The organism is Actinacidiphila glaucinigra, assembly GCF_035918135.1.
In the GTDB taxonomy this organism is placed as follows: domain Bacteria; phylum Actinomycetota; class Actinomycetes; order Streptomycetales; family Streptomycetaceae; genus Actinacidiphila; species Actinacidiphila glaucinigra.
In genome coordinates this window covers 5387292-5435000 of sequence record NZ_CP109144.1, presented here as the reverse complement: position 1 = coordinate 5435000, position 47709 = coordinate 5387292, and the positions used below count along the sequence as shown (strand labels likewise).

At 72.3% G+C, this 47709-nt stretch carries 38 protein-coding genes (1 of these 38 cut by a window edge); 18 read left to right on the top strand and 20 right to left on the bottom strand.

From position 1 onward, the window contains the following. Positions 1-491: 491 nt before the first annotated feature. Positions 492-1499, bottom strand: coding sequence for a stage II sporulation protein M (locus tag OIE69_RS24450; RefSeq protein WP_326575620.1), 1008 nt, complete (start codon positions 1497-1499; stop codon positions 492-494). 95 nt (positions 1500-1594) lie between these two features. Here OIE69_RS24450 and OIE69_RS24445 point away from each other — a divergent pair, with 95 nt between their 5' ends. Beyond that, positions 1595-2593, top strand: a complete 999-nt coding sequence (locus OIE69_RS24445; protein ID WP_326575618.1) for an RDD family protein — start codon at positions 1595-1597, stop codon at positions 2591-2593. Positions 2594-2618: 25 nt separating this feature from the next. On the opposite strand, the gene OIE69_RS24440 is transcribed toward OIE69_RS24445, so the two are convergent. The 8 genes from OIE69_RS24440 to OIE69_RS24405 all read right to left on the bottom strand — a co-directional run bounded on the left by OIE69_RS24440 (position 2619) and on the right by OIE69_RS24405 (position 10906). Then, positions 2619-3242 carry a hypothetical protein gene (locus tag OIE69_RS24440; RefSeq protein WP_326575616.1) on the bottom strand — a complete coding sequence of 208 codons (624 nt, stop codon included), beginning with the start codon at positions 3240-3242 and terminating at the stop codon, positions 2619-2621. A 129-nt stretch (positions 3243-3371) separates the two neighbouring features. After that, positions 3372-4823 (bottom strand): adenosylhomocysteinase, encoded by a 1452-nt coding sequence (gene ahcY / locus OIE69_RS24435; RefSeq protein WP_392567563.1) that lies wholly within the window; start codon positions 4821-4823, stop codon positions 3372-3374. 238 nt (positions 4824-5061) lie between these two features. Beyond that, on the bottom strand, positions 5062-6006 hold the full coding sequence (locus OIE69_RS24430) for a cation diffusion facilitator family transporter (RefSeq protein WP_326575612.1): 945 nt from the start codon (positions 6004-6006) through the stop codon (positions 5062-5064). 95 nt (positions 6007-6101) lie between these two features. Continuing rightward, positions 6102-7310, bottom strand: coding sequence for a mannose-6-phosphate isomerase, class I (gene manA / locus OIE69_RS24425; protein WP_326575610.1), 1209 nt, complete (start codon positions 7308-7310; stop codon positions 6102-6104). Positions 7311-7314: 4 nt separating this feature from the next. Then, a complete protein-coding gene (locus tag OIE69_RS24420) occupies positions 7315-8466 on the bottom strand; it encodes an SIS domain-containing protein (protein WP_326575608.1) in 1152 nt (383 codons plus the stop codon). A 145-nt stretch (positions 8467-8611) separates the two neighbouring features. Next, the gene (locus OIE69_RS24415; RefSeq protein ID WP_089222220.1) at positions 8612-8791 is read right to left on the bottom strand and encodes a Trm112 family protein; all 180 of its coding nucleotides are present in this window, start codon (positions 8789-8791) and stop codon (positions 8612-8614) included. 180 nt (positions 8792-8971) lie between these two features. After that, positions 8972-10330 (bottom strand): phosphomannomutase/phosphoglucomutase, encoded by a 1359-nt coding sequence (locus OIE69_RS24410; protein ID WP_326575605.1) that lies wholly within the window; start codon positions 10328-10330, stop codon positions 8972-8974. 156 nt (positions 10331-10486) lie between these two features. Then, on the bottom strand, positions 10487-10906 hold the full coding sequence (locus OIE69_RS24405; RefSeq protein ID WP_326581400.1) for a DUF3499 domain-containing protein: 420 nt from the start codon (positions 10904-10906) through the stop codon (positions 10487-10489). A gap of 302 nt (positions 10907-11208) precedes the next feature. On the opposite strand from OIE69_RS24405, the gene OIE69_RS24400 reads away from it, so the two are divergent. Next, on the top strand, positions 11209-11661 hold the full coding sequence (locus tag OIE69_RS24400) for a metallopeptidase family protein (RefSeq protein WP_018559702.1): 453 nt from the start codon (positions 11209-11211) through the stop codon (positions 11659-11661). 49 nt (positions 11662-11710) lie between these two features. On the opposite strand, the gene OIE69_RS24395 is transcribed toward OIE69_RS24400, so the two are convergent. The 3 genes from OIE69_RS24395 to OIE69_RS24385 form a co-directional block, all read right to left on the bottom strand. Then, positions 11711-13192, bottom strand: coding sequence for a DUF5719 family protein (locus OIE69_RS24395; RefSeq protein WP_326575602.1), 1482 nt, complete (start codon positions 13190-13192; stop codon positions 11711-11713). Further along, positions 13189-16959 carry a glycosyltransferase gene (locus OIE69_RS24390; protein WP_326575600.1) on the bottom strand — a complete coding sequence of 1257 codons (3771 nt, stop codon included), beginning with the start codon at positions 16957-16959 and terminating at the stop codon, positions 13189-13191. The genes OIE69_RS24395 and OIE69_RS24390 overlap by 4 nt, the downstream gene beginning before the upstream one ends. 210 nt (positions 16960-17169) lie before the next feature. Beyond that, entirely contained in the window at positions 17170-17433 is a 264-nt protein-coding gene (locus OIE69_RS24385) for a WhiB family transcriptional regulator (RefSeq protein ID WP_018559705.1), read from the bottom strand. A gap of 601 nt (positions 17434-18034) precedes the next feature. Between OIE69_RS24385 and OIE69_RS24380 the strand changes: the two genes are divergently transcribed. From OIE69_RS24380 to OIE69_RS24370, 3 genes are read left to right on the top strand one after another with little or no spacing between them, the layout of a single operon-like run. Beyond that, the gene (locus tag OIE69_RS24380; protein ID WP_018559706.1) at positions 18035-18544 is read left to right on the top strand and encodes a cysteine dioxygenase; all 510 of its coding nucleotides are present in this window, start codon (positions 18035-18037) and stop codon (positions 18542-18544) included. Positions 18545-18569: 25 nt separating this feature from the next. After that, entirely contained in the window at positions 18570-19541 is a 972-nt protein-coding gene (cofD, locus tag OIE69_RS24375; protein WP_326575596.1) for a 2-phospho-L-lactate transferase, read from the top strand. 32 nt (positions 19542-19573) lie between these two features. After that, positions 19574-20842, top strand: a complete 1269-nt coding sequence (locus OIE69_RS24370) for a coenzyme F420-0:L-glutamate ligase (RefSeq protein ID WP_392567675.1) — start codon at positions 19574-19576, stop codon at positions 20840-20842. A 392-nt stretch (positions 20843-21234) separates the two neighbouring features. Here OIE69_RS24370 and OIE69_RS24365 read toward each other — a convergent pair whose 3' ends face one another. The 3 genes from OIE69_RS24365 to OIE69_RS24355 all read right to left on the bottom strand — a co-directional run bounded on the left by OIE69_RS24365 (position 21235) and on the right by OIE69_RS24355 (position 25033). Next, positions 21235-22212, bottom strand: coding sequence for a DNA-3-methyladenine glycosylase family protein (locus OIE69_RS24365; protein ID WP_392567562.1), 978 nt, complete (start codon positions 22210-22212; stop codon positions 21235-21237). 93 nt (positions 22213-22305) lie between these two features. Continuing rightward, positions 22306-23388: a mannose-1-phosphate guanylyltransferase gene (gene manB / locus OIE69_RS24360; protein WP_026251107.1), complete on the bottom strand. Its 1083-nt coding sequence runs from the start codon at positions 23386-23388 to the stop codon at positions 22306-22308. A 64-nt stretch (positions 23389-23452) separates the two neighbouring features. Further along, positions 23453-25033, bottom strand: coding sequence for a peptidoglycan recognition protein family protein (locus OIE69_RS24355; protein WP_326575591.1), 1581 nt, complete (start codon positions 25031-25033; stop codon positions 23453-23455). A gap of 116 nt (positions 25034-25149) precedes the next feature. Between OIE69_RS24355 and OIE69_RS24350 the strand changes: the two genes are divergently transcribed. The 5 genes from OIE69_RS24350 (at position 25150) to OIE69_RS24330 (ending at position 33032) form a co-directional block, all read left to right on the top strand. Continuing rightward, complete coding sequence (locus OIE69_RS24350) at positions 25150-25902, top strand: TIGR03089 family protein (RefSeq protein ID WP_326575589.1); 753 nt, start codon at positions 25150-25152, stop codon at positions 25900-25902. Between the two features lie 130 nt (positions 25903-26032). Further along, positions 26033-27271, top strand: a complete 1239-nt coding sequence (locus OIE69_RS24345) for an LCP family protein (protein WP_326575587.1) — start codon at positions 26033-26035, stop codon at positions 27269-27271. Between the two features lie 120 nt (positions 27272-27391). Continuing rightward, positions 27392-29197, top strand: a complete 1806-nt coding sequence (locus tag OIE69_RS24340; protein WP_326575585.1) for an LCP family protein — start codon at positions 27392-27394, stop codon at positions 29195-29197. 54 nt (positions 29198-29251) lie between these two features. Beyond that, entirely contained in the window at positions 29252-30910 is a 1659-nt protein-coding gene (locus OIE69_RS24335) for an LCP family protein (protein WP_326575584.1), read from the top strand. Between the two features lie 205 nt (positions 30911-31115). Continuing rightward, the gene (locus tag OIE69_RS24330) at positions 31116-33032 is read left to right on the top strand and encodes an LCP family protein (protein WP_326575583.1); all 1917 of its coding nucleotides are present in this window, start codon (positions 31116-31118) and stop codon (positions 33030-33032) included. Between the two features lie 16 nt (positions 33033-33048). On the opposite strand, the gene OIE69_RS24325 is transcribed toward OIE69_RS24330, so the two are convergent. After that, positions 33049-34083, bottom strand: a complete 1035-nt coding sequence (locus tag OIE69_RS24325) for a glycosyltransferase family 2 protein (RefSeq protein WP_326575582.1) — start codon at positions 34081-34083, stop codon at positions 33049-33051. A 92-nt stretch (positions 34084-34175) separates the two neighbouring features. Between OIE69_RS24325 and OIE69_RS24320 the strand changes: the two genes are divergently transcribed. Next, the gene (locus tag OIE69_RS24320) at positions 34176-35621 is read left to right on the top strand and encodes an LCP family protein (RefSeq protein WP_326575580.1); all 1446 of its coding nucleotides are present in this window, start codon (positions 34176-34178) and stop codon (positions 35619-35621) included. Between the two features lie 21 nt (positions 35622-35642). On the opposite strand, the gene OIE69_RS24315 is transcribed toward OIE69_RS24320, so the two are convergent. After that, a complete protein-coding gene (locus OIE69_RS24315) occupies positions 35643-36188 on the bottom strand; it encodes an acyl-CoA thioesterase (RefSeq protein WP_326575578.1) in 546 nt (181 codons plus the stop codon). A 118-nt stretch (positions 36189-36306) separates the two neighbouring features. Here OIE69_RS24315 and OIE69_RS24310 point away from each other — a divergent pair, with 118 nt between their 5' ends. Together OIE69_RS24310 and OIE69_RS24305 are read left to right on the top strand one after the other, a co-directional pair. Beyond that, complete coding sequence (locus OIE69_RS24310; protein WP_326575576.1) at positions 36307-36570, top strand: DUF1876 domain-containing protein; 264 nt, start codon at positions 36307-36309, stop codon at positions 36568-36570. Between the two features lie 118 nt (positions 36571-36688). Continuing rightward, positions 36689-37921 carry an LCP family protein gene (locus OIE69_RS24305; RefSeq protein WP_089222237.1) on the top strand — a complete coding sequence of 411 codons (1233 nt, stop codon included), beginning with the start codon at positions 36689-36691 and terminating at the stop codon, positions 37919-37921. Between the two features lie 84 nt (positions 37922-38005). Here the strand turns inward: OIE69_RS24305 and OIE69_RS24300 are convergent, their stop codons facing one another. Beyond that, entirely contained in the window at positions 38006-39073 is a 1068-nt protein-coding gene (locus OIE69_RS24300; protein ID WP_326575574.1) for an LCP family protein, read from the bottom strand. Positions 39074-39252: 179 nt separating this feature from the next. Between OIE69_RS24300 and OIE69_RS24295 the strand changes: the two genes are divergently transcribed. After that, positions 39253-40596 carry a UDP-glucose dehydrogenase family protein gene (locus OIE69_RS24295; protein WP_326575572.1) on the top strand — a complete coding sequence of 448 codons (1344 nt, stop codon included), beginning with the start codon at positions 39253-39255 and terminating at the stop codon, positions 40594-40596. Between the two features lie 1198 nt (positions 40597-41794). Here OIE69_RS24295 and OIE69_RS24290 read toward each other — a convergent pair. Next, on the bottom strand, positions 41795-43300 hold the full coding sequence (locus OIE69_RS24290; RefSeq protein WP_326575570.1) for a peptide MFS transporter: 1506 nt from the start codon (positions 43298-43300) through the stop codon (positions 41795-41797). A 341-nt stretch (positions 43301-43641) separates the two neighbouring features. Between OIE69_RS24290 and OIE69_RS24285 the strand changes: the two genes are divergently transcribed. Both OIE69_RS24285 and OIE69_RS24280 read left to right on the top strand, forming a co-directional pair. Beyond that, the gene (locus tag OIE69_RS24285; RefSeq protein WP_018559726.1) at positions 43642-44316 is read left to right on the top strand and encodes a response regulator transcription factor; all 675 of its coding nucleotides are present in this window, start codon (positions 43642-43644) and stop codon (positions 44314-44316) included. A 46-nt stretch (positions 44317-44362) separates the two neighbouring features. Continuing rightward, the gene (locus tag OIE69_RS24280) at positions 44363-45631 is read left to right on the top strand and encodes an ATP-binding protein (protein ID WP_326575567.1); all 1269 of its coding nucleotides are present in this window, start codon (positions 44363-44365) and stop codon (positions 45629-45631) included. Here OIE69_RS24280 and OIE69_RS24275 read toward each other — a convergent pair. After that, positions 45628-46149: a GtrA family protein gene (locus tag OIE69_RS24275; protein WP_326581398.1), complete on the bottom strand. Its 522-nt coding sequence runs from the start codon at positions 46147-46149 to the stop codon at positions 45628-45630. The genes OIE69_RS24280 and OIE69_RS24275 overlap by 4 nt on opposite strands. A gap of 106 nt (positions 46150-46255) precedes the next feature. Between OIE69_RS24275 and OIE69_RS24270 the strand changes: the two genes are divergently transcribed. Next, the gene (locus tag OIE69_RS24270; RefSeq protein WP_326575565.1) at positions 46256-47395 is read left to right on the top strand and encodes a 5-(carboxyamino)imidazole ribonucleotide synthase; all 1140 of its coding nucleotides are present in this window, start codon (positions 46256-46258) and stop codon (positions 47393-47395) included. Positions 47396-47427: 32 nt separating this feature from the next. Beyond that, positions 47428-47709: the 5' portion of a 5-(carboxyamino)imidazole ribonucleotide mutase gene (purE, locus tag OIE69_RS24265; RefSeq protein WP_051102095.1), read on the top strand. Its footprint extends 222 nt past the window's final position; 282 of the gene's 504 nt are visible here — the first part of the coding sequence; its start codon is at positions 47428-47430; the stop codon falls past the right edge of the window.

Below are 47709 nucleotides of genomic sequence, written 5' to 3'. Positions count from 1 at the left end.
GGGTATCAACATATCTGGCGTTGACTTTTGGCACGCTGTTGAGTTCTCAAGGAACGGAAGCTTCCTTCGAGACCGTTTCACCGGCCCCTCCGGGCTTTCCCTTCGTTGTCTCCAACCTTACCAGATCCGTTTCGCGTTTCCGCTCTTCGTTTCCGGCCCCCTGCTGGAGCGGGGTTTTTGTCTTCCGGCTTTCGCCTTTCGACGTTCCAGACTTTATCAGACTCTTTCGGGTCCGATTACCGTCCGGGTTTCGCCTCAATGAATAGCGACGCAAAAGACCACTCAGAAAGTTCTTTCCGAGAGGTGCGATGCGATCGACAGTCTTTCGAAGCGGGCTAGATCCTAGCCGCAGACCCTCGAACATGTCCAGTTCGGGGCAACTGCTCAAATCTACCTCCCCTCGCCACCCGTGTCAACGGGTGTCTTGGGGCGAAGAGGAGGCTAGCAGGTCAGCCGCCTCCGACGCACATCGCCGGCATCGGCCGTACGGGTCACGCCGCGGTGGGGAGGACGTCGCTGCGGTCGCCCCTCTCCAGGTCGCCCGTCTCGCCGGCGAGGGCGGCGCGGCGCCCGACGACGAAGACGTAGACGAGGAACAGCAGCTCGGCGGTGACGCCGATACCGATGCGGGCCCAGGTGGGGAGGCCGGAGGGGGTCACGAAGGCTTCGAGCGCGCCGGAGAGGAAGAGGACGGCGGCGAGGCCGATGGCCATCCCGATGGCGGCCCGACCTTCCTCGGCGAGGGCCGTGCGGCGCGGACGAGGGCCGGGGTCGATGACGGTCCAGCCGAGGCGGAGCCCTGTGCCGGCGGCGACGAAGACGGCGGTCAGTTCGAGAAGACCGTGCGGGAGGATCAGCCCGAGGAAAGTGTCGAGGCGGCCCGCGGAGCCCATGAGACCCAGTCCGAGACCGAGGTTGAGCATGTTCTCGAACAGGACGTAGAGGACCGGGAGCCCGAGGAAGACGCCGAGGACGAGGCAGTAGCCGGCGGCCATGGCGTTGTTCGTCCAGACCTGGGCCGCGAAGGAGGCGGCGGGATGGCTGGAGTAGTAGGTCTCGTACTCGCCGCCGGGGCGGGTCAGGGCGCGCAGTTCTTCGGGGGCGGCGATGGCGGACTGGACCTCGGGGTGGGTGGCGACCCACCAGCCGATGAGCGCTGCGACCGCAGTGGAGAGGAGTGCGGTGGGTACCCACCAGTGGCGTGAGCGGTACACCGCGGCGGGGAAGACGCGGGTGAAGAAGAGGGCCGCGTCGCGCCAGCCGGGGGTGCGGGCGCCGGTGACGGCGCTGCGCGCGCGGGCGACGAGGGTGGTGAGGCGGCCGACGAGTGCGGGGTCGGGGGCGCTGGACTGGACGAGGGAGAGATGGGTGGCGGCGCGCTGATAGAGGGTGACGAGTTCGTCGGCTTCCTCCCCCGTGAGGCGCCGACGCCGGCGCAGCAGGGTGTCGAGCCGGTCCCATTCGTGGCGGTGGGCGGCTGCGAAGACGTCGAGGTCCATGGGCGCTGCTCCTGGCTGGCCGGGGAGGTCCCAGCTTGGCAGAAGGGGCACACTGGGCGCTCCGGGTCCGGGGTGGGCAGGAGGAGGGTTCCCGCATGAGTGAGGCGAGCGCGGCGGACGGTGCCGGGCGTCTGGTGACGGGTGAGGCCGTCGAGTTGGGGTTGCATACGGCGAAGCTGCCGAGCCGGGCGCTGGCTGCGGCGCTGGACGGGGTCGTGTACATCGGCGGTTATCTGGTCGTCTCGATCGTGCTGACGGTGGCGACGGCGTCGATGGACGACGCGGCGGTCGCTGCGGTGTACGTGGCCTCATTGCTGCTGGTGCTGATCGGGGTGCCGATCGCGGTGGAGACGCTGACGCGGGGGCGGTCGCTGGGGAAGCTGGCCTGCGGGTTGCGGGTGGTGCGGGACGACGGCGGGCCGATCCGCTTCCGGCACGCGCTGGTGCGCGGTGCCGTCGGGGTCGTGGAGATCCAGATGTTCCTCGGGGTGATCGCGTGCATCGCCTCGCTGGTGTCGGCGCGGGGGCGGCGGGTCGGGGACGTGTTCGCGGGGACGCTGGTGGTGCGGGAGCGGATTCCGGTGCCGCGGGCGGCACGGCCACTGCCGCCCGCGCCGCCGTGGCTGGCGGGGCAGTTGGCGGGGGTGGATCTGTCGGCGGTGCCGGAGGGGCTGTGGCTGGCGGTGCGGCAGTACCTGTCGCGGGTGCATCAGCTGGATCCGCAGGTGGGCTGGTCGATGGCGGAGCGGCTCGCGGGGGACGTGGTGGCGTGCACGGGTGCGCCGGTGCCGGAGGGAACACCGCCCGCGGCGTTCCTGGCGGCGGTGGTCGCGGAGCGGCAGGGCCGGGACGCGCGCCGGGTCTTCGGCGCTCCGGTCGGTGCCACGGTGGATGCCCCGGTCGACGGGAGCACGGAGCGGGGTAAGGGCCTGGGGGCCGTGCCGCCGGTGGGCTGGGGGACGCCCGGTGCGGAAGGCGAGGTGCGGGGGGAGGCGGTGCCGCCCGTGGGGGGAGGACAGGCTCCGCAGGCGCCGGTCCCTCAGTCCCCCTCCTCGCCGTCGTCCTCGTCCACGGGCTTCGCGCCTCCGGCTTGAGGGGTCGCCGGCGCCCGCGGCTGGGTCAGTCCGCCGTGGCGAACCGGGACGGGGGTGACTCGAGGTCCTCGAGTTCGATGCCCGGGGCGGAGAGGACGACGTCGCCGGCGATGTGGACGGTGTGCTGTTCACCGGTCTCCAGGTCGTTGACCTGGTATTCGTCCACGAGCAGGGGGGCGTTGTCAGTGGGGTGTGCTTCGCTCTTGATCAGTGCCCACGACTGGTCGAGGGTGCGGGGTGCGAGCACGGGGGGCTGGAATGCGACAAGGCGTACGCGGGTGGCCGGGGAGCCGGGACGCAGGCGGAGCAGCCGCGCGGTGGCGATGTAGAACGCGGGTGACCCGCCGGTGAAGGCGTGGGCGGGGACGTTGCCCTCCTGAGCGTCTTCGCCGGAGGGGTCGGTGCGGACCCAGGTGAGGCCGTCGAGGGCGGCGCCGCGGACCTGCCAGCCCGCCGCGTGCAGTTCGAGGCGGATGGGGCGGCCGAGTTCGTCGATGGTGAGGTCGACGGAGCCGGCGTGGGCGCCGTCGGGGTGGGTGTTCTGGGCGGTGTAGCGCCAGCCGGTGGGACCGGTGGCGCAGTGGAAGTGTTCTTCGCCGAGGGGGGTGTGGTCGTGGGTGTCGTGGAACGAGTAGCGGCCGCGGGGCATGGTTCGACCTTACAAAGCGGGCCGGGGCCCGACGGGGCAGGCCCCCGCCGGGGGCGGGGGCCTGCGGGGTGGCTCTTGTGCTGCCTGTGGGGCCGGTGGCGCGCGGTCGTGCGGGCGGCCCGGGCGGCGTCAGTAGCGGTAGTGGTCCGGCTTGTAGGGGCCCTCGACCGGGACACCGATGTAGGAGGCCTGCTCCGGGCGCAGGGTGGTGAGCTTGACGCCCAGGGCGTCGAGGTGGAGTCGGGCGACCTTCTCGTCGAGCTGCTTGGGAAGGACGTAGACGCCGATCGGGTACTCCTCGGGCTTGGTGAACAGCTCGATCTGGGCCAGGGTCTGGTCCGAGAAGGAGTTGGACATCACGAACGAGGGGTGGCCGGTGGCGTTGCCCAGGTTGAGCAGGCGGCCCTCGGACAGCACGATCAGGACCCTGCCGTCGGGGAAGGTCCAGGTGTGGACCTGGGGCTTGACCTCGTCCTTGACGATGCCGGGGATCTTGGCGAGGCCGGCCATGTCGATCTCGTTGTCGAAGTGGCCGATGTTGCCGACGATCGCCTGGTGCTTCATGCGCTGCATGTGCTCGGCGAGGATGATGTCGCGGTTGCCGGTGGTGGTGACGAAGATGTCGGCGGTCTCGACGACGTCCTCGAGCACGGTGACCTGGTAGCCGTCCATCGCGGCCTGGAGGGCGTTGATGGGGTCGATCTCGGTGACGATGACGCGGGCGCCCTGGCCGCGCAGCGACTCGGCGCAGCCCTTGCCGACGTCGCCGTAGCCGCAGACGACGGCGACCTTGCCGCCGATGAGGACGTCGGTGGCGCGGTTGATGCCGTCGATGAGGGAGTGGCGGCAGCCGTACTTGTTGTCGAACTTCGACTTGGTGACGGCGTCGTTGACGTTGATCGCCGGGAAGAGCAGGGTGCCGTCGCGCTGCATCTCGTACAGGCGGTGGACGCCGGTGGTGGTTTCCTCGGTGACGCCGCGGATCTCGGAGGAGAGCTGGGTCCACTTCTGGGGGTTCTCGCCGAGGGTGCGGTTGAGGAGCAGCAGGATCTGCTCGTACTCCTCGCTGTCGGCGGTGGAGGGGTCGGGCGCCTGGCCGGCCTTCTCGAACTCGACGCCCTTGTGGACCAGGAGGGTGGCGTCGCCGCCGTCGTCGAGGATCATGTTCGGGCCGCCGGTGGGCGCGTCGGGCCAGGTGAGGGCCTGCTCCGTGCACCACCAGTACTCGGCGAGGGTCTCGCCCTTCCAGGCGAAGACGGGGATGCCCTGCGGGTTCTCGGGGGTGCCGTCGGGGCCGACGGCGATGGCCGCGGCGGCGTGGTCCTGCGTGGAGAAGATGTTGCAGGAGGCCCAGCGGACCTGGGCGCCGAGGGCGGCGAGGGTCTCGATGAGGACGGCGGTCTGCACGGTCATGTGCAGGGAGCCGGTGATGCGGGCGCCGGCCAGCGGCTGGGTGGCCGCGTACTCCTCGCGGATGGCCATGAGGCCGGGCATCTCGTGCTCGGCGAGGGTGATCTCCTTGCGACCGAAGGTCGCCAGGGAGAGGTCGGCGACCTTGAAGTCGTTGGTGACGGGGGACATGCAGTCTCCTCGTGGGGTGCTTCCAGAACGGACATCGGCTTTCCGCTGCGGGGCAGGGGGAGGCATGCGGACATACGTCTCCCTCGACCGCAGCTCAGCCCGTCGGAGGCCCTCTCTCCCTCGGCCGGTCCGTTTCCGGACCGCCCGACCGCCATCAGCAGCGACGTCTGGCTAGGGACGAATCTACACCGAGTGGCCGGGCCCGTCCGGAAGGTGCGTGGAGGTGGTGTGAAGGGGGTCAGTCCGTCGCGGGGGCGGTGGGGGCGGCCGACTGCTCGCGGTAGATGTCCGGTTCGAGGTAGATGACGCGGGCGATGGGCTCGGCCTCGCGGATGCGGGCCTCGGCGGCGTCGATGGCGCGGGCGACCTCGGCGGCCGTGTCGTCGAGGTCGACGGCGATCTTGGCGGCGACGAGGAGTTCGTCGGGGCCGAGGTGGAGGGTCCGCATGTGGATCACGCGGGTGACGGTGTCGCCGTCGACGATGGCCTCGCGGATGCGGGCGACGACCTCGGGGCCGGCCGCCTCGCCGAGGAGCAGCGACTTGGTCTCGGAGGCGAGGACGAGCGCGATGACGACGAGGAGGACGCCGATGCAGAGGGTGCCGATGCCGTCCCAGACGCCGTCGCCGGTGATCAGGGACAGGCCGACGCCGATGAGGGCGAGCACGAGGCCGACGAGGGCGCCGAGGTCCTCGAGGAGGACGACGGGGAGCTCGGGGGCCTTGGCGGTGCGGATGAACTGGCTCCAGCTCTGCTCGCCGCGGACCGCGTTGGACTCCTTGATGGCGGTGCGGAAGGAGAAGCCCTCGGCGATGATCGCGAAGACCAGGACGCCGATGGGCCAGTACCAGTGCTCGATCTCGTGGGGGTGCTGGACCTTCTCGTAGCCCTCGTAGAGCGCGAAGACGCCACCGATGGTGAACAGCACGATGGAGACGAGGAAGCCGTAGATGTACCGCTCACGGCCGAAGCCGAAGGGGTGTTCCTCGGTGGCCTTCTTCTTGGCCTTCTTGCCACCGAGCAGGAGCAGCGCCTGGTTGCCCGAGTCGGCCACCGAGTGCACGCCCTCGGCGAGCATGGACGAGGAGCCGCTGAAGGCGAACGCCACGAACTTGCTCACCGCGATGGCGAGGTTGGCGCCCAATGCGGCGACGATCGCCTTGGTTCCGCCTGACGCGCTCATAGGTGGTGGTGGTCCCTTCCCTCGGCTCTGCTCTTTGCCCGGTCTTTACGGCATTACGGCGGGACATTCTTGCAGGCCGTGGTTCGCGTGGTGCGTCAGGCCACCACGGTGGCCCGGAAGACGGTTCCCTCGCCGGTGAGTTCGACCTTCTCGCCTGCGCGAACGTAGGCGGACTGGCCGCGCTCCAGGGTGAGTTGCGGTGCCTCGGGGTCGCCGGGGGTGCGCACGGTGGCGGTGCCTTCGGTGCAGAGCAGGATCTGGGCGGTGCGGTCGTGCGGGGTGCGGGGTGCGGCGCCGGCGGCGAGCGAGTAGCGGGAGAGCCGGAACTCGTCGATGGGGGTGCCGTAGAGCTCCTCGCCGTCGGGGGACGCCTCGGGGCGCAGGATCCCCGCGTCTCCCGCGTGGAAGCGGACGATGCGCAGCAGTTCGGGGATGTCGACGTGCTTGGGGGTGAGGCCGCAGCGCAGCACGTTGTCGGAGTTGGCCATGATCTCGACGCCGAGGCCGCTGAGGTAGGCGTGGGGTATTCCGGCGCCGAGGAACAGCGCTTCGCCGGGCTGGAGCCGGACGTGGTTGAGGAGCATGGCGGCGATGACGCCGGGGTCGCCCGGGTAGGCGTGGGCGATGGCGGCGTAGGCGGCGTAGGCGTCGGCGTGCGGTCCGCCCTCGGCGGCGAGGCGGCCGGCGGCCTCGGTGGCTTCGTCCACGGTGCCTGCCATGGCGTCGCGTTCGGCTCCGAGCACGGCGGTGAGGACCTCGCGGAGCGCGGCCTCCTCGGGGTGGGCGCGCAGGAGGTCGGCGTACGGCTTGAGGGAGTCGACGCCGAGGCCGGTGAGGAGGGCCGCGGTCTCCTCGGGGTGGCGGAAGCCGCACAGTCCCTCGAAGGGGGTGAGCGCGACGATCATCTCCGGCTTGTGGTTGGCGTCCTTGTAGTTGCGGTGCGGGGCGTCGACGGGGATGCCGCGGGCCTCCTCGTCGGCGAAGCCGGCGGCCGCCTGGGCGAGGTCGGGGTGCACCTGCAGGGAGAGGGGGGAGCCGGCGGCGAGGAGCTTGAGCAGGAAGGGCAGCCGGGGGCCGAAGCGTTCGACGGCGGGGGTGCCGAGTTCGCGGCCGGGGTCGGCGGCGATGACCTGGTCGAGCGGGACCGGACCGTTGCCGCGGTCGATGCGGGACGGGGCGCCGGGGTGGGCGCCCATCCAGAGTTCGGCCTGCGGCTCGCCCGTGGGGGTGGTGCCGAGCAGTTCGGGGATGGCCGTGGCGGATCCCCAGGCGTACGGGCGGATGGTGTTGGTCAGGCGGTCCATGCGGTCATGATCTCCCGGTGGAGGTGATGGCGAGGTAAACGGAGGCGAAATCCGTGACGGCGAGGAGTTCGACGGCGGATTCCAGGTCGCCCCCCTCGGCGGGGGCGAGTTCGCTCATCGGGGTGTCGTGGGTCGTGGCGAGTTCGCGGGCGAGCGGGGCGGAGCCGGCGGCGCCGTTGCCGGTGCGGTGCAGGAGCACGACGCGCAGGCGCAGGTCCTCGGGCTCGTCGACGCGGTCGCGGAAGAAGTCCTCGGGGTCGAGGGCGCCGGCCAGGGAGCCGGCGAGCAGCGCGCCGTGGGTGTCGAGTGCCTCGGGGAGTTCGCCGTGCAGGGCGGGGCGGCCGGCGCGGGCGGCGATGGCCGCGGCGAAGCGCCGCGCGGCGACGGAGGCGACAGGTCCGTCGCTCCACATCACCGGCAGGGATTCGGCGAGTTCGGAGGCGAGTGCCTTGGCGGGGTTGCTGTAGGTGGCCGTTGCGGGGCCGCAGCGGGCGGCGACGTCGTCGAGGCGGTCGGCGACGCGCTCGACGGCGTCCGGCGGGGCGGCGAGCAGGCCGATGCGGTCGCCGAGGGCGAGCAGCGGGGTGAGCAGGGCCCAGAAGGCGCCGAGGTCCTCGGCGGGGTCGGCGGCCTCGCCCAGGACGCCCGCGACGGATGCGGGGTCGGGGGCGGGGGCGTACGGCAGGACCATGCCGCGCACCTGCTGGATCGCCTCGGCGATCGGTGAGCCGGCGGGGACGACGGCGGCGGCGGTGCAGCCGCGGCGGTAGGCCTGTTCGATGAGGTCGGCCAGGCCCGCCTCGGAGCCGGCGGGGCTGGCGATGAGCAGCAGGTCGAGGGGGCCGGCCCAGCCGGGGAGGGTCCACCGCAGGTCGTACGGGGCGGGGCCGGTGGGGTGCAGGGACAGCACGGGCCCGCCGCTGTTGCCGAGGGCGCCGAGCAGTTCGGCGACGGCGGTGACGGCGACCGCGCCGGGGCCGGCGACGAGGACGCTTCGGGGACGGCCGTCGGGCTTGAGTTCGCCGACGCCCGCTTCCTGGGCGAGGCGGGCGGCGGTGCGGACGCGGGCGCCGGCGGCGGCGACACCGAGGAGGAGGCCGCGGGTGTCGGCGCGGGCGAGGGCGTCGGGGTCGTCGAGCAGCGTCTCGTCCAGCATCGGGGATATCCTCCGGTCCGGTCCGGTCGTGTCGGGTGTCGCGGCGCGCCGTGCGGTGCGGGTGCCCGTGCCGCGCCGGTGGTGCGTGCGGGGGGCTGCCGGGGCGAGGCCGGTCGAGCGCGGCGTGCCGGGCGGCCCGGTCGCGTTACGCGGGGCGGCGGGCCTCGTCGACGAGGAGGACGGGGATGTCGTCGCGCACGGGGTAGGCCAGGCCGCAGTCGGCGGAGGTGCAGGCGAGCTCGGTGGCCTCGACGTCCTCGCGCAGCGGCGCGTGGCAGGCGGGGCAGGCGAGGATCTCCAGGAGGCTGGCTTCGACGAGCGGCATGGGTGGCGTCTCCCCTGTGGTCGTGGTGTCGTCGTGGTTTCCGGGCGGCCGCCGTATGGGGGCGGGCGCGTGCGGACCGGCGGATTCAGCCTATCGCCGGGGGCCCCGGCCCGCGTGACCGCGTCGGGTGCCCCCGGCACCGCCGGAGGGGGTGCGGCGCCTCCTCCGGCGGGGCGGCGCTCAGGCGCGGACGATGGCGAGGACCTCGTCGCGGACACCGGCCATGAGTTCGGCGTCGCGGGCCTCCACGTTGAGGCGCAGCAGCGGCTCGGTGTTGGAGGGGCGGAGGTTGAACCACCAGCCGTCGCCGGTGACCGTGAGGCCGTCGAGCTCGTCGGTGGCCGTGCCCGGGCGGTCGGCGTAGGCCGCGCGGACGGCGGCGGTGCGGCCGGCCTGGTCGTCGACGGCGGTGTTGATCTCGCCGGAGGCGGCGTAGCGGTCGTACTCGGCGACGAGCGCGGACAGCGTGCCGTCCTGGCCGCCGAGGGCGGCGAGGACGTGGAGCGCGGCGAGCATGCCGGTGTCGGCGTTCCAGAAGTCGCGGAAGTAGTAGTGCGCGGAGTGCTCGCCGCCGAAGACGGCGCCGGTGCGGGCCATCTCCTGCTTGATGAAGGAGTGGCCGACGCGGGTGCGGACGGGCGTCCCGCCGTGCTCCTTGACGACCTCGGGCACGGTCCACGAGGTGATCAGGTTGTGGATGACGGTGGAGCCGGGGTGCTTGGCCAGTTCGCGGGCGGCGACCAGGGCGGTGATCGCGGACGGGGAGACGGGCTCGCCGCGCTCGTCGACGACGAAGCAGCGGTCGGCGTCACCGTCGAAGGCGATGCCGATGTCGGCGCCGGTCTCGCGCACCTTCTCCTGCAGGTCGACGATGTTCTTGGGGTCGAGGGGGTTGGCCTCGTGGTTGGGGAAGGTGCCGTCGAGCTCGAAGTACATCGGGACGAGGTCGAGGGGCAGCCCGTCGAAGACGGTGGGGACGGTGTGCCCGCCCATGCCGTTGCCGGCGTCGACGACGACCTTGAGGCGCCGGATGGAGCCGAGGTCCACCAGGGTGCGCAGGTGGGCGGCGTAGTCGGCGAGCATGTCGCGCCCGGTGACCTCGCCGGGGGTGGCGTCGCTCGCCGGGAGGCCGGTCTCGGACCACTGCTCGACCAGTTCGCGGATCTCGGCGAGGCCGGTGTTCTGCCCGACGGGCGCGGCGCCGGCGCGGCACATCTTGATGCCGTTGTACTGCGCCGGGTTGTGGCTGGCGGTGAACATCGCGCCGGGCAGGCCGAGCTTGCCGCTGGCGAAGTACAGCTGGTCGGTGGAGCAGAGGCCGATCTCGGTGACCTTCGCGCCGCGCGAGGCCGCGCCGCGGGCGAAGGCGCGGGACAGGCCGGGCGAGGAGGGCCGCATGTCGTGGCCCGTGACGATCGCGTCGGCGCCGGTCACGGTCACGAAGGCCGCGCCGAAGAGCTCGGCGAGCGGCTCGCCCCATTGGTCGGGGACGACTCCGCGGACGTCGTACGCCTTCACGAGCTGGGAGAGGTCGGTCACCGCATGTGCTCCGCTCTGGAATCCGGTTGCCGGTGGATGGATCGTGGCAAGAGCCAACCTACCGGGCGGATCCGCACGGGCCGACGAGGAGCCCGGGGCACGCGAGGGCCCGGGACGGGTGGGACCCGGGACGGGTGGGGGCTGAGGGGGCGCCGGTCAGGAGTCGGGCGAGCGCAGGACGCGCAGGTGCCCGCGGCGGGCGATCTCCATGGGGTCGCCGCCGCGGCCGTTGGTGCCGTTGCCCTCGCGTTCCTGGGGGCGGGCGGCCTCGCGCACGGCGTTGGCGAGCGCTTCGAGGTCATCGCCGCTGGGGCGCGTGGGGCCGGTGTCCGTGGCGAGCCGTACGACCTCCCAGCCGCGGGGGGCGGTGAGGCGCTCGGAGTGCTCGTTGCACAGGTCGTAGCAGTGGGGTTCCGCGTAGGTGGCGAGCGGTCCGAGGACAGCGGTGGAGTCCGCGTAGACGTACGTCAGCGTCGCGACGGCGGGACGGCCACACGCGGTGCGCGAACAGCGACGTACAAGGCTCACGACGTTGGACGGTACCGCACTCTTGAGCGGGCCGCGACGACTCCCCAGGAGCTCACCCCGTCGTGTCGTCCGGGTTGGCCGGGAAGGTCCGACCTGCGCCCAACACACCTGACCTGCAAAGGGCCGGAAATGTGCGAGCGCCCCTCGGGCGGCACCGATCACCAAACGTCGCAAATGATGCCAAGAGCGATCGGCGAAGCGGTCGCGGCAGGAAAATCGCGCGGGCGCAGGGGGTCGGCGACCGTACATTCTGCGACATCGACGGGGATGTCCGGTCCTCGTCCCCCGTGGTGGTGGCAGCGGTCACGGAGCCGCATGACCGGGGCTCCCGACGGCTACTCTCAGAGGTGATGGACACCCCTTCGCCCGCACCGCGCCAGCGCCGCCGCGACCGACACGGCCGCGGCATGCGCGGCCCCATCGCGCCCCCGCAGGTGCCCCTGGCACGCACCCGCGCCGACGCCTTCGACGACCTGGTGCGCGACGCGGCGGATCGGCTCGAGCGGCGCTGGCCGCAACTGGCGGAGGTGGAGTTCGCGGTGCAGGAGGTGCCCTGGCCGCCGAACGGTGCCGACGGCGCCGCGGCCGACGGCCGGTTCGACGACGGGGTGCCGCTGGGGCGCCTGCTCGGCGGGCAGAAGGGCGACCCGCACCGCATCGTGGTGTACCGGCGGCCGGTGGAGATCCGGGCCAAGAGCCGCGAGGAGCGGGCCCTGCTGGTGCACGACGTGGTCGTGGAGCAGGTGGCCGAGCTGCTCGGGCTGTCGCCGGAGAACGTCGACCCCCGGTACGGGGAGGGTTAGGCCTCCCCGCACCGGCGTGCGGCCGCCCGGGGCCGCCGCACGGGAACCGTCAGCGGTTCAGGATGGACAGGTCCTCTTCGGACTCAGGGACGGCGACCAGACCGCGGTCGTCCGGCATCGCCTGGATGGTGAACATGGGGACGCCGCCCTCCGGCAGGGCGAGCATCCGGGAGGCGTAGACCGGGCCGCCCGAGGCGGGTTCCACCGTGACGGCGAAGGCGCCCTTGCCCTCCGAGGGGGCGGGCGGCGACAGGACCACCGTCGTACCCCGCTTGACCGGGACGTCCTTGGTCACGGGCTCGCCGCCCTTCGTCGAGGCGGAGGTGACGACGCGCACGGTGGCGTCGCCTTCCGGCGCGGTGAGCGCGAGCGTCGAGCCCTTGGTGCGGTTGTCGGCTGCGCTGGCGCGGTCGCCGACGGGAGCGGTGGCGGGCAGGAAGGCGGTCTCCTGGCTGGCGCCCTTGCCGCGGGTGATCCGCAGGGCGGCGACCACGGGGGCCTCGTCGGAGGGGTCGGTCGGGCTCAGCACGAGTGAGCCGGCCTCGCCCTTGGTGAGGTCGCCGAGGTCGACGGCGCTGGTCATACCGCTCTTGACGTGGACGGTCTCGTGCCCGGCGGGGGTGATCTCACCGCCCGAGGAGGCGAGCCGCAGCTTCAGGTCGGCATCGCTGTCGCCGGTCGCGAAGACCACCAGGCGCACATCGGAGGCGTCGCCGGGAATGCCGGGCATGACGGCCCCGGGGGCGGGGTCGGTGGAGGCGGCCAGCCAGTCGCCGCCGGCCTTGGCGTCCTCGGCCTCCACGGTGGCGCCGACCCGGCCGCTGCGGGCGCTGACGTGCAGGGTGAGGGCGTCGGACTTCTCCGTGGTGAGCGTGGAGAGCAGGACGGGGACGGTCGCGCCCGGCGGCACCGTGATGCCGTCGGTCGTGCTGGTCTTCACCTCGCCCTTGTCGCCGTAGAGCCGGAGGTCGACGACGGCGGAGTTCTCGTCCGGGTTGGTCAGGTGGACGTAGTCCTGCCGGTCGGCGCCGGTGCTGACCCCGGGGAACCAGAACTCGCTGTCGGGCACGGCGCAGGAGGTGCCGAGCACCGCCCGGGCCGGGCCGGCGTCGACGACCGTGGTCTGCTGCACGGTCCAGCCGGGGGCGAGCGCTCCGTCGGCGGTGCCGATGAGGGCGGGCGCGTCGGCGGTCTCGGTGACCGCGGTGACCGGCTTGCCGGCCTCCTTCAGCGGTGCCACCGGCTTGCGCTTGGCGGCGGCCTTGCCGTCCTGGCCGGCGGCGGCCAGCAGGGCGGCGGTGCCTCCCGAGCCGGCGGAGTCGCCCTTGGGTGTGAAGGCGGTGTACGTGGTCGAGGCGAAGTCCGAGTCCGACGGCGCCGGGCAGGCCAGCGTGGACCGCTCGACGGGCAGCCGCGCGGCGCTCACCGCGGGCGCCGCGTCCGGGGTGCCCGCGCCGGTGACGGTGGCGACGCCGGCGACCGCGGCCAGGGCGGCGGTGACGCCGATCAGGGAGAGGGTGCTGCGGTTCACTGCTGGTTGCTCCCGTCGCGGCGGTAGCCGTCCGTGTCGTACGCGTCCGTGTCGTAGGTGCCGTAGGGGGCGTACGACGCGTCGTAGCCCTGCGGCTGCTGGGGCTGCTGGGGCTGCTCGTAGCCCTGCCGGTCGTAGCCGGGCTGCTGGGCCTGCTCCCCGTAGCCGTACGGGTCGTAGACCTGCTCCTGCGGCGGCTGGGCGGGCTGCTCGTAGCCGTAGGTGCTCTGGTAGTCGGCGGCCCACTGCTCCTGGCCGTACGGGTCGTCCTGCTGGGGGGCGGCGGCGTACGGGTCGTACTCGGCGTACTGCGCGTACTCGGCCTGCTCGGGTTGCGCGGGCTCGGCGGCCCGGGGTTCGGCGGGGGCCTCGTCCGCCTCCCCCTCGGCCTCGGCGGCGGCGCGCAGCCGGCGGGCGCGGCGGCCGTCGGCGCCGCCCTGCGCCGGGATGTCGGCGGCGGCCGCCGCCACGGGCACGGCCTCCGCGTCGGGCAGATCGTCGTCGACCTCGCGGCGCCGGCCCGGCAGGGCCATGACGACGAGCACCAGGCCGAGGAAGCCCTGGACCCACAGCCACACGGTGTGCGTGAACGGGTCGTCGTAGACGAGGTCGAGCCGGCCGCCGCTGCTGGGGAGCCGGAAGCCCTGGGCCCAGCCGTCGACGGTGGTGGCGGTGAGCTCCTTGCCGTCGAGGGTGGCGGTCCAGCCGGGGGCGGCGCGGTCGGCGAGGCGCAGCACACGGCCGTCCGCGCCGGCCGGGATGGTGGTGTGGGCCTCGACCTTGCCGGAGGCGACCGTCACGGGGCCGGCGGGGGTGTCGGCGTCCTCACCCGTGCCGCCGTCCGCGCCGGAGCCGCCGTCCTCTCCGTTGCCGGAGGGATCGACGATCGTGACGCGTGCGACGTCGTCGTCCACCCGCCACAGGGCGCTGCCGTCGTCCTGGCTGAGCCGGGACAGGCCCGGCGTGCTGTCGAGGGTGCGGCTCACCTCGCGCGGGGCGCCGCTCTGGACGAGGACGTAGCGGACGGCGTAGCCGCCGAGCTGGCTGGCCTGGTCGGCGCCGGAGCCGGCCACGAGGTTGCCGACGATCTTGGCGAGCCGGGCGTCGTCGCCGTCCGCGGCGGCGATCTCGGCGTCGCCGAGGCGGGCGCCGGCCCCCCGGACCAGGGCGTACGAGACGCGGGCGGGTGTGCCCGAGACGACGAGGGTGCGGGCCTGGTCGCGGGTGGTGCTCTCCTCGGCGACGAAGGCCGGCACCTGGGTCGGGTCGCGGCGCTCCAGCGGGCCGTCGGCGCCGCCGGCCATCCAGCCCACGGCGGCGGCCAGCGGGGCGAGCACGGCGGCCAGGGCGACGAGCGCGGCGACCGGCTGGCGCCAGCCGAAGCCGGAGGCGGCGAGCCGCTCCTTGGCGCCCTCGGCGCCGACCGCGGCCGCGGCGAGCAGGGCGAAGCCGTAGACGAGGGTGGCCGGGCCCGCCCAGGCGGTGGTGTTGGCGAGGACCGCGAAGACCAGGCCGGTCAGGGCGCCCGCCCAGGCGGTGACGATGGCCGAGCGGCGCTCGGCGCGCACCAGTGCGGCCAGCGCTGCCAGCACGATGCCCGCGAGCAGGAAGCCGCCGGCGGCGCCCGGGCCGCCGGGGTTGATCAGGAGGAGGTCGGTGGCGGTGGCCGACTTGGCGCCGAACGGCAGGCCGGCCTCGTCCAGGAAGCGCCGGGGGTGCGTGAGCAGCCCGAGCGACCAGGGCGCGAGCACCACCAGGGGGGCACCGAGGACGGCCAGGGCCCGCATGGCCAGCGGGACGAGCAGCCGGCCCTGTCCCCGCACGACGCGAGTGGCGATGGCGACGCCGACGAGCACCAGTGCGATCAGCCAGGTGATGGGGGTGAACGCGGTGGTGATCGTCAGCAGCAGCGCGACCGCCCAGGCGGCGCGCCACCCGGGTCGCAGACCGCGCTCGACGGCGTCGGCGGACATCCGCAGGCCCGCGGCGGAGACGGCGGCGCGGGCCATCAGCGGCAGCAGGACGGCCAGGACGGCGGTGCCGAGCCGGCCGCCGGCGAGGGCGCCGGTGGCGGCGGGCAGGAAGGCGTACGCGACGGCGCCCCAGGCGCGCAGCAGCCGGGAGTCGACCAGCGGCCGCGACACGAAGTAGGCGCTGAGGCCCGCGAGCGGCACCGAGGCGACCAGGAGCACGGTCAGGGCGAGGCCGGAACTCCCGAGCAGGATGCTCGACAGCGTGGCCACGATCGCCAGGTAGGGCGGCGCGGTCTCGGTGCTGCCGGCGCCGAGCGCGTGCCAGCCGCCGAGGTAGGAGCCCCACAGGTCGGAGGCGTCGGTGGCGGCGGGCAGCAGCGCGCCGCCGGACAGGGCGCCGCCGCCGAGGAGTGCGCGGCAGGCGATCAGGGAGAAGAGCAGCAGGACGGCGAAGAGCATCGGGGCGGGCTGCCGGGCGATGCGCTTGAGCAGCGCGAACTGCTCGACGTCCATGTACTCGCCGTCGTCGTCGCCACCGCTGGGACCGGACTCCAGCCCGCCGCCGTGACGTCCGGCGGAGGAGGCGTCGGCGGCCGCGCGGCCGGACACGTTGCTGACGACCTGCTCGACGGTGGCCCGTACGGTCGCGCCGGGCGGCGGGAAGAGCGGCCGCAGTTCGGAGGGCGGGACGACGGCCCGGGAGCGCCGGTGGCGGGCGCCGAGGAGGCGGCCGGGGCGCAGCAGGACCGAGAGCAGGCCGGTGATCTCGTCGACGGCCTGTCCGGGGACCTTGCCGACGAGGTAGGCCAGGGTGCGCAGCACGGTGCCGAGCACGATGCGCGCGAAGACGTACGGAAGCTGGACGCCGCGGGTGTTGGCCAGCAGCGTGAAGACGGCGCCCGCCTTGTCGACCCGGTGCGGGTTGACGGCGGAGCGGCCGGCGCAGTCGACGGGGCGGCGCTCGCGGGAGGCCGCCTCGGCGTGCCGCAGGACGGCGTCGGGGGCGACGAGCACGGTGTGGCCGGCGGACTGGGCGCGCCAGCAGAAGTCGACGTCGTCGCGCATGAGGGGCAGCCGGCGGTCGAACCCGCCGAGGTCCTCCCACACGTCGCGGCGCACCAGCATGCCCGCGCTGGAGACCGAGAGCACCTGGCGGACCTGGTCGTGCTGGCCCTGGTCCTGCTCGCGGCGCTCCAGCCCGGTCCAGCGGCGGCCGCTGCGGGCGATGGAGACGCCGACCTCCAGCAGCTGGCGCCGGTCGTACCAACTGCGCAGCTTGGGGCCGATGATCGCGGCGGAGGGCGAGGCGTCGGCGACCCTCAGCAGGTTGAGGAGGGCGTCCGGGGCGGGCTCGCAGTCGTCGTGCAGGAGCCACAGCCACTGCACGGGTTCGCCGTGCGGCTGGTCCGGCTCGTCGTAGGCGTCGTCGTTCCAGGTGCGGGTGGCCGGGTCCCAGCTGCTGCGCCGCCCCAGGTAGGGCAGTTGCTCCGCGGTCAGGGGCTCGGCGGCGCGTACGCACTCGTCGACGGCGGCGCCGAAGCCGTTGCGGCGGGCGAGGTGCAGGACGCGGTGGTCGCCGAGGCTCTCGGCGAGCAGCCGGGCGGAGTCGTCGGCGCTGCCGGTGTCGGCGGCGATGACGTCCTGGACCGGGCGGTCCTGGGAGACCAGACCCGAGAGCGCGTTGGGCAGCCAGCGGGCGCCGTCGTGGGCGACGAGCACGGCGGTGACGACGTGGCGCGGGAACTCCGGTGCCTGGGCGGCGTATTGAGTCCCGGCAGAACTGTTCACGGACATCGAGGTTCGGGCCCCGGTTCGCTGGACTTCGGACGACGCCTTGGGCGTCTCGGACGGGCCCCCACACTAACGGTTGCGGGAGGCGGCCCTTCCGGGTCCGGGGCACATATGCCGACGAAGCCTGCCGTGACGGACGCGAACCGGGCGGGTGCCGTGCGATCGCCCCCATGGGGTGCCGTACGGTCGCCGGCCGGGTGCCGGGGACGGGCGCTACACGACACCCTTCTTCAGCCGCCGGCGCTCGCGCTCGGACAGGCCGCCCCAGATGCCGAAGCGCTCGTCGTTGGCGAGGGCGTAGTCGAGGCAGTCGGAACGGACCTCGCAGGCGAGGCAGACCTTCTTGGCCTCGCGGGTGGAGCCGCCCTTCTCGGGGAAGAAGGACTCGGGGTCGGTCTGCGCGCACAGCGCGCGCTCCTGCCACCCGAGCTCTTCGTCGGCCTCTTCGGCCAGCAACAGCTGGAACAGCTCGGTCATGCGCGCCCCTCGTCTGTTTTCGCGTCCCCGTGATGTTGCCGTTACCTGCGACGGTCGAACGACACGAGTGAAATTACAAGTGTGCCGATACGGGCCAGTCAAGCCGAGATCTGCTATTGGGCCCGTTATTCACCCTGCGGAACCAAGGCCTGACAGAAAGTGTGTAAATCAGCCCAAACGTCCGCATACGTCAACCGCGGTCGACGCCCCTCGAGGGTGGCGATCACGATGCGATCACGAAAACACAACGACGTTTCACGAGGAGACGTTCCTGCGTACCCGTGTGGTTGCGTCGGCACTTTTCCTGGGCCTTCTGTGCACAAACCTTTCACCACGCCGAATAGCCGGATCAGGTGAAAGATTTACGACAAACCCGACATCAAGTTGACAGGTCGCCGAGGACCCGGTGTGCTAGGGCGCATGCCAGTGACCCACGCGCCTACCCGGACCTGCCGCCTCGGCGAGTTCCGTCGTGCCGTGGAAGCTCACTGTCGCTGTTCCAGCTGTTGCCGCTGAAGGACCTGTCCGAAGGACCCTTCCCAGCCCGCACAGCCTCATGCGCATGCCTGACGCTCCTCATCCCGTAGGAACTCCCGCACCCATGAACAGCGACGTCTCGATCGCCGGCGACCCCCTCGCCATCCCCCACCTCCTCCCGCCGGTTCCCGCCTACCCCGTCACCGTCGCGGAATTCGCCGGGCTGGCCCGCACGATCGCGGCGGACCGCGCCCGTTGGGCTCCGCGCGTCCGCTACGACGCCACCACCCGCTGGTACGACCGCCTGGAGACCGGACCCGGGTACGAGGTCTGGCTGCTCAGCTGGGTGCCCGGCCAGGGCAGCGGGCTGCACGACCACGGCCGCTCCTCGGGCGTGCTGACCGTCCTCGACGGCGAACTGACGGAGCGCGCCCTCGGCGGCAACGGCGAGACCCGCCGTTCACTCCTGCCGGGCCACCAGCGGGTGTTCGCCCCCGGATACGTCCACGAGGTGGTCAACGACTCCCTGGAAGGCGCGGTCAGCCTGCACGTCTACTTCCCGGGCCTGACGGAGATGACCCCCTACGCCTGCACCTCCGGGAAGCCGGCGGCGAAGGGGACGTTCGCTGGCTGACGCGGCGGACTGTCAGACTGTCCGCATGCGAATCGTGGTACTGGCCGGCGGCATCGGAGGAGCCCGTTTCCTGCGCGGCCTGCAGGCGGCGGCGCCGGAGGCGGACATCACCGTCATCGGCAACACCGGCGACGACATCCACCTGTTCGGCCTCAAGGTCTGCCCCGACCTCGACACCGTCATGTACACCCTCGGTGGCGGGATCCACGAGGAACAGGGCTGGGGCCGCGCCGACGAGACCTTCACGGTCAAGGAGGAACTGGCCGCCTACGGCGTGGGGCCCGAGTGGTTCGGTCTCGGCGACCGCGACTTCGCGACCCACATCGTGCGTACCCAGATGATCGGCGCGGGCTACCCGCTCAGCGCCGTCACCGAGGCGCTGTGCGCGCGCTGGAAGCCGGGCGTGCGGCTGATCCCGATGACCGACGACCGGATCGAGACGCACGTCGTCGTCGACGACCCGGACGCGGGCCCCGGCGGCGGGCGCAAGGCGGTCCACTTCCAGGAGTACTGGGTGCGGCTGCGGGCCTCCGTCCCGGCGTACGCGGTGCTGCCGGTCGGCGCGGAGGGCGCCAAGCCCGCGCCCGGCGTACTGGAGGCGATCGGCGAGGCGGACGTCATCCTCTTCCCGCCGTCCAACCCGGTGGTGTCGGTCGGCACGATCCTGGCCGTCCCCGGCATCCGAGAGGCGATCGCCGAGGCCGGCGTACCGGTGGTGGGCCTGTCCCCCATCGTCGGCGACGCCCCGGTGCGGGGCATGGCCGACAAGGTGCTGGCGGCGGTCGGCGTGGAGTCCACGGCGGCGGCGGTCGCCGCCCACTACGGCTCCGGGCTGCTGGACGGCTGGCTGGTCGACACCGTCGACGCCGGGTCGGTGGACGAGGTCGAGGCCGCGGGCATCCGCTGCCGGGCCGTGCCCCTGATGATGACGGACCTGGACGCGACGGCCGCGATGGCCCGCGAGGCGCTGACGCTGGCCGGGGAGGTGCGGGCGTGATCGCCTCCTATCGTGTGTGGGCCGTCACGGGCATGCCCGAGGTCGAGCCCGGCGCCGACCTCGCCAAGCTCGTCGCGGCGAGCACGCCGGAGCTGGCCGACGGCGACGTCCTCGTCGTCACCTCGAAGATCGTCAGCAAGGCCGAGGGGCGCGTCCTGCGCGCCGCCGACCGCGAGGCGGCGATCGACGCCGAGACGGTGCGGCTGGTCGCGCGGCGCGGGCCGACCCGGATCGTGGAGACACGGCACGGCTTCGTCATGGCCGCGGCCGGCGTGGACGCCTCCAACACGGCCCCCGGCACGGTGCTGCTGCTGCCCGAGGACCCGGACGCCTCCGCCCGCGCCATCCGGGCGGGGCTGCGGGAAGCGCTCGGCGTCAACGTCGGCGTGGTCGTCACCGACACCTTCGGGCGGCCCTGGCGGGAGGGTCTGACCGATGTCGCGGTCGGCGCGGCCGGGCTGCGCGTGCTGGACGACCTGCGGGGCGGGACCGACTCGCACGGCAACGAACTGGCCGTCACCGTCACGGCCCTGGCCGACGAACTCGCCGCGGCCGGGGACCTGGTGAAGGGCAAGTCCACCGGATCGCCCGTCGCCGTGGTCCGGGGCCTGGACCGCCTGGTGCTGCCCGCGCGGGACGACGGCGACGGCGGCCGCGCCCTCGTCCGGCCCGCCGCCAACGACATGTTCCGGCTGGGCACTTCGGAGGCCGTCCGCGAGGCTGTCTCCCTGCGGCGCACGATCCGCGACTTCACCGGCGAGCCCGTCGACGGCGCGGCCGTACGGCGCGCCGTGGCCCTCGCGGTCACCGCGCCGGCGCCGCACCACACGACGCCGTGGCGTTTCGTGCTGCTGGAGTCGGAACCGGCGCGGGTCCGCCTGCTGGACGCCATGCGCGACGCCTGGATCGCGGACCTGCGCCGCGACGGCCGCAGCGAGGAGTCCGTCGCCAAGCGGGTGCGCCGCGGCGACGTCCTGCGCAAGGCGCCGTACCTGGTGGTGCCCTGCCTGGTCGCGGACGGGGCGCACGACTACCCGGACCCGCGGCGGTCCGCGGCCGAGCGCGAGATGTTCGTGGTCGCCATGGGCGCGGCCGTGGAGAACTTCCTGGTGGCGCTGGCCGGCGAGCAGTTGGGGTCGGCGTGGGTGTCGTCCACGATGTTCTGCCGCGACGTGGTGCGCGAGGTGCTGGACCTGCCGGAGGACTGGGACCCGATGGGTGCCGTCGCCGTCGGCCGGCCCGCCGTGCCGCCGAAGGAGCGGCCGGGGCGGAGCGCGGAGGCGTTCATCGAGGTGCGCTGAGGGCGGGCGGAGATCGCCTCACCACCGAAAATGGGGCGGCCCCCCGCCCGCGCGACGTGATCTCACGTGCCCATGGCGGGTATGAGCATCACCGTGTGTCCGCCGCGGGCAGCCGCCGACCGGCTGGACGAGGCGATCGCCGACACGATGGCACCGTTCGAGATGGACGGCTCGTGCTTGGTTCTCGCAACGCGCCGTCGCGCCGGCTTGGTTCCCGCTCGGCACCACGCACACGCCACCCGACGGTCCTTCGACCTGAGGGCGAAACCCCTCTCTCCTGCCCTGCTCCGCAGGGGTCCGGTTCCTCTCCGGCCTGAAAGGCCGGGGCATCCTCGGAGGAACCTGGTGACGCGGCGGACGCGGCGGGACCCCGGTGCGCCTCGCGGGCTCCGTCACAGCGGCACGATGTTGCCCGGTGCCATGCGCGGGGCGCGACGCGGGGGGCGGCGGCCGGTGAGGAGGATGAGGCGGGCGGCGCGGTGGCGCTGGCCGGCGTAGGGCTCGAGGAGTTCGAGCATGACGGCGTCGTCGGAGCGGTGGGCACCGGTGAGGGCGTAGCCGACGGTGTGCGGCAGGTGGAGGTCGCCGACCGTGATCGCGTCGGGGTCGCCGTTGCTGCGCTGCAGGGTCTCGGCCGCGGTCCAGGGCCCGATGCCGGGGACGGCCTGGAGGCGGGCGAGGGCGTCGGCGGGGGCGAGGGTGGTGGCCTCTTCCATGCGGGCGGCGGCACTGGCGGCCCGGACCGCGGCGGCGGAGCGCTTGCCGTCGACGTTGGCGCGGTGCCACTCCCAGGAGGGGATCATCGCCCAGCCGCGGGCGTCGGGCATGACCCGCATGCGCAGCTCCTCGCCGGGGCCGGGGGCGGGCTCGCCGAAGCGCCACAGCAGGACCCGCCAGGAGCGGTAGGCCTCGTCGGAAGTGACCTTCTGCTCGAGGATCGCCGGGATCAGGGACTCCAGCACCAGGCCGGTACGGGTCAGCCGCAGGCCGGGGTTGCGCCGGTGCGCCTCGTGGACGACGCGGTGCCGGGCGGTGAAGGCGTCGGGGTCGTCGGCGTCGCCGAGCAGGCCGGGGAGGCGGTCCAGCAGCCACTCGGCGCCGGGACCCCAGGCCTCGGCCTCGATCTCGCCGCCGGAGGGGCGGGCGATGCGCAGGGTGCCGGGGCCCTCGGGGGTGCGCGAGGCGCGGTAGACCGCGCGGTCGGCGCCGACGCGGAACGCGGGGTCGCCGGGGCCGCGGCGCAGGGGGCCGAGCGTCAGGCCGAGGTCCAGGGGGCCACGCGGGGTCCAGCGGCGGGTGCGGCCGGGTGTGCGGGGGCCGGGGACGCGGCCGGCCGCGGCGCGGAGGAGTCGGGTCTGCTCGGGGTGCACCCCCCGAGCCTACGGCGTGCCCCGCCGGGCTTCCGGGCTTCCGGTTTTCCGGGCCGGTGGGCGGCGTGCGCCCACCGGCCGGGCCCGCGGCGGCTACTGGTCGGAGGAGAAGCGGACCGCGCCGTCCGGGATGACCGCGCCGCACCAGATGCGCACGCCGTGCCGCAGTTCGTTGCCGGCGCCGATGTGCGCTGCGTCGCCGATGACCGATCCGTGGACGACGGTGCGCTCGCCGATGACCGCGCCGGCGCCGATGAGGGAGTCCACGACGGTCGCACCGGGGTGGACGACGGCGCCCGCCAGGATCGTGCTGCCCTCGACGACCGCTCCGGCGCCGATGACGGCGCCCGCGGAGACGGCGGTGCCGCCGGTCAGCTTGGCGTCGTCGGCGATCCGGGCGCCCTCCAGGACGAGGCGTTCGCCGCAGCGGCCGGGGACGGCCGGGGAGGGCGCGTGGCCGAGGACGAGGTCGGCGGAGCCGCGGACGAAGGCGTGCGGGGTGCCGAGGTCGAGCCAGTACGTCGAGTCGACCATGCCCTGCAGATGGGCGCCGTCGGCGAGCAGACCGGGGAAGGTCTCACGCTCGACGGAGACGGCGCGGCCGGTGGGGATGGAGTCGATGACGGAACGGTCGAAGACGTAGGCGCCCGCGTTGATCTGGTCGGTGACGATCTCCTCGGGCGTCTCCGGCTTCTCCAGGAACGCGGTGACGCGGCCGGTGGCGTCGGTCGGCACGAGTCCGAAGGCGCGCGGGTCCTCGACCCGGGTCAGGTGGAGGGAGACGTCGGCGCCCGAGTCCCGGTGGGTGGCGACGAGGCCGGCGATGTCGAGGCCGGTGAGGATGTCCCCGTTGAAGACCAGGACCGGGTCGCCGGGCGCGGAGTCCAGTCGGTCGGCGACGTTGCGGATGGCGCCGCCGGTGCCGAGCGGCTCGTCCTCGGTGACGTACTCAAGACGCAGCCCCAGCGCGGACCCGTCGCCGAAGTGCGGCTCGAAGACCTCGGCCAGGTAGGAGGTCGCCAGGACGATGTGCTCGACGCCCGCCGCGCGTGCCCGGGCCAACTGGTGGGTGAGGAACGGGACACCGGCCGCGGGGACCATCGGCTTGGGGGTGTGCACCGTCAGGGGGCGCAGCCTGGTGCCCTTGCCGCCGACCAAGAGGATCGCTTCAGTCACCTGTTTTTGTCTCCGCTTCCTGGCGGGCCGAACGCATGAGCGGCCAATCCTATGCAGGGTGCGATCAGCGGCCCTGGAGCCCCGCCGCGGTGCGGCGGATGATGCCGAGATCGTCGTACAGCTCCGTTCCTGGGCATTGCGTGGCGAATCCGTCCCGGTGGCCCGAGATGACGTTCATGCGGACCCGCGTACCCTTCGGGTACTTGTTGCTCCCTCCGGACACCAGATATGTCATGCCCTCCGGGTTGTGGCCGTAAATTCCGAGTTTCCAGGCGGCGAGCCCGGCGACGGCCGACAGGGACTCGCGGCTGGGCTCTTCCTCGGAGTAGTCGCCGAGCACGGCGATGCCCATGGTGTGCTCGTTGAAGCCGAGGGTGTGCGCGCCGAAGACGGCCTTGGAGACGCCGCCGCTGCGGCCTTCGTAGATGTTTCCGCACTTGTCGACGAGGAAGTTGTAGCCGATGTCGCGCCAGCCGCTGCTCTTGACGTGGTAGCGGTAGATACCGCGGATGACCGAGGGGGAGTCGGAGCACTCGTAGTCGTTGCCGGTCGCGGTGTGGTGGACGAAGATCGCGCTGACGGCGTCGGTGAGCTCCGAGTCCTCGCTGCGCAGTTGCTCGTCGGCGCCCCAGCCGAAGCGGGTGACGATGCGGGGGCGCCCGCCGGTGAAGCGCTGCCCGGTGACGGCCTCGGTCTGGGACCGGCTCAGCGCGGGGACGAAGGGGGACTCGACCGGGGTGCCCGAGTCGTCGCTCGGGTCCGCGGCGTTGTCGGTGGTGGTGCCGTCCTGCCGGCTGCCGCCGAGCGGGTAGCCGCCCTCGCTGGGGCCGACACCGTCGAAGGGGTCACCGCCGGAGGGGTCACCGCCGGAGGGGTCACCGCCGGAGGGGCCGTCAGTCTCGGCGGGATCGCCGCCGGAGGGCTCCCCCGGGAAGGCGCCGCCGCCGTCGGGGCCGTCTGTCGTACCGTCACCGTGCGGGACGCCGCCCCCCGGGCCGGCTGGGCCGGGGTCCAACGCGGCGTCGGGGTCGAGGTAGCTGCCTCCCAGGTCGCCGCTCAGGTCGCCGCCGGGGCCGTCCCCGAGACCGTCACCCGGTTCGTCCCCGGGGTCGACCATCTCCAGCCGCAGCCCCTTGGGCAGGCCCGGCTGCACCCCCCGCCTGCCGCCGGCGGGCGCCTCGGGCACGACCCGCACCTCGACCCCGTCGGAACGGCCGACCCACAGCGGGGAGGTCGAGCCGCGCACCGCGGCGGCCGAGCCCTCGGACGAGCCGGCGTCGGGGGCGTCGTCGCTGTGCGCCTCGACGGTGCGCCACTTCGACCAGGTGCCGGTGCCGGTGGCGCGGGTCCTGACCTGGACGGTGCCCCGCAGGTCGGTGCCGACGTCGTCCCAGGTGATGCCGATCATGGAGAAGGGCCGCACGGCGCGGGCCGGCAGCCCCTGGGAGAGCGGGGCGCCGATGACACGGCCGGACGTGGCGAGCGGGGCCAGGGGGAGGGTTCGGGTGGCGCCGGGGGACGTGTCGGGGGTGGCCGCCCGCACCGGCGTGTGAACCGTGGCGGTGGCACCGGAGGGGAAGGCGAGCGGCAGGGCGAGGGCAGCCATGCACGCCGCGGAGATCGACGTCGCAAGAAGTGCACGCATGGGAAGAACAGTTACATAAGGCCTCAGAACGCGCAGCCGGGATCTGACGGACTGTCCTCTTCTGCCGGGCCATCAGCGGCGCCCGTGACGCCGCCGCCTGACGTAGCCTGGGCCGCGTGACATCGACTGCCCGCACACCCGCCGACCTGCTGCGTTCCGCGCTCTCGGCGGACCCCGCCCGGCCCCTGGTCACCTTCTACGACGACGCCACCGGTGAACGCGTCGAACTGTCGGTGGCCACCTTCGGCAACTGGGTGGCCAAGACCGCCAACCTCATCCAGGAAGAACTGGGCGCCCAGCCGGGTGACCGGGCGGCGCTGCTGCTGCCGGCGCACTGGCAGACCGCGGTATGGGTGCTCGCCTGCTTCTCCACCGGCGTGGTCGTGGTGCCCGGGGGCGACCCGGGCCGCGCCGACCTCGTGGTGTCCGGCCCGGACACGCTGGAGGAGGCCCGCGCCTGCTCCGGCGAACGGGTCGCGCTGGCGCTGCGCCCGCTGGGCGGCCGCTTCCCGCAACCACCGGATGGTTTCCTCGACTACGCGGTCGAGGTGCCCTCCCAGGGCGACCGCTTCGTCCCGTACGCGCCGGTGGACGCGGACGCGCCGGCGCTGGAGCTGCCGGGCGGGGAGGAGCTCACCGGCGCGGAGGTGACCGGGCGGGCCCGGGCGTCCGCCGCCGCCCTGGGGCTGACGGCCGGGGCACGGCTGCTGTCGGGCCGCTCGTACGACGACTGGGACGGTCTGGCCGCCGGGTTGCTGGCGCCGCTGGCGGCGGGCGCCTCCGTGGTGCTCTGCCGCAATCTGGACCGGCTGCCCCCCGCCGACCTGGACAAACGCCGGGAGAGCGAGCGGGTGACCCACACGGCGTAGCCGGGCGCCCGGCCCGCCGTCCCCGGCGGTCTCGGACGGAATTGAACAACTCCGCACAACCGAGGGCGGGATTGAACGGTCTTTATAGGTGACCTGATCATCAGCAGCACCTGTAAGGACGGGCCCGGACGTGACCACGCCAGCCGATTCGCCGGAAGCCGAGGACACCCCTCCCGGCGAGGACGCCCCTCCCGCCGCGGCCCCGCCGAGGAAGCGCCGCCGCACCTGGCTGCGCGTCCTCGCCGTGGTCGTCTCCCTGGTACTGCTGGCCGGGGCGGGGGTCTCCTGGTACCTCTACAAGCAGCTCGACGGGAACATCCGGACGGACACGGACACCGCCCACGAACTGATGCGGGTGAAGTCCGAGCGGCCCAAGGTGCTGCCCGAGGCGACCACCGCCGAGAACATCCTGCTGCTGGGTTCGGACAACCGCGGCGACGGCAACGGCAAGTACGGTCAGGACACCGGCACCCAGCGCTCGGACACGGCGATACTGCTGCACCTGGCCGCCGACCGGAAGAGCGCGACGGCGGTCAGCCTGCCGCGCGACCTCATGGTCGACATCCCCTCCTGCCGGCGGTCCGACGGCAGCATGACCGGCCCCCAGCTCGCCCAGTTCAACTGGGCGTTCGAGTTCGGGGGCACCGCCTGCGCGATCCGTACGGTGGAGAAGCTGACCGGGATCCGCGTCGACCACCACCTCGTGGTGGACTTCAACGGCTTCAAGAAGATGGTCGACGCGGTCGACGGCGTCGAGGTCTGCGTCCCGCACGCCGTGCACGACCAGGACGCGCACCTGGACCTGGAGGCCGGCCGGCAGGTGCTGAAGGGTGAGCAGGCCCTGGGCTACGTCCGGGCCCGCAAGGGCATCGGCGACGGCAGCGACACCCAGCGGATGGACCGCCAGCAGCAGTTCCTCGCCTCCCTGGTGCAGAAGGTCGACTCCACGGGGGTGTTGCTCAACCCCACCAAGCTCTACCCGCTGCTGGACGCCGCGACCTCCTCGCTCACCGCCGACGAGGGCCTCGACTCGCTGGCCGAGCTGTACGAACTGGCGCAGAGCCTGCGCAAGACGCCCACCGACCAGGTGCGTTTCCTCACCGTGCCGCGGCGCCCCTACACGGCCGACCCCAACCGTGACGAGCTGGTGCAGCCCGCCGCGGACGAGCTGTTCACGACCCTGCGCGGGGACGGGCAGGTGACCGTCGAGGGGGACGAGGACTCCGCTTCGGGCTCCGCCCGCCCGACGGACGGCGGAACCTCCACCGCCCCTCCGGCATCTCCCACACCGTCAAGCTCGGCGAGCGCCTCCCCCTCGTACCGCGGCACCACCGCCGATCGCGATGTGTGCGACGGCAGCGGGGATTGAACAGTTTGTCCAGTTGTAGGGGAGCGGAATTTGTCAGCCGCGGACGTAGACGCTGAACTGTGGGGTTAGTGTGAGCGATCCGGCCTGTTGCAGCGGCCGAGACGGAGGACTCGATCGACCGTGGACACGCAAGGCCGTAGGCAGCACGTCGACCCGGCGGATCAGTGGGTTTTCGATCCCGAGACGGGCAGCTACCAGTTGCGGCTGGACCCGCCGCAGCAGCCGGAGCGAGGCGTTCCCGCACAGGGGACGGGCCGGCGGGCCCAGCGCGTCCAGCCGCAGGGCGGCGGCCGCGCACGGCAGGGCCGTTCCGGCGCCGAGGACGAGGGCCACGGCACGGCCGGCGGCCGCTCCGCCGACGGCGGCCGTACGGCGGGCGCCGGGCGGGCAGCGGGCAACGGCCGTGCGGCGGGCGGCAGCCGTGCCGCCGGCGGCGCCAGGGGCGAGGGCGGCGGCCGGGCGGCCGCACGCACCAGCCGGCGCCGCCCCAAGGCGCGGAAGTCGGCCAAGAAGCGGGCCCTGATCTGGACCGCCGGCACGCTCGGGGTCGTGGTCATCGCGGCGTGCATCGGCGTCTACGCGCTGTACCAGCAGCTCAACGGCAACATCAACACGATCGACCCGGGCATCGGCTCCAAGAACGCCACGTCCACCGGGCCGGTCAACATCCTGGTCATCGGCACCGACAGCCGCAAGGGCCTGAAGGGCAAGTACGGCGACTCGGCCAACGTCGGCCACGCCGACACCACGATCCTCTTCCACGTCTCCAAGGACCGCTCCAACGCGACGGCGCTGAGCATCCCCCGCGACATCATCACCGACATCCCGGACTGCCCGACGAAGCAGCCCGACGGCTCCACGAAGATCATCCCGGCGGAGAGCGACGTCCGCTTCAACACCAGCCTGGGCCAGTACGGCCGCGACCCGGGCTGCACGATGCGCACCGTCAAGGCGCTGACCGGCATCACCCCCGACCATTTCATGATGGCCAACTTCGACGCGGTGAAGGACCTGTCGACGGCGGTCGGCGGCGTCGAGGTGTGCCTGGCCAAGGACATCGACGATCCGGACTCGCACCTGAAGCTGGCCAAGGGACGGCACACCGTCGCGGGCGAGCAGGCGCTGGCCTTCGTCCGCACCCGGCACAGCGTCGGCTTCGGCGGCGATCTGAGCCGCATCGAACTGCAGCAGCAGTTCCTCAGCTCGATGATGCGCACGATGAAGTCGGGCGACACGCTGACCAGTCCGACGAAGCTGCTCAAGCTGGCGAACACGGCGACGAAGGCGCTCACCGTCGACACCGGCATCGGCAGCGTGACCAAGCTCAGCGAGCTCGCCAAGGACCTGAGCCGGGTCGACACCAAGAACATCACCTTCGCGACGGTGCCGGTGATAGACAACCCGGCCGAGAAGGTGCACACCACGGTGGTGCTGGACGAGACCAAGGCGCCGCAGCTGTTCAGCATGGTCAGGGACGACGTCTCGCTGACCGAGGTGAAGAAGAAGCAGAAGGCGTCCGACGCGGCCAGGCTCAAGGGCCCCAAGGCCGACCCGATCGACGTACGGGTCGAGGTGCTGAACGGCAGCGGGGTCTTCGGCGCCGCCCAGGACACCGTCAACTGGCTGCAGAACGACGAGGGTGTCAGCCGCTCCACCAACGGCGGCAACGCGCCCGCCGAGGTGAAGAAGACGACGCTGGAGTACGCGCCCAACCAGGCCGACCAGGCACGCCGGCTGGCCGCCATGATGGGGCTGCCGGCCTCCGCGCTCAAGCAGGGCACCGAGGACGCCGCGCCGCGCGCCAACATGACGCTCACCCTGGGCAAGGACTTCAAGCAGGCGGGCACGCCGATCGCCACGCCGACGAAGGCGCCCGAGGGCATCCAGAAGGTCGAGGCGGACGACAAGAGCGTGTGTGCCAAGTAGCCGCCCGTTACGGGCACCAGGGTCGACAGGGGTATCAGGGGTGGGAACCGGACGATGACGGACAGTCGTGTGCGCGATCTCGGCTGGGACGACAGCCTCTACGACGACCACCCGCGGGACGGGGCGGCGCGGCGGGGCGCGGACACGGGGCGGACCCCGCACACGGACCCGGCGGACGAGGGCGACGGGCCGCCGGGCGGCCAGCGGCCGAAGCGCCGCGGACGCCGTGTCGTCCGGTGGACCGCCGTCACCCTCGCGGTGCTCATCCTCGGGACGGCGGGGGCCGGTTACGCGTACTACGAGCACCTCAGCGACAACATCCGCAAGGGGAAGCGGAACAGCGGCGACAGCGACGTGGCGAAGGCGCCGACGAACGCGATGAACATCCTGCTGCTGGGCGCCGACGGCCGTAACTCCGCGGAGAACCTCAAGCTGGGCGGCGCCAAGTACACCAAGGGCGATCCGCCCCGCGCCGACGTGATCATGCTGCTCCACCTCTCGGCCGACCGCAGCAACATGTCCGTGGTGAGCATCCCGCGCGACACCCGGGTGCCGATCCCGGAGTGCACCGATCCGGAGACGGGCAGGAAGTTCGCCGCCACGACCCACGCGATCATCAACGAGAGCCTGATGCGCGGGGGCCCCGGCTGCACGCTCGCCACCGTGCAGAACCTCACCAAGGTCTACATCGACCACTGGATGACGATCGACTTCGCCGGTGTGGTGAAGATGGCCGACGCGGTCGGCGGCGTCGAGGTCTGCCTGAACCAGCCCGTGTGGGACCACCCGACCCCGCAGCAGCCGGGCGGCTCCGGGCTGAAGCTGAAGGCGGGCGCGCAGAAGATCACCGGCAAGACGGCGCTGCAGTGGCTGCGCACCCGGCACGCCTTCGAGAGCGACCTCGGGCGCGCCCGGGCGCAGCACATGTACATGAACTCGATGGTGCGTGAACTGCGCTCGCAGAACGTCTTCACCGACGCCGGACGGCTGGGGGACCTCGCCGAGGCCGCCACCAACGCGCTGCAGGTCTCGGAGGAGATAGGCACCCCGAAGAAGCTCTTCGACCTCGGCATGCAGCTCAAGAGCGTCCCGTCGGACCGGATCACGATGCTGACCATGCCGCCCGTCACGGACACCGAGAACGACCAGCACTACATGCCGGACCCGGTGGCCGCCCCCAAGGTGTGGTCGCGGCTGGTCCACGACCTCCCCTTCGACGACAAGGGGAAGAAGAAGGCGGAGAAGAAGCCCGTCGAGTCCGGGCCGGCCGCCCGGCCCGCCGCGGACGTCCCGGTCGCGGTGGTCAACGGCACCGCGGGCGACGCCGCGGGCACCCCGGTAAACGGCCGGGCGGGCGTCCTGGCCGAGACGCTGGTCCGGTCCGGCTTCGGTCAGGCGGAGGCGGTCGGCACGGCGCAGCCGTCGGCGGCCACCGTCATCGAGTACCCGGCCGCCCAGGGTGCGCAGGGCCGCTCGGACGCGCTCGCCGTGGCGAAGGTGTTCAAGCTCCCCGCCGGAGTTGTGAAGGAATCCTCACATGTCGGCTCCGTCACACTCGTCGTGGGCGCCGACTGGCGCGACGGAACGGTCTTCCAGGGTGCCGCCGACGACGACGGAACGCTGCCCAAGAGCGCCGGGGCCCTTAACGGAGCGAATGATTCAGCCTGCATGGACGTGTACAGGCCATATCGCTGGGATCCCGATTTGGGGTAGTGCGCACGATCGCTTTACACAGCCGATAAGAAACCAAAGCCTTGACCCCGTCGCGGTTTATGTATCGTGACCTCCAACCATTCGCGAGCAGGGCTGTTCCGGTCCCACAGGACTTTGGCAGTCGCACAGCTGACAATCACCCACGATCCGAGCGCCGCGGCGCAGCCGGTGACCGTAGTGACCAGCGCGTCATGGGAGGGCCCACATGCGCCACGGCAGCATCCCCGGAGGGCGAAACGCCCCCTACGATCCTCACGAACCCGGATGGGGCGACTCTCCGTACGGGAACGGTCACGGGCAGCAGCCGTACATCCCGCAGCAGCCCGGCCACCCGCACCCGACGGTCCCGCAGCAGCCGCAGCGCGGCGGCTACCGCCCCGAGGAGCCGCAGCACGGCGGCGGGTACCCGCCGCAGGAGCCGTACGCGCCCTACCAGCAGCCCGGCCGCGAGGCCGCGGGCTACGACACCGGGGGCTACGGCGACGACGGCCACGGGGCCGAGTACGGCGGCTACGAGGACTACGGGCACGAGGGTGACGACGGGGCGTCCACCGGCACCCTGACCGCCACGCAGGGCGACGGGGCGGACGACGACGGGCACGACGACCACGACGGCGGCGGCCGCCGCGGCACCCGCCGCCGCAAGAAGGGCAAGAGGCGCGCCCTGCGCTGGGTGGCGATCGTCACGTCGGTGGCGATACTCGGCACGGCCGGCGCCGCCTACGCGTACTACCAGCACCTCAACGCGAACATCAAGAAGGACGCGCTCAACCTCGGCGACAGCCAGGCCGCCAAGAGCAAGGCGAACGCGGCGGGCCAGACGCCGCTGAACATCCTCCTCCTCGGCTCCGACAGCCGGGCCTCCAAGGCGAACCAGAAGCTCGGCGGCGCCAAGGCCGACGCGGACCGCAAGCCGCTCGCCGACGTCCAGATGCTGCTGCACGTCTCCGCGGACCGCAGCAACATGACCGTGGTCAGCATCCCGCGCGACACCCGGGTCACCATCCCCAAGTGCACCGACCCGGACGACGGGCGCGTCTACCCCGAGACCACGACGGACACGATCAACACGAGCCTCCAGCACGGCGGTCCCGGCTGCACCGTGGCCACCTGGGAGAAGCTCACCGACATATCCATCGACCACTTCATGATGATCGACTTCGCCGGCGTGGTCTCCATGGCCGACGCGGTCGGCGGCGTCCCGGTCTGCGTGCTGGGGAACGTCTGGGACAAGAAGTCCGGGCTCAAGCTCACCAAGGGCGACCACACCATCAAGGGCCAGCAGGCCCTGCAGTGGCTCCGTACCCGGCACGGCTTCGAGGACGGCAGCGACATCGGCCGTACCCACGCCCAGCACATGTACATGAACGCGATGGTGCGCCAGCTGAAGTCGGGCACGAAGCTCAGCGACCCGGGCAAGCTGACCGGTCTGGCGGAGGCCGCCACCAAGGCGGTGACCGTCGACACCGGCCTCGGGACGGTCAAGAAGCTCTACGACCTGGGCAACAACCTCAAGGGCGTGCCCACCGACCGCATCACCATGACGACGATGCCGTGGGGCGCCGACCCGCAGAACCCGACCGCGCACGTCGTGCCGACCGGGGCGGCGACCAAGCTCTTCACGCTGCTCCGCAACGACCAGGCCGTGGACGGCAAGGCCTCCAAGAAGAAGAAGGCCGACAAGTCCGCCACGACCGCGAAGCCCTCGCCCAAGGACGAGATCGCGGTGACGGTCCAGAACGGCACCGGCAGCGCCTCGACGCCCGCCGTGTCCGGCCGGGCGGGCACGGTCACGGAGAAGCTGAAGACGCTGGGCTTCACGCAGGCCGAGTCCGACTCCACGCCGCAGTCGCAGTCCGGCAGCACGATCACCTACGCGAGCGACGACGACAAGGCGAACGCCCTGGCCGTGGCGAAGGCGCTGAAGCTGCCCACCGGCGTGGTCAAGAAGTCCTCCTCCGCGGAGGGCATCACGCTGGTGATCGGTGCCGACTGGACGGCCGGAGCGACGTACCCGGCGGCCAGCAGCACCGACACCAAGGAGGTGCTGGACAGCGCGAGCGCGCTCAACGCCTCCGACGACTCGGCGTGCATGAAGGTGAACCCCTACTACAACTGGTAGGGGTCCACCCCCCGCGTCACGCGTCGGCCGCCGCCCGCACCGCAGGGCGGCGGCTGGCGATGACCCGCCGGGCGAGCGAACGCGGGCTGGTCAGGAACCCGAAGCCCCAGGACATGTGCATCGTGGCGAGCGCCACCGGGATCTGCAGCCGAGCGGCGGCCGACAGGCCCTTGCCGGCCGGGAGCGAGCCCAGCGCGATGGCCGCGAGGTAGCCGCCGGGCACGACGAGGGCGAGCGGGGTGACCGCCGCGCCCACCACCACGCCCGCCGCGATGGCCACGACGGCCGCCGGGGCGGCGAGGTAGCGCAGGTTGACCGAGCCCTGGTGGTACCGGGTGACGACACGGCGCCAGCGCCCGTAGTCCTTGTACTGCTTGGCCAGTGCGCGCACGCTGGGCCGCGGGCGGTACGAGACGCGCAGCTCGGGCGAGAACCAGATCAGGCCGCCGGCCTCGCGGATGCGGTAGTTCAGCTCCCAGTCCTGGGCGCGGATGAACTCCTCGTTGTAGCCGCCCTGCTGCTCCAGCACCTCGCGGCGGAACACCCCGAGGTAGACGGTGTCGGCCGGGGCGGCGGCGCCTCCGGTGTGGAAGGCCGCGTTGCCGACGCCGATCTTCGAGGTCATGGCCGCGGCGACGGCGCGCTCCCAGTCGTTCTCGCCCTCGGCGTGCATGATGCCGCCGACGTTGGCGGCGCCGGTCTCCTCCAGCAGCCGCACCGCGGTCTTGATGTAGTCGGCCGAGAGCATGCCGTGGCCGTCGACCCGGACCACGACCGGGTGCCGGGAGGCCTTGATGGCGGCGTTCAGGGCGGCGGGAGTGCGGCCGGTGGGGTTGGGCACCGTGTGGACGCGGGGGTCCTCCCGCACCAGCTCCGCCGCGATCTCGTCCGTGCGGTCGGTGGAGGGGCCGAGGGCGATGACGACCTCGAGCTCGCCCGCGTAGTCCTGCTCGAGGATGTGGCGGACGGAGTTTCGAAGGTGCCGCTCCTCGTCGAGCACCGGCATGATCACGGAGACGGCGGGCAGCACGTGGGGGGTCGCAGCGTTCACAGCCGCACACGTTACCGCGAACGGATGATACGAGCGCGTGCGACCGGGCGGGGCTCGTTCCGTACGACGGTATGACTCCTTAGCGTGACTGTATGACCGTCGTTCGTCGCCGTCAGCAACCCGCCGCAGCCGCCCGCCGGACCCGGAAGCGGCCGCCGGTGCGCCGCGGGCTGCGCGTCCTCGGTGCCGTCTCCCTCGGCATCCTGACCGCCAGTGGGATCGGGCACGCCGTCCTGGGGCACATGGACGACCGCCTGGCGCGGGTGGACGCCTTCGCCGGGATGAAGAACCGGCCCAGCCCCACCAAGGGCACCAACTTCCTTCTGGTCGGCACCGACGTGCGCCGCGGGCTGACCCAGGCGCAGCGCACCGGGCTGCGCCTGGGCGGGGAGCCCTGCGACTGCACCGACACGATGATGCTGGCGCACCTGTCGCGGGACGGCAGGCGGGTCAGCGTGGTCGCGCTGCCGCGGGACTCGTACGCGGAACTGCCCCGCGCCGGCAAGCTGAAGTGGGCCTGGGGGGTGGGCGGCCCCGCACTCGCCGTCGGCACGGTCGAGAAGATGACCGGGATCAAGGTCGACCACTACGCCGAGTTCGACTTCGGCTCCTTCATGAAGACCGTCGACAGGATCGGCGGCGTCGACCTCTGCTTCGCCCGTCCGCTGCGCGACCCCGTGACCGGACTCGACCTGCCCGCCGGCACGGTGCGCGCGGACGGCGGCACGGCGCTGCGCTATGTGCGCTCCGGCCACCTCCCCGGCAGCCCCGACCTCCAGCGGATGCAGAACCAGCAGCGGTTCCTGGCCGCCCTGGTCCGCCGCGTCACCGACATCGGGCTGCTGCAGAACCCCGTCAAGCTCGACCAGGTGGCCAAGGCCGCGCTGGGCTCGGTTCGCGCGGACCGGCAGACCAAGCCGGACGACCTGATCGCCCTCGCCACGGGGCTGCGCGGCGGCTTCGGGGCCCGCTCCGTGGAGTTCGCGACGGTGCCGGTGGACGCCACCCCGTTCCGGGTGCAGGGGGTGGGGACGACCCTGCGCTGGGACGTCAAGGGCGCGAAGCGGATCTTCGACGCGCTGCGCGAGGACCGCCCGCTCACCGGCCCGGACGGCGGCCCCCTGGCCACGCCCAGCCCGTCGGCGCCCGAGCCCGAGCGGGTCGAGGTACCGCCCAAGTCGATCCGCGTCCAGGTCAACAACGGGACGACGGTCAACGGGCTGGGGGCGCGCGTGGACAAGGAACTGCGTCGCCTGGGCTTCCGCACCACCGGTGCGCCCGGCAACACCGTCCGGCACGACGCGGAGTACACGGTCATCCACTACGACCCGGGCTGGGACCGCTCCGCAAAGGCGCTGGGAACGGCCCTGCCGTACGCGGAGCTGCGCCGGGTGTCCGGGCTGGGGCCGACGCTGCGGATCACCGTGGGCGCGGACTACGACGGCGTGACCCCGGTACGGGCCGGTGAGCCGGACCCGCCCGCGGCGCCGCCGGTGGAGCTCCAGCCGATGCGCGGCGACCGCATCCTGTGCGGCTGAGGGCCGGCGGGCCGGGCGCCGTCAGTCCTCGAAGCCCTCGGCGGCGCGCTTCTCGCGCAGCTCCATGATCGCCCGGCGGCGGGCCAGCCGGTGCGTGCGGCGGATCTGCGCCTCCTGCAGACGGCGCCGGTCGCGGTCGGTCTCGGGCTCGATCTGGGGCACGGGACGCGGCGCGCCCTCGGCGTCCACGGCCACGAAGACCAGGTAGGCACTGGCCACCTGGGTCGCCGGGCCCGACTCGTTCCAGCGCTCGGCGAGCACGCGCACGCCGACCTCCATGGAGCTGCGCCCGGTCCAGTTGACCTGGGCCTGCACCTTGAGCAGGTCGCCGACCCGCACCGGTTCCAGGAACGCCATCTCGTCCATGGCGCCGGTCACCGCGGGACCGTCGGAGTGCCGTCCGGCGACGGCGCCCGCCGCGTCGTCCACGAGCTTCATGACCACGCCGCCGTGCACGGTGCCCAGCAGGTTCGTGTCGTGGTGGGTCATGATGTGCGCCAGCGTGATCCGCGAGGCCGACGTGGGCTTGTACGGGACAACAGGGTGCGGGGGTGGCTCCTCGAACATGGCTCCACCCTAAGCACTGCCGTGCCGTGCTCATCGCCGGGCACATCTTGCCCGGCGGCGGGGCCGGGCGGATGCTGAGAAAGGGGCCGACGTCCCGATGTCCAAGAGGTGATCCGCCATGGAGAAGACGTGGACGATCAAGCTGTCGCTGGAGGAGGACGGCAGCCGCACCGCCTGCACCGCCTCGCTCACCGGGGACGGCGCCCCGGGCGTGGTGGGCCACGGCTATTCGCGGCGCAATCCGAACGACGAGCCGGACATGCGCATAGGGGAGGATGTGGCCGCCTCCCGGGCGTGCTCCAACCTGGCGCACGAACTGCTGGAACAGGCCGCCGGAATGATCGAGAACCACACCAACGCCCCGACGCATCTCACCGGATGAGATCGTACGGGCACAACCGGTCACCGCATTTCCGCGGTCCTGTGACCTTTGCATCAGCTCTGCTTCAGAAGAGCCACGGAGGCACTGCCGGGCAGGGCGGCAGGGCACACTGCCCTACATGAACGCATGGCCCGACGGTTGGTCCGACAACAGGAACCAGCGGCAGCAGCAGGTCTCCGAGCCGCCGCTGCCCCCCGAGCTGTCCCCGCGCCGTGCGGCGGCGGCTCCCGGCAGTGTGCCGCGCCAGCAGGCGTACGGCAGCGGCGTCCCGGGCCACGGAGGGCCTGGCGGCGGTGACTACGACGGCTACGGCGGCGGCTCGTACGGCCCGCCGTCCACCGGCGGTCGGGGCACCCCGCCCGGCAGCCGCAAGCGCCGGGTCAAGGGCGTCCTGATCGGTCTGGCCGTCGTGGTCGCCGCCTGGTCGATCGGCACCTACTTCTGGGCGGACGGCAAGGTGCGCCGCGAGGTGGACCTGGGCACGGTCATAGACCGCCCGGAGACCGGCGAGGGCACCAACTACCTCATCGTCGGCTCCGACAGCCGTGAGGGCCTGTCCAGCGAGCAGAAGAAGAAGCTGCACACCGGCTCCGCCGAGGGCAAGCGCACCGACTCGATGATGATCCTGCACGTCGGCGACAACGGGAACTCGCTGATCTCGCTCCCCCGCGACTCCTACGTCACGATTCCCGAGTTCAAGGGCTCCGAGTCCGGCAAGACCTTCCCCTCGCGCGGTCAGAACAAGCTCAACGCCGCCTACTCGATAGACGGGCCGACGCTGCTGGTGCGGACGGTCGAGTACAACACGGGCCTGCACATCGACCACTACGCGGAGATCGGCTTCGCCGGCTTCGCGGGCCTCGTCGACGCGGTCGGCGGTGTCGAGCTCGACATCCCCCGCAACATCGACGACAAGAACTCGGGCCTGCACATCCAGAAGGGCAAGCAGACCCTCAACGGCGACGAGGCCCTGGCCTTCGTCCGCCAGCGCTACCAGGAGGCCGAGGGCGACCTGGGCCGCACCAAGAACCAGCAGAAGTTCCTCTCCGCGCTCGCGAGCCAGACGGCCACGCCGGGCACGGTCCTCAACCCGTTCAAGCTCTACCCGACCATGGGCGCGGGCCTGGACACGCTCATCGTCGACAAGGACATGAGCCTGTGGGACCTGGCGTCGATGTTCTGGGCGATGAAGGGCGTCTCCGGCGGTGACGGCGTCTCGATGAACATGCCGACCTCGGGCTCCATCGGCACCAACGTGGGCAGCGCGCTGAAGTGGGACATGCCGAAGGTCAAGCAGCTCGTCTCGGAGCTGAAGAACGACGAGAAGGTCACGGTCACGCCGGACTCCTGACCCCGTACGACGGCGGAGGGGCCGGCCGGGCGCGGTGTGCGCGCCCGGCCGGCCCCTCCGCCTATCCCGTCGGCCCCGGGGGGCTCACGGGGTGGAGGAGCCCAGGCGGTCGAGGGAGTGGTTGGCCACGTACTCGTCCATGGTGTCGTTGCGCATGGCCTCCCACAGCTGCTCGCTGCCGTTGTCGTCGAGCAGCACCACCGACTGGCCCTTGATCATGTCCAGCCCGCCGACCGGGGCGTTCATGAAGACCATGTCGCCCGCGCGCACCCCGCGCATGCTCCACATCAGGTCCCGCAGATCCCCGTCGGAGAGCCGGTCGTCGACGCTGACCACACCGGTGACCCGGTCCAGCAGCTCCTTGGCCTTCAGCGGGTTGCTCATGGAGTCCTTGGTCAGCGTCTTGGCGATCACCGCGCGCAGGAAAGCCTGCTGGCGGTGGGTGCGGTCCAGGTCGCCGCGCGGCAGGTTGTAGCGCTCGCGGACGTACGTGAGGGCCTGCTCGCCGTTCATGTGCTTCCCGGCCAGGTCCACGCCGCCGATGTCGTCGGTGAGGGTCTTGAAGCCGCTCCAGTCGATGACGGCGAGGTGGTCGACCTTCAGGTCGGTGAGCCGCTGCACGGTGTCGATCAGCAGCGGCGGGCCGCCCCAGGAGAAGGCGGCGTTCAGCTTGGCCTTGCCGTTCCCCGGGATCGAGACCCAGCTGTCGCGGGGCAGCGAGACCACGTACGCCTGCTTGTGGTCGGCCGGCAGGTGCACCAGCATCATCGTGTCGCTGCGCTGCGCGCCGCGCTTCCACTCCGGGGCCTCGGCGCCCCGGCCCGTGGTCGGCAGGTCGGAGCGGGCGTCCACACCGACCAGGAGGAACGTTTCACCGCCCTTGGCGGCCTGCGGCTGCTCGCTCTCGGGCACGTTCGTCGGGAACACGTTGGGGATGCGGTCCACCTTGCCGGTGTAGTGGTCGACCGCCCACCACAGGGTGCCGGCCACCCCCAGTACGCCCACGAAGAGCAGGACCAGCGCGCCCAGCAGCACCCGCCGGGCGCGGCTGCGCCTCCTGCGGGCCGGGTCCGGGGCCTTGCCCGGTGCCGCTTCCCGTTCCGTTTCCGTGACCGCCGTCTGCTCGTGACCGGCCGGATCCGTTGTCGTCATCACTCACCCCCACCATGTGCACCCGCTCCCCACGCGTGCGTCGGGGGCATTGTGGCGCGTGGGACGGTGCCCTGGCCATTCCCGGGTCTTCTTCCGTGCCCGCACCGGGGGAACCCGGACGCCGCCCGGGGCTATGCTCAACATCGCAATCAGGCCACGACCTGGGAGGGACCCTCCGCATGGCGCTCAAGCTCACCGTGATCGGCACCGGCTACCTCGGCGCGACGCACGCCGCGGCGATGGCCGAGCTGGGCTTCGAGGTGCTGGGCCTGGACATCGACCCCGCCAAGATCGAGCTCCTCTCCACCGGCCGCGTGCCCATGTACGAGCCGGGCCTCGAGGACCTGCTGCGCCGCCACGTCGCGGGCCTGCCGGACTCCAGCGGGCGGCTGCGCTTCACCACCTCCTGGGAAGAGGTCGCCGCCTTCGGCGACATCCACTTCGTCTGCGTGAACACCCCGCAGAAGCACGGCGAGTACGCCTGCGACATGAGCTACGTCGACAGCGCCTTCGACCTGCTCGCCCCGCACCTGGAGCGGCCCGCGCTGGTCGTCGGCAAATCGACCGTGCCGGTCGGCAGCGCTGCCCGGCTGGCGGCCCGGCTGGCCGAGCTCGCCCCCGCCGGGGACCGGGCGGAGCTGGCCTGGAACCCCGAGTTCCTGCGCGAGGGCTTCGCGGTCGAGGACACCCTCCACCCGGACCGCATCGTGGTCGGCGTCGCCTCCGAGCACGCCGAGAAGCTGCTGCGCGAGGTCTACGCGACCCCCGTCGGCGAGGGCACGCCCTTCGTCGTCGCGGACTACCCGACCGCGGAACTGGTCAAGACGGCGGCCAACGCCTTCCTCGCCACGAAGATCTCCTTCATCAACGCCATGGCCGAGGTCAGCGAGGCGGCCGGCGGGGACGTGGTGAAGCTCGCCGAGGCCATCGGGCACGACGAGCGGATCGGCAAGAAGTTCCTGCGCGCCGGCATCGGCTTCGGCGGCGGCTGCCTCCCCAAGGACATCCGCGCCTTCATGGCCCGCGCCGGGGAGCTCGGCGCCGACCAGGCGCTCACGTTCCTGCGCGAGGTCGACTCCATCAACATGCGCCGCCGCGGCCACATGGTCGAACTCGCCCGCGAGGCCTGCGGCGGCAGCGGCTTCCTCGGCAAACGGATCGCGGTGCTCGGCGCGGCCTTCAAGCCCGACTCCGACGACGTGCGGGACTCCCCCGCGCTCAACGTCGCCGGGCAGATCCACCTCCAGGGCGGCCAGGTCACCGTGTACGACCCCAAGGCGATGGAGAACGCGCGACGGCTCTTCCCGACCCTCGGGTACGCCGCGAGCGCCCTGGATGCGGTCCGCGGGGCCGACGTCGTGCTGCACCTCACGGAGTGGCAGGAGTTCCGGGAGCTCGACCCGGCGGAGCTCGGGGCGGTGGCCAGGGGGCGGCACGTCATCGACGGGCGGAACGCGCTGGCGCCACTGGTGTGGCGTGAGGCCGGCTGGACGTTCCGGGCCATGGGCCGCCCCCACGCGTAGCCCTCCGGCTCGGTCCGGGGTGCGTCCGGGGTGCGTCCGGGGTGCCCCTTGCGGCCGGTGGTTGTGTGCGGGTCGTTTGCGCCTGCGGCGGGCGGTTCTCCCGCCCTCCCTCCCTCCCCCAGCCTTCGGCCGGGGGGACCCCCATCCGGCGCGGTCAGTGACCGCCTCGCGCGGTTCGTGGTGGGCCGGGTGCGGGGCCTCCGGGGCTGCACGTCCTGGACTGGGTTATTTACGTGCATGGCGGGCGGTCCATGTCCGAGCCCCGGATGCCGCACACAAATATCCCGCAGCGTCCAGAACATCCACCCCTACGACCCCACCCCCTCCGAATCGTGGGGCGATTGACGGCCGGAGGGGGTAGAGGGCCGTCCGGGGTTGCCGCACACGTCCTACTGAACGCCCACGGCCATGGGGGTGGTGGCTGAGGCCCGCGACGGCTCCGGCACGATCGGGTGCTCGGGCCGATGCCGGCGGTAGGGCGCCCTACTGAGCGGCCCGTTGTCGTGTGCGTGTTCCTGCCCGATTTCGGCCTTCGGCCAGGGGCGGGCTGGTTCGGTGTGGTTCCGGAGACTGAACCTGGTTGCGGGTCGGACGCCCGCCGGAGGTCAGGGTGCGTCCCCACATCGGCACTCGTCGTGATCTGCCGCTTGGCGGCCTTCGGCGTCGCCGAAACATCGGCAAAGCCCTGCGAGCACCCGCGGGTGAGGTGCGCCAGTCGTCCCGTGGGAGGTACCGCCCCGGCCACGGGTGCGCGCACCCTGTCTTGACCTGCGGCCGGGGGACCCCCTGCTGGGGGCAGTTCCCAGCGGTGCGGGGAGGGGCGCCCCCCATCACCCCCCACCGGCCGTTGGCCGCCCAACGAAACGGAGGGGGCGGGGTCGTAGGGGTGGATGTTCTGGACGCTGCGGGATATTTGTGTGCGGCACAGACGGCACCAATTGGACCGCCCGCCATGCACGTAAATAACCCAGTCCAGGACGTGCAGCCCCGGAGGCCCCGCCCCCGGCCCACCACGCACGCGCGAGGCCCGCACCAACCATCCGGGGCAATCGGGAGGGAGGGCGGGGAAACCGCCCGCCGCAGGCGCAACGGACCCGCACACAACAACGAACCGCAACCACAACCGCGCCGCACACACACGCGGGCCGCACGGGAACCCCGTGCGGCCCGCGTGTGCGCGGGGGAACGTCGTCAGACGTCAGTGGACATCACCCATGAGCGCGATGACCCGCTTGCGGTACAGCACGAAGGCCGCACCCGCGGCCAGCGCCACGAAGCCCTGGATCGCGAACGAGGTCTCCGACAGGAAGGCGTCGCCGATGACCAGCTGCAGGATGGCGGCCACGCAGTCGCCCGCCGTGACGGCGAGGAACCACAGGCCCATCATCTGGCTGGCGTACTTGACCGGAGCCAGCTTGGTGGTGACCGACAGGCCCACCGGGGAGAGGCACAGCTCGGCGGTGGTCTGGATCAGGTAGACCACGGCCAGCCACAGCGGGGTGACCTTGACGTCGCCCGAGGCGGCGGCCTGGGCGAGCATCATGACCACGAAGGAGACGCCGATGCCGGCGACGCCGAGGGCGAACTTCACGGTCGTGCTGGGGTTCCTGCGGCCCAGCGTCATCCACAGGGCGGCGAAGACCGGGGCGAGCGCCATCACGAAGAGCGGGTTCAGTGACTGGAACCAGCTCTCGGGGAAGTCGAAGCCCCACAGGGTGGACGCGGTGTGATCGGAGGCGAAGACCGTCAGGGTCGAACCGGACTGGTCGTAGATCATCCAGAAGACGGCGGCCACGACGAAGAACCAGATGTATCCGCCGACCTTGGTCTTCTCGTCCGGGGTGAGCTCCTGGTCCCGGCGGATGCGGGTGAAGTAGTACGCCGGCAGCGCCAGGCCCAGCAGGGAGAGCGGCCAGAGCACCCAGTTGATCGTGAAGTGACCGGTGAAGGTGACCACGCCGTAGAAGACCACCGCGGCGGCCAGCCAGATCAGCGCCTTCTTCATCAGGCCGGCGCGCTCGGCGTCGTCCAGCGGGGTGGGGACCACGCTCGAGACCGGCGCGAGGTGCCTGGTGCCGATGAGGAACTGGGCCAGGCCGAGCCCCATGCCGACGCCCGCCATGGCGAAGCCCAGGTGCCAGTCGACCTGCTGGCCGACGGTGCCGATGGCGAGCGGGGCGAGGAAGGCGCCGAGGTTGATGCCGATGTAGAAGATCGTGAAGCCGCCGTCCCGGCGCGGGTCGTTGCGGTCCGGGTAGAGCTGGCCGACCATCGTCGAGATGTTCGACTTCAGCAGGCCGGAACCCACGGCGATGAAGACGAGGCCGACGAAGAACGAGGCCCTCACCGGCACGGCCAGCAGGAAGTGGCCGATCATGATGATCGCGCCGCCGATGGCGACCGTGCGGCGCGGCCCCCAGAGGCGGTCGGCGAACCAGCCGCCCGGCATCGCCAGCAGGTACACCGTCGCGGTGTAGACGCTGTAGATCGCGCCGGCGGTGGCGGCCTTCATGCCGAGGCCGCCGTCCGTGACCGAGGCCGTCAGGTAGAGGACGAGCAGGGCCCTCATGCCGTAGTAGCTGAAACGCTCCCACGTCTCGGTCATGAAAAGGGTGGCCAGGCCGCGGGGGTGGCCGAGGAAGGTCTTGCCGCCGTCCGCAGGGGTGCCCTGCGGAGCGGCGTCCTTCGTCAGGCTGGTCGCCATGGACTTTCCTTGCTGCTCGGGACGCGCTGCGAGAGCGGTGCGCGCCCGGTGGGGGGAGGCCGGCACCGGGGCGCGCGAGGGCGCACCGGGATCCACGACCGACGCCTTCGCAGGCGCGGTCCCGGCCGACAGGTCGTTGACTGAAATGCTGGTGGGGACCAGCACCGTGCCGGAAGGGCCCTTCGCCGCGTGGGGCGCGCCAAGGGTCCTGTGTACCGATACGGGGTCTTGGTTACCTTATGGCAGCGCGAGATGTGCTATATGCGACGACTTGAGATGTACCTCACAACAGTGACGGCCCGCCCGGCGTGCGGTTTCTCCGAGCGGACTACCATCAGCCCATGACCCGCGTACTGCTCGCCGAGGACGACGCATCCATCTCGGAACCGCTCGCACGCGCGCTGCGCCGCGAAGGGTACGAGGTCGAGGTGCGCGAGGACGGACCCGCGGCGCTCGAAGCCGCCCTGCTCGGCTCCTTCGATCTTCTGGTGCTCGACCTGGGGCTGCCCGGAATGGACGGGCTCGAGGTGTGCAGAAGGCTGCGCACCGAGGGCCATGGCTTCCCGGTGCTGGTGCTCACCGCCCGCGCTGACGAAGTGGACACGGTGGTCGGCCTGGACGCCGGCGCCGACGACTACGTGACCAAGCCCTTCCGGCTGGCCGAGCTGCTGGCCCGGGTGCGGGCGCTGCTGCGGCGCGGCACCGCCGAGGCCCAGCATCCCTCCACCCAGGGCGTGCGGATCGACGTCGAGTCGCACCGCGCGTGGATGGGCGACGAGGAACTGCAACTCACCGCGAAGGAGTTCGACCTGCTGCGGGTGCTGGTGCGGGACGCCGGCCGGGTGGTCACCCGGGAGCAGTTGATGCGCGAGGTCTGGGACACCACCTGGTGGTCCTCCACGAAGACCCTGGACATGCACATCTCCTGGCTGCGCAAGAAGCTCGGCGACGACGCGGCGGCCCCCCGCTACATCTCCACGGTGCGCGGGGTCGGCTTCCGGTTCGAGAAGAACTAGGAAGCAGGGCACACCAGGGGTCCGCGCCGTCTGAGACGCTTCACTCATGCGCCGCCGTCTCATCCAGTCCACGCTCGCCGTGGTGCTCGTCGTCATCGCCGTCTTCGGTGTCTCCCTCGTCCTGGTGGAGGCCCGGACGATCGAGAGCAGCGCCAAGGAGAGCGTGGACTCCGAGGCGGTGCGGCTGATCGGCATCGTCGAGAGCAGGATGATCGGCGAGGAGCGGATCAGCCGAGAGGTGCTGGCCCAGCAGATCGCCCCCGGGCGGTACGCCCTGGTGCAGATCCCGGGGGCGGAGCCGATCGCCATCGGCACCAGGCCCACGGGCCAGGTGATCTCCTCACGGCAGACCGGCGAGCAGGGCGAGACCGTCACCGTCGAGGAATCGCGCAGCAAGGTGAGCCGGGAGATCGGCCGCACGCTGCTGATCATCCTCGCCGTGGCGCTGCTGGCGGTGCTGGCCGCCGTCGTCCTCGCGGTGCGCCAGGCGCGGCGGCTAGGCAGCCCGCTGACCGACCTCGCGGAGACCGCGGAGCGGCTGGGCTCCGGCGACCCCAGGCCGCGGCACCGGCGCTACGGCGTGCCGGAGCTGGACCGGGTCGCCGACGTGCTGGACCGCAGCGCCGAGCGCATCGCCCGGATGCTGACCGCCGAGCGGCGCCTGGCGGCGGACGCGTCCCACCAGCTGCGGACCCCGCTGACGGCGCTGTCGATGCGGCTGGAGGAGATCATCGCCACGGCCGAGGACGAGGACGCCGTCAAGGAGGAGGCGGCGATCGCGCTCGGTCAGGTGGAGCGGCTCACGGACGTCGTGCAGCGGCTGCTCACCAACGCGCGGGACCCGCGGACCGGCTCGGCGGTCGTCTTCGACATCGACGACGTGATCAAGCAGCAGGTGGAGGAGTGGCGCCCGGCGTACCGCAGCGCGGGCCGGGCCATCACCTCCGCAAGCAAGAACCGGCTGCGCGCGGTCGGCACCCCGGGGGCGGTGGCACAGGTGCTGGCGACGCTGATCGAGAACGGGCTGATGCACGGCTCCGGCACGGTCGCGATCACCACCCGGGTCACCGGTACGCAGGTCGTGGTCGAGGTCACGGACGAGGGCCAGGGCGTGCCGCCGGAGCTGGGGGCGCGGGTCTTCGAGCGTACGGTCAGCGGCCGCAACTCCACCGGCATCGGCCTCGCGGTCGCGCGGGACCTGGCCGAGGCCGACGGCGGCCGCCTGGAGCTGCTGCAGCAGCGTCCGCCGGTCTTCGCGCTCTTCCTGGCGCGTGAGGACCAGGTCACCCGCGGGAAGGGCGGCGAGAAGCGCTAGCCGACGTGGGTGCCGGTCCGGGCGCCGGGGGTCTCGTTCCCCTTCGCGACCAGGAACGATTCTGCTTGGTGCACGGCCTCGCGGACGGGCAGTGCCTTGAACACCCAGCTGCGGTAGGACCAGAAGCGGAACAGGGTCGCCACGCCGATGCCGACGAACTTGAAGACGTTGCTCTGCAGCGGGCTGTCCCAGCCGAAGGCGTAGGTCGCCGTGTAGAGCACCCCGTTCTCGATCACCAGGCCCACCGCGCTGAACACCAGGAAGAGGGTCAGCTCGCGGGTACGGCCCGACTTGTCGCGGTCACGGTAGGTGAAGTAGCGGAACCCCACGTAGTTGAAGGCGATCGCCACGACGGTCGCGATGATGCTGGCCCGCACCACCTGGAGATCGGTGGTGTGCCGGACGAGGTTGAAGACCCCGATGTTGACCAGGACCCCCGCCCCGCCGACCGCGCCGAACTTGGCGATCTCGCGGGACATCGCCGTCAGCCGGTTCCGCAGTCCTGCCGCACCGTCCATGTGATCGTTCGGCCCCGTCTGTGTCTGGTCAGTGACCTTCATGTTATCCGGGCCCCCTCCGGGACGGCGGTCGGTGCCTCATTCATGCCCCGATATCCTGGTGACTGTGACATTCCCCGTAGTCGGCATGATCGGCGGCGGCCAGCTCGCCCGTATGACCCACGAGGCGGGCATCCCGCTCGGCATCAGGTTCAAACTCCTCAGCGACACACCCGTGGACTCCGCGGCCTTGGTCGCCGGTGAGGTCGTGGTGGGCGACTACCGCGACCTCGACACGTTGCGCGCGTTCGCCGCCGGTTGTGACGTGATCACCTTCGACCACGAGCACGTCCCCACCGAGCACCTGCGGGCGCTGGAGGCCGACGGCATCGCCGTCCGCCCCGGGCCCGACGCGCTGGTGCACGCCCAGGACAAGGGCGTGATGCGGGCGAAGCTCGACTCCATCGGCGTGCCCTGCCCACGGCACCGCATCGTCTCCGACCCGGCCGACGTGACGCGCTTCGCCGAGGAGGGCGAAGGCTATCCGGTCGTGCTGAAGACGGTGCGCGGCGGCTACGACGGCAAGGGCGTGTGGGTGGTCCGCGACGAGGCCGGCGCCGCCGAGCCGTTCCGGGCCGGCGTGCCGGTGCTGGCCGAGGAGAAGGTCGACTTCGTACGGGAGCTGGCGGCCAACGTCGTACGCTCCCCGCACGGGCAGGCGGTCGCCTACCCGGTGGTGGAGTCCATCCAGGTCGACGGCGTGTGCGACACGGTGATCGCGCCCGCACCCGGCCTGCCGGAGGCGCGGTCGGTGGAGGCCCAGCGGCTCGCGCTGACCATCGCCAAGGAGCTGGGCGTGGTGGGTCACCTCGCCGTGGAGCTCTTCGAGACCCGGGACGGCCGGATCCTCGTCAACGAACTGGCCATGCGCCCGCACAACAGCGGCCACTGGACCCAGGACGGCGCCATAACCTCGCAGTTCGCCAACCACCTGCGCGCGGTCCTCGACCTGCCGCTCGGCGATCCGCGCCCGCGCCAGCCGTGGACGGTGATGGCGAACGTGCTCGGCGGTGACTACCCCGACATGTACGCGGCGTACCTGCACTGCATGGCGCGGGACCCGCAGTTGAAGATCCACATGTACGGCAAGGACGTGAAGCCCGGCCGCAAGGTGGGCCATGTCAACACCTACGGCGACGACCTGGCCGAGGTGCGCGAACGCGCCCGGCACGCCGCCGACTACCTGCGAGGGACGATCCAAGAGTGAGCAATCCCGCTGGGCCGCTGGTCGGCATCGTGATGGGTTCCGACTCCGACTGGCCGGTCATGGAGGCCGCCGCGCAGGCGCTGGACGAGTTCGAGGTGCCGTACGAGGTCGACGTCGTCTCCGCGCACCGCATGCCGCGCGAGATGGTCGCGTACGGCGAGCAGGCCGCCGAGCGCGGCCTCAAGGCGATCATCGCGGGCGCCGGCGGCGCCGCGCACCTGCCCGGGATGCTGGCGTCGGTGACGCCGCTGCCGGTGATCGGCGTGCCCGTGCCGCTGAAGTACCTGGACGGCATGGACTCGCTGCTGTCCATC

What these genes read in the sequence shown, in the direction of transcription:
- OIE69_RS24450 (WP_326575620.1), bottom strand. Translation starts at nt 1,499, where the DNA reads ATGGACCTCGACGTCTTCGCAGCCGCCCACCGCCACGAATGGGACCGG.
- OIE69_RS24445 (WP_326575618.1), top strand. Translation starts at nt 1,595, where the DNA reads ATGAGTGAGGCGAGCGCGGCGGACGGTGCCGGGCGTCTGGTGACGGGT.
- OIE69_RS24440 (WP_326575616.1), bottom strand. Translation starts at nt 3,242, where the DNA reads ATGCCCCGCGGCCGCTACTCGTTCCACGACACCCACGACCACACCCCC.
- ahcY (WP_392567563.1), bottom strand. Translation starts at nt 4,823, where the DNA reads ATGTCCCCCGTCACCAACGACTTCAAGGTCGCCGACCTCTCCCTGGCG.
- OIE69_RS24430 (WP_326575612.1), bottom strand. Translation starts at nt 6,006, where the DNA reads ATGAGCGCGTCAGGCGGAACCAAGGCGATCGTCGCCGCATTGGGCGCC.
- manA (WP_326575610.1), bottom strand. Translation starts at nt 7,310, where the DNA reads ATGGACCGCCTGACCAACACCATCCGCCCGTACGCCTGGGGATCCGCC.
- OIE69_RS24420 (WP_326575608.1), bottom strand. Translation starts at nt 8,466, where the DNA reads ATGCTGGACGAGACGCTGCTCGACGACCCCGACGCCCTCGCCCGCGCC.
- OIE69_RS24415 (WP_089222220.1), bottom strand. Translation starts at nt 8,791, where the DNA reads ATGCCGCTCGTCGAAGCCAGCCTCCTGGAGATCCTCGCCTGCCCCGCC.
- OIE69_RS24400 (WP_018559702.1), top strand. Translation starts at nt 11,209, where the DNA reads ATGGACACCCCTTCGCCCGCACCGCGCCAGCGCCGCCGCGACCGACAC.
- OIE69_RS24390 (WP_326575600.1), bottom strand. Translation starts at nt 16,959, where the DNA reads ATGTCCGTGAACAGTTCTGCCGGGACTCAATACGCCGCCCAGGCACCG.
- OIE69_RS24385 (WP_018559705.1), bottom strand. Translation starts at nt 17,433, where the DNA reads ATGACCGAGCTGTTCCAGCTGTTGCTGGCCGAAGAGGCCGACGAAGAG.
- OIE69_RS24380 (WP_018559706.1), top strand. Translation starts at nt 18,035, where the DNA reads ATGAACAGCGACGTCTCGATCGCCGGCGACCCCCTCGCCATCCCCCAC.
- cofD (WP_326575596.1), top strand. Translation starts at nt 18,570, where the DNA reads ATGCGAATCGTGGTACTGGCCGGCGGCATCGGAGGAGCCCGTTTCCTG.
- OIE69_RS24370 (WP_392567675.1), top strand. Translation starts at nt 19,574, where the DNA reads ATGCCCGAGGTCGAGCCCGGCGCCGACCTCGCCAAGCTCGTCGCGGCG.
- OIE69_RS24355 (WP_326575591.1), bottom strand. Translation starts at nt 25,033, where the DNA reads ATGCGTGCACTTCTTGCGACGTCGATCTCCGCGGCGTGCATGGCTGCC.
- OIE69_RS24335 (WP_326575584.1), top strand. Translation starts at nt 29,252, where the DNA reads ATGACGGACAGTCGTGTGCGCGATCTCGGCTGGGACGACAGCCTCTAC.
- OIE69_RS24330 (WP_326575583.1), top strand. Translation starts at nt 31,116, where the DNA reads ATGCGCCACGGCAGCATCCCCGGAGGGCGAAACGCCCCCTACGATCCT.
- OIE69_RS24320 (WP_326575580.1), top strand. Translation starts at nt 34,176, where the DNA reads ATGACCGTCGTTCGTCGCCGTCAGCAACCCGCCGCAGCCGCCCGCCGG.
- OIE69_RS24315 (WP_326575578.1), bottom strand. Translation starts at nt 36,188, where the DNA reads ATGTTCGAGGAGCCACCCCCGCACCCTGTTGTCCCGTACAAGCCCACG.
- OIE69_RS24310 (WP_326575576.1), top strand. Translation starts at nt 36,307, where the DNA reads ATGGAGAAGACGTGGACGATCAAGCTGTCGCTGGAGGAGGACGGCAGC.
- OIE69_RS24305 (WP_089222237.1), top strand. Translation starts at nt 36,689, where the DNA reads ATGAACGCATGGCCCGACGGTTGGTCCGACAACAGGAACCAGCGGCAG.
- OIE69_RS24300 (WP_326575574.1), bottom strand. Translation starts at nt 39,073, where the DNA reads ATGACGACAACGGATCCGGCCGGTCACGAGCAGACGGCGGTCACGGAA.
- OIE69_RS24295 (WP_326575572.1), top strand. Translation starts at nt 39,253, where the DNA reads ATGGCGCTCAAGCTCACCGTGATCGGCACCGGCTACCTCGGCGCGACG.
- OIE69_RS24290 (WP_326575570.1), bottom strand. Translation starts at nt 43,300, where the DNA reads ATGGCGACCAGCCTGACGAAGGACGCCGCTCCGCAGGGCACCCCTGCG.
- OIE69_RS24285 (WP_018559726.1), top strand. Translation starts at nt 43,642, where the DNA reads ATGACCCGCGTACTGCTCGCCGAGGACGACGCATCCATCTCGGAACCG.
- OIE69_RS24280 (WP_326575567.1), top strand. Translation starts at nt 44,363, where the DNA reads ATGCGCCGCCGTCTCATCCAGTCCACGCTCGCCGTGGTGCTCGTCGTC.
- OIE69_RS24275 (WP_326581398.1), bottom strand. Translation starts at nt 46,149, where the DNA reads ATGGACGGTGCGGCAGGACTGCGGAACCGGCTGACGGCGATGTCCCGC.